At 64.5% G+C, this 56,603-nt stretch carries 53 protein-coding genes, 1 tRNA gene and 2 rRNA genes (2 of these 56 cut by a window edge); 19 read left to right on the top strand and 37 right to left on the bottom strand.

Annotated elements, in window-relative coordinates; genetic code table 11:
• From parA to RSP45_RS11305, 5 genes are all read right to left on the bottom strand, one after another.
• On the bottom strand, positions 1–151 hold the start of the coding sequence (gene parA / locus RSP45_RS11325) for a ParA family partition ATPase (RefSeq protein ID WP_058096760.1). It extends 503 nt beyond the left edge of the window; 151 of the gene's 654 nt are visible here — the first part of the coding sequence; it begins with the start codon at positions 149–151; its stop codon lies beyond the left edge, outside the window.
• The gene (locus RSP45_RS11320) at positions 148–1,323 is read right to left on the bottom strand and encodes a replication initiator protein A (protein WP_088233773.1); all 1,176 of its coding nucleotides are present in this window, start codon (positions 1,321–1,323) and stop codon (positions 148–150) included. Before RSP45_RS11320 ends, parA begins: the two co-directional genes overlap by 4 nt.
• 18 nt (positions 1,324–1,341) lie before the next feature.
• Entirely contained in the window at positions 1,342–1,623 is a 282-nt protein-coding gene (locus RSP45_RS11315; RefSeq protein WP_012092626.1) for a helix-turn-helix transcriptional regulator, read from the bottom strand.
• Positions 1,624–2,161: 538 nt separating this feature from the next.
• Positions 2,162–3,439 carry a hypothetical protein gene (locus tag RSP45_RS11310; RefSeq protein WP_058099082.1) on the bottom strand — a complete coding sequence of 426 codons (1,278 nt, stop codon included), beginning with the start codon at positions 3,437–3,439 and terminating at the stop codon, positions 2,162–2,164.
• Between the two features lie 206 nt (positions 3,440–3,645).
• Positions 3,646–4,107 (bottom strand): c-type cytochrome, encoded by a 462-nt coding sequence (locus tag RSP45_RS11305; protein WP_082658174.1) that lies wholly within the window; start codon positions 4,105–4,107, stop codon positions 3,646–3,648.
• Between the two features lie 94 nt (positions 4,108–4,201).
• On the opposite strand from RSP45_RS11305, the gene RSP45_RS11300 reads away from it, so the two are divergent.
• The 7 genes from RSP45_RS11300 (at position 4,202) to RSP45_RS11270 (ending at position 12,549) form a co-directional block, all read left to right on the top strand.
• Positions 4,202–4,582 carry a hypothetical protein gene (locus RSP45_RS11300; protein ID WP_233141200.1) on the top strand — a complete coding sequence of 127 codons (381 nt, stop codon included), beginning with the start codon at positions 4,202–4,204 and terminating at the stop codon, positions 4,580–4,582.
• Positions 4,583–4,655: 73 nt separating this feature from the next.
• On the top strand, positions 4,656–6,164 hold the full coding sequence (locus tag RSP45_RS11295) for a multicopper oxidase family protein (protein WP_058099084.1): 1,509 nt from the start codon (positions 4,656–4,658) through the stop codon (positions 6,162–6,164).
• Between the two features lie 57 nt (positions 6,165–6,221).
• Positions 6,222–7,193, top strand: coding sequence for a cation diffusion facilitator family transporter (locus RSP45_RS11290; protein WP_415391993.1), 972 nt, complete (start codon positions 6,222–6,224; stop codon positions 7,191–7,193).
• A 102-nt stretch (positions 7,194–7,295) separates the two neighbouring features.
• Entirely contained in the window at positions 7,296–9,689 is a 2,394-nt protein-coding gene (locus RSP45_RS11285; RefSeq protein WP_415391992.1) for a heavy metal translocating P-type ATPase, read from the top strand.
• A gap of 120 nt (positions 9,690–9,809) precedes the next feature.
• On the top strand, positions 9,810–10,295 hold the full coding sequence (locus tag RSP45_RS11280) for a DUF411 domain-containing protein (protein WP_058099086.1): 486 nt from the start codon (positions 9,810–9,812) through the stop codon (positions 10,293–10,295).
• Between the two features lie 164 nt (positions 10,296–10,459).
• Positions 10,460–10,870, top strand: coding sequence for a hypothetical protein (locus RSP45_RS11275; RefSeq protein ID WP_058099087.1), 411 nt, complete (start codon positions 10,460–10,462; stop codon positions 10,868–10,870).
• Between the two features lie 131 nt (positions 10,871–11,001).
• Positions 11,002–12,549, top strand: coding sequence for a DUF305 domain-containing protein (locus tag RSP45_RS11270; RefSeq protein WP_058099088.1), 1,548 nt, complete (start codon positions 11,002–11,004; stop codon positions 12,547–12,549).
• A gap of 126 nt (positions 12,550–12,675) precedes the next feature.
• On the opposite strand, the gene RSP45_RS11265 is transcribed toward RSP45_RS11270, so the two are convergent.
• Positions 12,676–13,080: a DUF305 domain-containing protein gene (locus tag RSP45_RS11265; protein WP_058099089.1), complete on the bottom strand. Its 405-nt coding sequence runs from the start codon at positions 13,078–13,080 to the stop codon at positions 12,676–12,678.
• Positions 13,080–13,238, bottom strand: a complete 159-nt coding sequence (locus tag RSP45_RS11260) for a copper chaperone (RefSeq protein ID WP_415391991.1) — start codon at positions 13,236–13,238, stop codon at positions 13,080–13,082. Before RSP45_RS11260 ends, RSP45_RS11265 begins: the two co-directional genes overlap by 1 nt.
• 208 nt (positions 13,239–13,446) lie before the next feature.
• Between RSP45_RS11260 and RSP45_RS11255 the strand changes: the two genes are divergently transcribed.
• Both RSP45_RS11255 and cueR read left to right on the top strand, forming a co-directional pair.
• Positions 13,447–16,008, top strand: coding sequence for a heavy metal translocating P-type ATPase (locus tag RSP45_RS11255; protein ID WP_082658172.1), 2,562 nt, complete (start codon positions 13,447–13,449; stop codon positions 16,006–16,008).
• Positions 16,009–16,163: 155 nt separating this feature from the next.
• Positions 16,164–16,613, top strand: a complete 450-nt coding sequence (gene cueR, locus RSP45_RS11250; protein ID WP_058099091.1) for a Cu(I)-responsive transcriptional regulator — start codon at positions 16,164–16,166, stop codon at positions 16,611–16,613.
• Between the two features lie 27 nt (positions 16,614–16,640).
• Here the strand turns inward: cueR and RSP45_RS11245 are convergent, their stop codons facing one another.
• The 11 genes from RSP45_RS11245 to RSP45_RS11195 form a co-directional block, all read right to left on the bottom strand.
• Positions 16,641–16,751 (bottom strand): DUF6127 family protein, encoded by a 111-nt coding sequence (locus tag RSP45_RS11245; RefSeq protein ID WP_223191438.1) that lies wholly within the window; start codon positions 16,749–16,751, stop codon positions 16,641–16,643.
• A 373-nt stretch (positions 16,752–17,124) separates the two neighbouring features.
• A complete protein-coding gene (locus RSP45_RS11240) occupies positions 17,125–17,631 on the bottom strand; it encodes a DUF2285 domain-containing protein (protein ID WP_245728907.1) in 507 nt (168 codons plus the stop codon).
• A complete protein-coding gene (locus tag RSP45_RS11235) occupies positions 17,588–17,938 on the bottom strand; it encodes a transcriptional regulator domain-containing protein (RefSeq protein ID WP_238986825.1) in 351 nt (116 codons plus the stop codon). Before RSP45_RS11235 ends, RSP45_RS11240 begins: the two co-directional genes overlap by 44 nt.
• Before the next feature lie 70 nt (positions 17,939–18,008).
• The gene (locus RSP45_RS11230; protein ID WP_082658173.1) at positions 18,009–18,287 is read right to left on the bottom strand and encodes a DNA -binding domain-containing protein; all 279 of its coding nucleotides are present in this window, start codon (positions 18,285–18,287) and stop codon (positions 18,009–18,011) included.
• A gap of 93 nt (positions 18,288–18,380) precedes the next feature.
• The gene (locus tag RSP45_RS11225; protein WP_058099093.1) at positions 18,381–18,632 is read right to left on the bottom strand and encodes a helix-turn-helix domain-containing protein; all 252 of its coding nucleotides are present in this window, start codon (positions 18,630–18,632) and stop codon (positions 18,381–18,383) included.
• Between the two features lie 232 nt (positions 18,633–18,864).
• On the bottom strand, positions 18,865–19,266 hold the full coding sequence (locus tag RSP45_RS11220) for a single-stranded DNA-binding protein (protein WP_058099094.1): 402 nt from the start codon (positions 19,264–19,266) through the stop codon (positions 18,865–18,867).
• A gap of 704 nt (positions 19,267–19,970) precedes the next feature.
• The gene (locus RSP45_RS11215) at positions 19,971–20,387 is read right to left on the bottom strand and encodes a hypothetical protein (RefSeq protein ID WP_058099095.1); all 417 of its coding nucleotides are present in this window, start codon (positions 20,385–20,387) and stop codon (positions 19,971–19,973) included.
• A 160-nt stretch (positions 20,388–20,547) separates the two neighbouring features.
• Positions 20,548–21,483 (bottom strand): DUF2493 domain-containing protein, encoded by a 936-nt coding sequence (locus tag RSP45_RS11210; protein ID WP_058099096.1) that lies wholly within the window; start codon positions 21,481–21,483, stop codon positions 20,548–20,550.
• A gap of 372 nt (positions 21,484–21,855) precedes the next feature.
• The gene (locus RSP45_RS11205; protein ID WP_058099097.1) at positions 21,856–22,899 is read right to left on the bottom strand and encodes a toprim domain-containing protein; all 1,044 of its coding nucleotides are present in this window, start codon (positions 22,897–22,899) and stop codon (positions 21,856–21,858) included.
• A complete protein-coding gene (locus RSP45_RS11200; RefSeq protein ID WP_088233767.1) occupies positions 22,899–27,248 on the bottom strand; it encodes a strawberry notch family protein in 4,350 nt (1,449 codons plus the stop codon). Before RSP45_RS11200 ends, RSP45_RS11205 begins: the two co-directional genes overlap by 1 nt.
• Before the next feature lie 158 nt (positions 27,249–27,406).
• Positions 27,407–27,829 carry an antirestriction protein gene (locus RSP45_RS11195; RefSeq protein WP_058098139.1) on the bottom strand — a complete coding sequence of 141 codons (423 nt, stop codon included), beginning with the start codon at positions 27,827–27,829 and terminating at the stop codon, positions 27,407–27,409.
• A gap of 160 nt (positions 27,830–27,989) precedes the next feature.
• Here RSP45_RS11195 and RSP45_RS11190 point away from each other — a divergent pair, with 160 nt between their 5' ends.
• Complete coding sequence (locus RSP45_RS11190; protein WP_058098140.1) at positions 27,990–28,247, top strand: type II toxin-antitoxin system Phd/YefM family antitoxin; 258 nt, start codon at positions 27,990–27,992, stop codon at positions 28,245–28,247.
• Positions 28,244–28,627 (top strand): type II toxin-antitoxin system VapC family toxin, encoded by a 384-nt coding sequence (locus tag RSP45_RS11185; protein ID WP_058098141.1) that lies wholly within the window; start codon positions 28,244–28,246, stop codon positions 28,625–28,627. Before RSP45_RS11190 ends, RSP45_RS11185 begins: the two co-directional genes overlap by 4 nt.
• A gap of 17 nt (positions 28,628–28,644) precedes the next feature.
• Here the strand turns inward: RSP45_RS11185 and RSP45_RS11180 are convergent, their stop codons facing one another.
• From RSP45_RS11180 to RSP45_RS11120, 13 genes are all read right to left on the bottom strand, one after another.
• Positions 28,645–29,289, bottom strand: coding sequence for an antitoxin of toxin-antitoxin stability system (locus RSP45_RS11180; RefSeq protein ID WP_088233766.1), 645 nt, complete (start codon positions 29,287–29,289; stop codon positions 28,645–28,647).
• On the bottom strand, positions 29,282–29,698 hold the full coding sequence (locus RSP45_RS11175; RefSeq protein WP_012092612.1) for a hypothetical protein: 417 nt from the start codon (positions 29,696–29,698) through the stop codon (positions 29,282–29,284). The genes RSP45_RS11180 and RSP45_RS11175 overlap by 8 nt, the downstream gene beginning before the upstream one ends.
• Before the next feature lie 66 nt (positions 29,699–29,764).
• Entirely contained in the window at positions 29,765–30,322 is a 558-nt protein-coding gene (locus tag RSP45_RS11170; protein ID WP_143794786.1) for a hypothetical protein, read from the bottom strand.
• 131 nt (positions 30,323–30,453) lie between these two features.
• Positions 30,454–30,822 (bottom strand): thermonuclease family protein, encoded by a 369-nt coding sequence (locus RSP45_RS11165; RefSeq protein ID WP_012092610.1) that lies wholly within the window; start codon positions 30,820–30,822, stop codon positions 30,454–30,456.
• Between the two features lie 39 nt (positions 30,823–30,861).
• Positions 30,862–31,242, bottom strand: coding sequence for a DUF6915 family protein (locus RSP45_RS11160; protein ID WP_012092609.1), 381 nt, complete (start codon positions 31,240–31,242; stop codon positions 30,862–30,864).
• 10 nt (positions 31,243–31,252) lie between these two features.
• The gene (locus RSP45_RS11155; protein WP_012092608.1) at positions 31,253–31,741 is read right to left on the bottom strand and encodes a DUF6878 family protein; all 489 of its coding nucleotides are present in this window, start codon (positions 31,739–31,741) and stop codon (positions 31,253–31,255) included.
• Between the two features lie 210 nt (positions 31,742–31,951).
• On the bottom strand, positions 31,952–32,116 hold the full coding sequence (locus RSP45_RS11150) for a hypothetical protein (protein WP_166507195.1): 165 nt from the start codon (positions 32,114–32,116) through the stop codon (positions 31,952–31,954).
• A gap of 424 nt (positions 32,117–32,540) precedes the next feature.
• Positions 32,541–32,837 carry a hypothetical protein gene (locus RSP45_RS11145; RefSeq protein ID WP_012092597.1) on the bottom strand — a complete coding sequence of 99 codons (297 nt, stop codon included), beginning with the start codon at positions 32,835–32,837 and terminating at the stop codon, positions 32,541–32,543.
• The gene (locus RSP45_RS11140; protein ID WP_012092596.1) at positions 32,834–33,100 is read right to left on the bottom strand and encodes a DUF6117 family protein; all 267 of its coding nucleotides are present in this window, start codon (positions 33,098–33,100) and stop codon (positions 32,834–32,836) included. Before RSP45_RS11140 ends, RSP45_RS11145 begins: the two co-directional genes overlap by 4 nt.
• A 71-nt stretch (positions 33,101–33,171) precedes the next feature.
• A complete protein-coding gene (locus RSP45_RS11135; RefSeq protein ID WP_058098278.1) occupies positions 33,172–33,648 on the bottom strand; it encodes a hypothetical protein in 477 nt (158 codons plus the stop codon).
• Between the two features lie 98 nt (positions 33,649–33,746).
• A complete protein-coding gene (locus tag RSP45_RS11130; RefSeq protein WP_058098279.1) occupies positions 33,747–35,897 on the bottom strand; it encodes a ParB/RepB/Spo0J family partition protein in 2,151 nt (716 codons plus the stop codon).
• A 123-nt stretch (positions 35,898–36,020) separates the two neighbouring features.
• Positions 36,021–36,416, bottom strand: coding sequence for a DUF2958 domain-containing protein (locus RSP45_RS11125; RefSeq protein ID WP_058098280.1), 396 nt, complete (start codon positions 36,414–36,416; stop codon positions 36,021–36,023).
• Positions 36,413–37,369 (bottom strand): ArdC family protein, encoded by a 957-nt coding sequence (locus tag RSP45_RS11120; RefSeq protein ID WP_058098281.1) that lies wholly within the window; start codon positions 37,367–37,369, stop codon positions 36,413–36,415. Before RSP45_RS11120 ends, RSP45_RS11125 begins: the two co-directional genes overlap by 4 nt.
• A 480-nt stretch (positions 37,370–37,849) precedes the next feature.
• Between RSP45_RS11120 and RSP45_RS11115 the strand changes: the two genes are divergently transcribed.
• Together RSP45_RS11115 and RSP45_RS11110 are read left to right on the top strand one after the other, a co-directional pair.
• Complete coding sequence (locus RSP45_RS11115; protein WP_058098282.1) at positions 37,850–38,764, top strand: hypothetical protein; 915 nt, start codon at positions 37,850–37,852, stop codon at positions 38,762–38,764.
• A complete protein-coding gene (locus tag RSP45_RS11110) occupies positions 38,749–42,051 on the top strand; it encodes a DEAD/DEAH box helicase (RefSeq protein WP_143794787.1) in 3,303 nt (1,100 codons plus the stop codon). The genes RSP45_RS11115 and RSP45_RS11110 overlap by 16 nt, the downstream gene beginning before the upstream one ends.
• A 163-nt stretch (positions 42,052–42,214) precedes the next feature.
• Here the strand turns inward: RSP45_RS11110 and RSP45_RS11105 are convergent, their stop codons facing one another.
• Genes RSP45_RS11105 through RSP45_RS11095 form a run of 3 tightly spaced genes read right to left on the bottom strand, consistent with a single transcriptional unit; the run spans position 42,215 to position 47,683 of the window.
• Positions 42,215–45,487 (bottom strand): error-prone DNA polymerase, encoded by a 3,273-nt coding sequence (locus RSP45_RS11105; RefSeq protein WP_143794788.1) that lies wholly within the window; start codon positions 45,485–45,487, stop codon positions 42,215–42,217.
• Positions 45,484–46,878 carry a Y-family DNA polymerase gene (locus RSP45_RS11100; protein WP_415391990.1) on the bottom strand — a complete coding sequence of 465 codons (1,395 nt, stop codon included), beginning with the start codon at positions 46,876–46,878 and terminating at the stop codon, positions 45,484–45,486. Before RSP45_RS11100 ends, RSP45_RS11105 begins: the two co-directional genes overlap by 4 nt.
• A 43-nt stretch (positions 46,879–46,921) precedes the next feature.
• Complete coding sequence (locus tag RSP45_RS11095; RefSeq protein ID WP_058098286.1) at positions 46,922–47,683, bottom strand: ImuA family protein; 762 nt, start codon at positions 47,681–47,683, stop codon at positions 46,922–46,924.
• Positions 47,684–47,795: 112 nt separating this feature from the next.
• Between RSP45_RS11095 and RSP45_RS11090 the strand changes: the two genes are divergently transcribed.
• From RSP45_RS11090 to RSP45_RS11065, 6 genes are all read left to right on the top strand, one after another.
• Positions 47,796–48,512 carry an SOS response-associated peptidase gene (locus RSP45_RS11090; protein ID WP_255471297.1) on the top strand — a complete coding sequence of 239 codons (717 nt, stop codon included), beginning with the start codon at positions 47,796–47,798 and terminating at the stop codon, positions 48,510–48,512.
• 9 nt (positions 48,513–48,521) lie between these two features.
• Positions 48,522–48,764 carry a hypothetical protein gene (locus tag RSP45_RS11085; RefSeq protein ID WP_058098288.1) on the top strand — a complete coding sequence of 81 codons (243 nt, stop codon included), beginning with the start codon at positions 48,522–48,524 and terminating at the stop codon, positions 48,762–48,764.
• Positions 48,761–49,624, top strand: coding sequence for an abortive infection family protein (locus RSP45_RS11080; RefSeq protein WP_143794790.1), 864 nt, complete (start codon positions 48,761–48,763; stop codon positions 49,622–49,624). Before RSP45_RS11085 ends, RSP45_RS11080 begins: the two co-directional genes overlap by 4 nt.
• A gap of 145 nt (positions 49,625–49,769) precedes the next feature.
• On the top strand, positions 49,770–51,302 hold the full coding sequence (istA, locus tag RSP45_RS11075; RefSeq protein WP_083539302.1) for an IS21 family transposase: 1,533 nt from the start codon (positions 49,770–49,772) through the stop codon (positions 51,300–51,302).
• Positions 51,292–52,086, top strand: coding sequence for an IS21-like element helper ATPase IstB (gene istB / locus RSP45_RS11070; RefSeq protein ID WP_072464014.1), 795 nt, complete (start codon positions 51,292–51,294; stop codon positions 52,084–52,086). Before istA ends, istB begins: the two co-directional genes overlap by 11 nt.
• Positions 52,087–52,664: 578 nt before the next feature.
• Positions 52,665–54,422 (top strand): recombinase family protein, encoded by a 1,758-nt coding sequence (locus RSP45_RS11065; RefSeq protein ID WP_415394052.1) that lies wholly within the window; start codon positions 52,665–52,667, stop codon positions 54,420–54,422.
• On the opposite strand, the gene RSP45_RS11060 is transcribed toward RSP45_RS11065, so the two are convergent.
• The 3 genes from RSP45_RS11060 to RSP45_RS11050 form a co-directional block, all read right to left on the bottom strand.
• Positions 54,379–54,455: transfer RNA gene (locus RSP45_RS11060), tRNA-Met, on the bottom strand. The genes RSP45_RS11065 and RSP45_RS11060 overlap by 44 nt on opposite strands.
• An 89-nt stretch (positions 54,456–54,544) precedes the next feature.
• Positions 54,545–54,659 (bottom strand): 5S ribosomal RNA (gene rrf / locus RSP45_RS11055).
• A gap of 87 nt (positions 54,660–54,746) precedes the next feature.
• Positions 54,747–56,603: ribosomal RNA gene (locus tag RSP45_RS11050) — 23S ribosomal RNA — on the bottom strand (it continues 973 nt past the right edge of the window).

Here is a 56,603-nt window from a genome sequence, read left to right as displayed (position 1 = left end):
CGCGTTGTTGCGACCAGTCGAGGGCGGAACCTTGCGGATCGGCGTCGATCAGGGTGACGCGCTTGCCACCCTGCGCCAATTCTCCGGCAAGATGCAGCGCCAGCGTCGTCTTCCCGACGCCGCCCTTCTGGTTGAGGAGCGCGATGATCATTCGCACCCCCCCGGCAGATCGAGAGGCAGGCGGGGTGTATCGGCAGATTCAGGAGCCTCGGTTGCGCCTCGATCAGATGCCGGTCGAGGCGGTGTCAGGGCACATGAGGCCCTCTCCTTCGCGGCTCTACCGAGGTTTCTGGCGGTGTCGCGGATGAGGTTTTCCACATCGCGCGCGCGCTCTTCAAAGTTAGACTCTTTGTTAGACTCTAAGTTAAGGGCGCGATTTCCTGAATGGGTTCCGGGTGTTAAGCCCGGTTTCGGTTCCTGATAGCACGAGCCTCCGGTTCCCGATAGCACGATAGTCCGGGTTCCTGATAGCACGAGGCCATCCACAGGTTTTCCACAGGGCGCGACCGGCTCGAAGGCCAGCAGCATCCGCCCGCCAACCTCAGCTTCGAGAAACAGCGAATAGCCCGGCAGAGGCTGGCGCCGGATGATGTCGCGCAGCTCGAAGGCGAAGCGCTTGAACGGCGACAGGCTGCCGGATTTCTGGTGAAGGTGACGGAAATCGAACCGCCAGCCATCGCGCTGGCGGCCGCCGTGCTTGCGCACCAGGCGATAGAGCCAGCGGTCAAGGCCGCCGGTTAGGTCGAAATAGGTCCGGTCGATGGTCAGCACGAGCGCATCGTCGAGGACGGCCTGGTAGAACCAGTCCGGCACGATCATCTCGATGCCATCGGGTCTGCCGCTATGGTCGGTGCGTTCCTGCCATTCGTTGATCCAGGAGAAGCGATGCCGGCGCCCTTCGACCGGCTGGCGGATCGAGGTGGAAATCGTGGTCGATTGCAGCCGGTCGAGCGCCGCCTTCAGGCGCTGATAGTCGCGCAAGCCGGTGCCGCGCCCGACATAGGTGAGAATCTCGTAGGGCGTGGCGGCCATCAGCCGGGAGGTGCGAAGGCCGCTGTCGCGGGCTTCGACGATCTGGCTCGCCGCCCAGATCAGAATATCGGCGTCCCAGATCGTGGCCATGCCGTGATCGGGAACAGCCTCGACCCGGATGGAGACATTGCCGGCGGCGAAGTCGATGGGCGCGATGCGCTTCGACTTGGCGAGGGAGAAGAAGGGATAGGCCATGAGATCCTGCGCGTCTCGTGGCGCGAAATCGCCGGGGAGCGCCCTGAACAGGTCGAGTTGCCCGCGCTCGGAAAGGGATCGACGTCGCACCGTCATGAAGAAAACCGCGAGCGGTCAGCGGGCGTAACGACCAGCCTGCGGGCCGGACGGAAACGCATGACGCTTGGCGGGCAGCACGGAGCCGCGCGGATCGGAGGTGGAGGTCACCGCGCCGCGCTCGGTCCAGGCCTCAAGATCGTCGATGGCATAGACCACACGGCCGCCAAGCTTGCGATAGGCTGGCCCGGTTCCGTAGGTGCGGTGTTTTTCGAGCGTCCGGGCCGAGAGGCTGAGAAAGGTCGCGGCCTCTTTGGTCCGTAGAAAACGCGGCGGCAGGACGACGGGTTCATGTGGCATGATCGGGCCTCCGTGGTGTTGCAAACGGCCACTGCGGATCAGCGGCGGGCAATGACCACGGTGGCGAAGGAAGACCGGCGAGGTGCAGGGCGAAGTTGGGGGGTATCGAAATCGCCCACCATCAGGGGCGAAAGATACCCCCTCCGTATCCGCGACGAGAGCAGCACGGAACTATTCTGAGGGCGATAGCTCGATTTATTCTCCCCCTCACGAACGCCACCGGCATCGAAGTATTCGGGCCGGCGATCCCGAAAAGCCGAAAAGCACACAATTTCAGCTTGCTGTAAGAAATTCACCAACCGGCACAGTCATCAGGTCAGGAGAGTATCGGTCCGGAGAAACCGCTTCCGGACCTCATGGCAGCGGGGTCAGTGTTCAGCCGCCCGAATAGCCCTCGAAAACAACGAAAAAATCCGGCCGCAACCGGATCGGGAGAACGCTTTCGCGAGGGCAAGTGCCGGAGGGGATGCGCCTGATGTTGAATGCTCCCCAAATTAATGCATTGATATATTAAAGCCAAACCCCGCCAGCTCACGCTTCAGATCACGAACACGGGCGCGAAGCCGCCCCCTGGCGTCCTGAAGTTCGTGGTCTGACCTTGATAGAGGCGCGCGGCCACCAGAAGCACCTGGCCATCATATGTATACAGACGCACGTCCATTTTGCGCGTCTGGGGTATCTCGTCGATCCTGATCATGCGCTCGCTGGGGCGGACCAGCGTCTGAGCAACGTATCCGCCCTCCGCGATCTCCGCCCAGACCCCTTTCGTCAGCTTGTCGCCACGATATACCGCCTTGCCGCCATGTCCGCCGGTCGGCTTGAAGAACAGGTCCCTGCGGGATTTCCAAAGTGCGTCAGCGTTGTCAGGACTGACCAGCACGGTGCGTGGAACGGCATCAAGCAGGGCGCGAAGTCTCGGTTCCACGCCCCAGGCCTCCAGCGTCGCGGAATTCGAAAGAAGCGAAAGGTTGCGCTTGTCTGCAAGGAGCGCGTGATTGTGCGGATTCGGCGTCACGACCACCGCGCCATCCCGGTAGGCTTCCTGCAATGCCTTGTGCTCGGGCTGATCGAAGGCGAAATCGGTGACCCGGTTGTAAACGAGGTCGATTGTCTTTCCATCGGCGCTGAGCCGACCATCGTCGTAGCGAAGGTGACTGGCGTCGGCGATGATCGCGTCTACCCCTCGTGCCGCGAAAACTTGCCCCGCGAGCACGAACTCGGGGTAGAGATACTGTTCCGGCGGACTGTCATCGACGATGGCGATGCGTTGTGGCGCGCCCGTTCCCCGCTGCCGAATCCATTCGTTCTGGAACATGCGAAACGCCGCGTCCTCGAACGATGGCAGCGTCGGGGGGATATCCATTTCGGTGCAACACGCGCGCTGCGCCCTCGCAAGAAAGGCATTGAGAAACGCCCCGCCGGCGTTGGTATTGATTTCGATCAAGCGGGGGCCGTCTTCGCCAAGATGGAAGTCGTAGCCCATCAATGCCCCGAGCGGGCCATGATCCGCCCGCGCGATTTCCGGCACCCAAGAGAGGACTGCGGCCTTGTATGCCGCGAGTTGGGCGGTGGTCTCCACAGCCACTGCGATCGCGCGCATCTCATTGACGGCGGTGGCCGAAAGGAACACCGGCACGTGCGAGAACAGATGGGCCTTGGGGCGGATGAACGTCTCGAAGAACGCCGGATCACCGGCCTCGCGCTCCATCGCTTCGCGCAGCGATGGAAGGTCCAGTGTAACGCAGAAGCAGCTCTTGTTGAGCCGCTCCGTGCGGTCATGAACCCGCTTCGATGAACTGGAGCCGGGATTGTTCATCGAGGGAAAACCCGAGGCGGCGCCAAGATCGAGCGCGCTTCAAATGCCAAGTAAGCCATGAATAATCCCACGAACATCCCTCCCAAAGGTTTCGCCATCAGGTCGATCCAAATATGCCGCTTCTGTTCGGCGGCCTCAACTGTGACCGGTGGGCCTCGGGAAATTGCACTGCCGGTCGCACGGGCAGCTCCATCCCGAAGGTGCCATCAGTGTGGTTGCGACACATTCTCCTGGTAGGTCCGCTCGCGCTCTGGCCAGGTGCTCTTGATATAGGCGAGGACAGCCCGGATCTCGGCGTCGCTGAGAAGATCGGCAAACCCCGGCATGTCGCTCTCATAGCCGCCCCCGACGATGGCGGCCGTGCCTTCCCTGACGATGCGGAACAGGATGTCATCGGGATGGTGCCACGTGTGGCCGCCGGCATCGTGCGGTGGCGCCGGGAGACGTCCGGATGGAAGGGGCGTCTTCCAGTCCGGCTGCCCCTCGAGCTGCGCACCGTGGCAGGACGCACATTGGTCCGCATAGACCTGCCGGCCCTGTTCGATGACTTCTGCGGATGCCGCGGCGGGGGATACCGTGCGGACCTGATGCCACCCAACGAGGATCGCCAGGATCAGGCCGCCGAGGAGCAACCCGAGCCACAAGATATTACGGAGTTCATTGCGCATGAGTTGCATGACTGCTGGTGAAGAATTTCAATCGGCTACATGCCGAAATTGAATTACTGCCAGAGGCGCGACGCCGGGGGCAATGGACATTCCCGTGACCAGCGCCTATCTTTCCGGCATGTTCGCGCGCCTCGTCACCATGCTTGCCGTCCTCGCGATCGCCGTCATGACGACGGCGACGTCCGCGCACGCGGCGCGCTTGAGCGCAGAACCGGATCACTCGGTGCATGTCGGCGAGATGATGCAGGTTGCGGCCGGCAGCGAAAATCCCTGTGATGGCGACCAGCACTGTGGCTCAGGCGATGCCGAAGCCTGTGAGTTGCTTTGCGTAGGTTTTTCGGTCTTCCTGACCTCGCCGAGCGAAGGCTCTGGCAGCGATTACGCGCCTGCCAGCCATGACCTGCCGACCGGTGCAGTGCTTGCCAGTCGGGCACCTGGGCTGAACGAACGACCTCCCAAGCTCCGTCTCCTCTGATTGCGTCCGGGCTGGAGCCCGCGGCGTTCTGTCGGTTTTGATGAACGGGACAGGCTGTCCCGAGGAGACGACCATGAATACCCTTTCACGACGCGGCTTTCTTGCCGCTGGCGCAGCCGTGCTGGCCTATGCGCATCTGCCCCGGATCGCGGCCGCGCAGGGCGCCGCCCCGCTATCATTGCACGCCGCTAGCCGGACGCTGGACATCGACGGTCGCGCCGCCACCGTCTGGGGTCTTTCCGGACCCACCGGACAGGGCCTGACACTCAACCCCGGCGCGCGCTTCCGGGTGGATCTGCGCAACGATCTCGATGTTGACACGCTGATCCACTGGCACGGCCAGATCCCGCCCAACGCGCAGGATGGCGTGCCCGACATGCCTTTGCCGATGCTCGCCCCCGGCGAGACACGCGCCTATGACTTCGCGCCGCTGCCCGGCACCTACTGGATGCACGCGCATGTGCCGCTGCACGAAATGCGCCTTCTGGCAGCACCGCTGATCGTGCGCAGCGCCGAGGATATCAGCGCCGACCGTCAGGAAGTAGTGCTTTTCCTGCATGACTTCTCGTTCAAGGCGCCCGAGGAAGTGATGGCCGAGATCCTCGACGGCCATGGGACGGCAGACGGCCATGGAGGCGGCCACGGCGCGGGCATGGGCGGCATGGCGGGTATGGATCATGGCGCCATGGGGAACATGCCGATGGAAGGCATGGATCACGGCGCCATGGGCGGCATGATGGGGATGGGTGCCATGGACGCCATGGCGATGGACCTCAATGACTACGACTGGGACGCCTATCTTGCCAATGACCGCACGCTGTCGGACCCCGAGGTGGTGCAGATCGAGCGCGGCGGGCGCGTCCGCCTGCGTGTGATCAACGCCGCCGCGGCGACAGTGTTCTGGATCGAGACCGGCGAGGCGCAGGCGCGGCTTGTTGCGGTGGACGGACATGCGGTTCAGCCGGTTTCTGGCACGCGCTTCGGCCTGGCCATGGGCCAGCGGCTCGATCTGGAGATCGACCTGCCGAACGAGGGCGGCGCTTGGCCGATCCTCGCGCTGCGGGAAGGCGCGCGTGAGCGCACCGGCCTGATCCTTGCCACGCAGGGTGCCGAAATCCGGCGCATCGATGCCGTGGCTGAATCGGAAGCCCCCGCCTTCGACACCGATCTGGCGCAGGAGTCGCGTCTGCTCGCGGCGGAGGCGCTGCCGGATCGGCCGGTGGACCGCAGCCATATGGTGATGCTGGGCGGCTCGATGCAGCCCTATGTCTGGACGATCGACGGAGCCGTCTGGGGACAGCATCGCCCGATAGCCGCGCGCAGTGGTGAGCGGGTAGTGCTGTCCTTTCACAACATGTCGATGATGGGTCACCCGATGCATCTGCACGGGCATGTCTTCCAGGTCGTCAGGCTGAACGGACGTGCGGTCGCGGGCGCGTTGCGCGACACGGTCTATGTGCCGCCGATGTCGATGGTCGATGTGGCGCTCGACGCCGGTGAGGCGGCGCGCTGGATGTTGCATTGCCACCACATGCCGCATCTCGAAACCGGCATGATGACCGAATTCGCGGTCAGCGCATAGGCCAAACCTAGAACGCCGGATCCCGGCGTTCTCCCTCAGCAACAAGGAGGCGGACTCATGTCGATGTCTCACGGCGGCCATGCCGGTCACATGCCCGTGGGCGGCGATCGCAAGGCGCTTGTCATCTCGGGCTGGCTCACCGGCCTTTACTTTGTCATCGAGCTGGGAATCGGCATCTGGACGGGCTCGGTCGCCGTCATCTCCGATGCCTTTCACACCTTCTCGGCCGTGGGCGGCGTGCTCATCGCGCTGGTCGCGCTACGCTTGACCGAGCGGAAATCCAGCCCCGCGCGCACCTTCGGTTATGTCCGGGCCGAGATCCTCGGCGCCCTTTTCAACGGCCTGTTTCTCGTCGCGATGGCGCTTTTGGTGCTGTGGATGGGCGCGATGCGCCTCATGGAGCCGATCGAGCTCGCCACGACGCCGATGCTGATCGCAGCAGCGGGGGGCATCGCCACCGAGCTCGTCGCCCTCTGGCTCCTGTACGAGCGCCAGAAGGACAACCTGAACATGCGGGGCGCCTACTGGCACATCCTGCAGACCTTCGTTGGCAGCTTCCTCATCATCATCTCGGCCCTGGTGATCCGCTTTACCGGCTTTCTCGCCATCGATCCGCTGCTCGGCATGGCCTTCGGGCTCGTCCTGCTCTGGGCTTCCTGGGGCATCCTGCGCGAGGCGCTGCACATCCTGCTCCAAGGCACGCCTGAAGACCTCGATCTGGAAGCAGCAATCAAGGCCATTCGCGACTTGGAGGGCGTCACGGATGTGCATCACGTCCATGCCTGGAGCCTGACATCCGGGCGCAATGTCTTCTCGAGCCACATCTGCGTTCGAAACTGGAAGGACGGCGAGCGGGTGCTGCGGCAGGCGAACAATCTCCTGCGCGAGCGATTCAACATCTACTTCTCGACGATCCAGATCGAGGAATACTGTCTCGACGGTGAGGAGGCCGCAGCCGACATCGACATCATGCGGTCACATGCCGGGCCAGGACAGGCTGGCGTCGGAAAGGTCCATGGCAATCACTGACTGGCCGGAACTCCGGCCTCCGATCACCCCCTGACCTTCCAGCGATTGGAGAGTTCAGAACGGGTAAAACACGAACTCAGGAAGCGCCGAGGAGGCGTGAACATGATCAGCAAGACGGAACACGATCACCATAACCAGACTCACGCTCATTCCGCCCACGGTCATGCGCATGATCACGCGGCCGTCGCCCAGGAGGACACGCACAAGGTCAAGGATCCGGTCTGCGGAATGATGGTCGATCCTCACACGGCCGCGCACAGGGCCGAACATGCCGGCCATCCCTATTACTTCTGTTCGGCAGGGTGCCGCGCGAAGTTCCTTGCAGAGCCGGAACGCTATCTCGATCCGGCCGCCGCGGCGGCCAAGGCAGAGCCGGTTCCCGAGGGGACGATCTACACCTGCCCGATGCACCCGGAGATCCGGCAGGTCGGCCCCGGATCATGCCCGATCTGCGGCATGGGACTGGAGCCTGTCCTCGTCAGTCTCGAAGCTGAGCCCAACCTTGAGCTGATCGACATGCGGCGCCGTTTCTGGGTGGGACTGGCGCTGACGATCCCGGTGGTGATCCTCGAGATGGGCGTCCATTTTTTCGGTCTGCACCACTATATCAGTCTGCGGACCTCCAACTGGTGGCAGCTTGTCTTCGCCACGCCGGCTGTCCTCTGGGCCGGATGGCCATTTTTCCAGCGCGGCTGGCAGTCCCTAGTCACGCGCAACCTGAACATGTTCACTCTGATCGCCATGGGTACAGGGACAGCCTGGATCTACAGCACTGTGGCGACGCTCGCGCCCGGCATCTTCCCGGATGCGTTCCGGCAGGCGGACGGGTCGGTCGCAGTCTATTTCGAGGCGGCGGCGGTCATTACCGTGCTCGTGCTGCTCGGGCAGGTGCTGGAGTTGCGCGCGAGAGAGAGCACCAGCGGCGCGATCCGCGCGCTGCTCGACCTTGCCCCCAAGACCGCCCGGATCATCCGCGACGACGGCACCGAGGAGGAGGTTCAGCTCGACACCGTTCATGTCGGCGACCGCCTGCGGGTGCGGCCCGGCGAGAAGGTTCCGGTCGATGGCGAGGTGCTCGAGGGTCGCAGCGCCGTCGATGAATCGATGGTGACCGGCGAGTCGATGCCGGTGACCAAGGAGGTCGGCGCCACCGCCATCGGCGGCACCATGAACCAGTCCGGCGCGCTGGTGATCGAGGCGAAGAAGGTCGGCCGCGACACCATGCTGTCGCAGATCGTCCAGCTTGTCGCCGAGGCGCAGCGGAGCCGCGCGCCGATCCAGCGGCTGGCCGATCAGGTCTCCGGCTGGTTCGTCCCGGCGGTGATCGTGGTCGCGGTGCTCGCCTTCATCGCCTGGTCGATCTGGGGTCCCGAGCCGCGCTTCTCGTTCGGTCTCATCGCGGCGGTCTCGGTTCTGATCATCGCCTGCCCCTGTGCGCTGGGGCTGGCGACGCCGATGTCGATCATGGTCGGCGTCGGGCGCGGCGCGCAGGCGGGCGTGCTGATCAAGAACGCCGAGGCGCTGGAGCATATGGAGAAGGTCGACACCATCATCGTCGACAAGACCGGCACCCTGACCGAGGGCCGGCCCGCCGTCACCGCCATCGTTCCGGCTGCTGGCTTTACCGAGGAAGAAGCCTTGCGCCTTGCCGCCAGTGTCGAACGCGCCAGCGAGCATCCGTTGGCGCTGGCCATCGTGCGGGCGGCCGAGGAGCGCGGCCTTGAACTCGCACCGGTCGCGGATTTCGACTCACCCACCGGCAAGGGCGCGCTCGGAGTGGTCGAGGGCAAGCGCATTCCCCTTGGCAATGCCAAGTTCCTCGCCGAGCAGGGCGTCGATGTCGCGCCGCTGGCCGATGAGGCCGACCGGCTGCGCGAGGACGGCGCAACCGCGATCTTCATGGGGGTGGACGGGCAGGTTGCGGCCATCTTTGCCATCGCCGATCCGGTCAAGCCATCGACGCCCGAGGCGCTCGCCGCGCTCAAGGAGCAGGGCATCCGCGTGGTGATGCTCACCGGCGACAACTGGACCACGGCGAAGGCCGTCGCGCGCCAGCTCGGCATCGACGAGGTCGAGGCGGAGGTGCTGCCCGACCAGAAGAGCGCGGTCGTGCAGCGGCACAAGGCGGCGGGCGAGGTGGTGGCGATGGCCGGCGACGGCGTCAACGACGCCCCGGCGCTGGCCGCTGCGGACGTTGGCATCGCCATGGGCACCGGCACCGATGTGGCGATGGAAAGCGCGGGCGTCACATTGCTCAAGGGCGATCTGACCGGCATCGTCCGCGCCCGCAAGCTGTCGGAAGCGGTCATGGGCAATATCCGCCAGAACCTGTTCTTCGCCTTCATCTACAACGCTCTGGGCGTGCCGGTCGCGGCCGGGGTGCTGTATCCGTTCTTCGGCATCCTGCTGTCGCCGATCATCGCGGCGGCCGCCATGGCGCTGTCCTCGGTCAGCGTGATCACCAATGCCGCTCGGCTGCGGAGGGTGAAGCTGTGATGCCCGCTGGCGCGCCTCTGCCGGCACCATGCCGCAGCATGCAAGCACCTGCTCACCCCTTCGTGCGTCGCGCCCGGACCGTGACGGCGAGATAATGAATCCATGAAACGAGGTTTGACGATGAGAAACGATCACCCCATCAGCCGGCGCACCGTTCTGGCCGCTGCCGGCGCGCTGCCCCTGCTGATGTCCATGCCAAGGCGGGGACATGCCGAAGCGCTGCCGCTGGTGAGCGTCAGCAAGGATCCATCCTGCGGCTGCTGCGATGGCTGGGTCGCGCATATCGAGGCCGCAGGCTTCCCGGTGAAGGTGGTAGAATCCTCCGATATGGACAGCCTCAAGCAGCGGCTCGGCGTCCCGGCCGAACTGGCCTCCTGCCACACCGCCGAGGTGGGCGGCTACGTGGTCGAGGGCCATGTGCCTGCCGCAGCCATCCGCCGCCTTCTGGCCGAGCGGCCTGACGCGACGGGGCTGGCCGTTCCCGGCATGCCGGCCGGCTCGCCCGGCATGGATTTTCCGGGCGTCGATCCCGAGCCCTATGAAGCGTTCCTGTTCGGCCCGACCGTCCGGAGCTTCGGGCGCTTTCTCGGTCCACGGGAAATCTGACACGGGGCTGCCGACATGATCGCCCGACTTGCGAATGATCCGAAACAGCACCTGGCCGAGGCGGCTTGCCTCCGTCAGCGGGGCGGTCTCGCGGCGTCGGGTGGCGGGAGACGTGAACGCGACATCGCACTGGCCCGGCGTGCCGCCGGGAAGGAAAGTGGCGCATGACCGGGCGGGTGCGAGCTGCCTTCCGGGTGAGATGCGGTCGATTGCGCCAGTTTGCGGTTTGCATCCTGCTGCTTGCCATCGGCGCCCTGGTTCTGCAGGTCCCGGTACATGCCGGCCCCGCCGGACACGCCATCCACCAGCAGCAGGTCGCCGCCACGGCAAGCCACTGCGCCCAGCCTCACCTGCCGGACGAGCATGGCGCAGATCAATCGGCAGGCTGCCTGAACGAGGACAGTGGCCAGGGTCCGGCGGACTGCTGCCAGATCTGTCTGGCCGCCGCGGTTCTCGTCGCGCCGCCGACGTTCGGCCCGTCCGTGAACGGTGAGGTTTTCACGGTTGTGCGCACTGATCCGCACGACCGATCACCCGAAGGCATCCTGAAGCCGCCACGTCTCATCGCTGCGTGATGCGCAGGGATCGCCGCGAGGACGAGAGACGTCTCCGGCCGCTCCGCGCAAACCCGAAAGACAAACGAACAGGATGGAGAGCCGCGCCCGCAAATCCGGGCCGGTGCTCCGGAACCAGAGGATGAAATCCAATGAACCGAACAGCAATCGTAATCGCCCTTACTGTCAGCCTGCTGGCAGGCCTGCCAGGCGCTGCTCTCGCGCAGGCCGGACATGACACCCATCACCCGGGAACCCCGCCCGCACAGGCGGAGCAGGCGCCCGCGCCAACGCCGCCTTCAGGCCAGATGCCCGGCATGCAAGGGATGATGCCCGAGCAGTGCCAGGCCATGACCCCGGAATGCATGGGCGCGATGCGCCAGATGATGCAGGGTGGGATGATGCAGGGGATGATGGGCGCGCCGAACGCCGGGGCGGCCCCGGTTAACGAAAGCCTTCCGGATTTCACCCGGGCCTACGTCGAATCGATGAATGAAATGCACGGACCGATGATGGACGGCGTCATGGCCGACGATCCGGATGTCGCCTTCGTCCGGGGCATGATCCCGCATCATCAGGGCGCGATCGATATGGCCCGGATCGTCCTGCAGTATGGCGACGACCCGAAGACAAGGGAGTGGGCGGAGCAGATCATCGCGGTGCAGGAAGGCGAGATCGCCGAAATGCAGGCATGGCTGGAGGCGAAGGCCGGCGAGGCACCTGCGCCCTTTGGTCAGACCGGCGGGACTGTCTGGTCCGCCAATGAAGGCGGCAATTCCATCAGCGCCATCAATCTCGCCACCGGAGCGGTCGACACGGTTTTGATCCCGATCGCGCCCCACAACGTCGACCTGACGCCTGACGGCAAGCTGCTGTTGGCCGTTGGCGATCCTGCCGTCGAAGGGGATCACGGGTCGGACGGGCATGGGCACGGCGGGGACGGTGCGGCCGAGGGTCTGTTGGTCATTCTCGATCCGCAGAACCTCTCGGCGCCCAAGGCGACCGTCGCGGTAGGCTCGCACCCGGCCCATGTGGTCGCTGACCGGCAGGGGCGCGCCTATGTCTCCTTGGCCGGCGGAGACGAGATCGCGGTCGTCGATCTCGCACGGGCCGAAGTCATCGGGCGTATCGCGACGGGGGACTATCCGCACGGCCTACGGCTCAGCCCGGATGAGACCCAGCTTTACGTGGCCAATGTCGAGGACGGGTCCGTGTCCGTCATCGACACCCAGGCGCTGTCCGAGGTCGCGCGCATTCCGATCGGGACCGCGCCGGTTCAGGTCGGGTTCACGCCCTCGGGCGATCAGGTCTATGTCTCGCTGCGCGACGAGAACCGCGTCGCCGTGATCGACACTTCAACCCGCGAGGTGACGAACAGGATCGACGTCGGGCCGAACCCGATCCAGCTCATCGCGACGCAGGATGGGAAATTCGTCTATGTCGCCAATCAGGGCACCGAGGCCGAGCCGAACGACACCGTATCCGTGATCGACACCGCAATCGGTCAGGTGGTGAAGACCATCACCACCGGCCGCGGCGCCCATGGAGTATCGGCATCGGCGGACGGGGTCTATGTGTTCGTGACCAACATCGCCGACGATACCGTGTCGATCATCGACGTGGGGAGCCAGGAAGTGGTCAAGACAGTGCCGGTTGGCGATCGCCCGAACGGCATCGTCTACGGCGGCCCGGCGCGCTGAGCGATCGGCGCCGGAGTTCGCTCCGGCGCCAGCTACCGGCCAGGCACCGAGCCGCGGTCGGTCAGAACAATAGGGCCCGCCGTCTCATTGGCGGGCCCTCGCTATCCCTTGGGGGGCGCGAGCCTGTTACTGACCGCGGGCGGCCAGCCACTCGCGCATCATGGCGATCTCGCCCTCCTGCGCCGCGATCACGTCTTCGGCGAGGGCACGGATCTGCGGGTCCTCGCCGTGTCCCAACACGACGCGCGCCATGTCGATGGCGCCCTGATGGTGCGGGATCATGCTGCGCATGAAATCCACGTCGGCGTCGCCACTGAACTCGACGGCCATCCCGGCATGCATGCGGTCGTTTGCGGCCATGTAGGCCTGAACTGCCGGGCTGTCGGAGGCAGCCGCACCATGCGCGCCATGACCCATGTCCGAACGATCCGTGATCGTAACGCCTTCATCCACGATCTGCGATTGCGCAACGGCCAGTCCGCCCGCGGCGGCAAGCGCGGTCGCCATGAACAGAACGGACAGCTTGTTCATCAGGCGACCGTCCCCACCGGCGCGACGGGAAAGCCCGCCTCGGCCAGCGCGGCCTCGAAGGCGGCGCGGGGCTGCCCGGAGGTGACGACGACCTTGCGCTTCGGGGGATCGGCCTCGACGTTCGCTGCGGGATCAACCGTGTGAATCGCCCTGGTCACGCCGCACGCGCAGCCGCCGCAGGTCATATTTTCAATGTGGAACTGCATGAGTGCCTCCTGTGGTTCGTCTCATGCAAGGTGAGATAGGGTTTCCCATCGTTGGAAGGTCAAGAGGAAAGAATCGATCCTGACAGGTCTTGACCTTCCAGCGATGGGAACCCTTATTTCCCTTGGCGGATGATGGAATAGCTTCAAGGAGACCCCCTTCATGACCGCCCCAGCGCGAGATCGCGAGCCCGGAGCCGGCAGCATCAATCTGCCCCCGATCAGCCTGTCCATCGAGGGCATGACCTGTGCCTCATGCGTGGGCCGGGTCGAGAAGGCGCTGCGGGCCGTGCCCGGCGTCGCCTCGGCAAATGTCAACCTGGCCACCGAGCGCGCCGACATCCGTCTCAGCGCGCCGGTCGAGCGTGCCGCGCTGGTGGGTGCGGTGGAAAGCGCGGGCTATGACGTGCCCAAGCCCCAGGGTGCGGTCGAGATCGCCATCGAGGGGATGACCTGCGCCTCTTGCGTGGGCCGGGTCGAAAGGGCGCTGCAGGCGGTGCCCGGCGTTGCTTCGGCGACCGTCAACCTCGCCACCGAGCGCGCGACCGTCACGGGCCCGGCCGATGCCGGCGCGTTGCTGCGGGCCATCACCGAAACCGGCTACGAGGCGCGGCTGATCGACGGCGGCGGGGCCGATGAGGCGCAGGCCAACGCCCGCAAGGAGGCCGAGCGCGAGACGCTGCGGCGCGACCTGATCCTGGCGGCGGCGCTGACCCTGCCGGTCTTCGTCCTCGAGATGGGCAGCCACCTCATTCCCGCCGTCCATGACCTCGTCGCGGGCACCATCGGCATGCAGGCCAGTTGGTATATCCAGTTCGCGCTGACGCTGCTGGTCCTCGCCATCCCCGGCATCCGCTTCTACCAGAAGGGCCTTCCCGCCCTGTTCCGTGGCGCGCCTGACATGAACAGCCTTGTCGCGGTCGGCACGCTGGCGGCTTTCGGTTATTCACTTGTCGCCACCTTCGCCCCCGGCCTGCTGCCGGCGGGCACCGTCAACGTCTATTACGAGGCGGCAGCCGTTATCGTGACGCTGATCCTGCTCGGCCGCTATCTCGAGGCGCGCGCCAAGGGCCGCACCTCCGAGGCGATCACCCGCCTTGTTGGCCTGCAGCCCAAGACCGCGCGCGTGCGCCGGGGCGGCCGCGTCGAGGACATCGCGGTGGCCAACGTGGCTCCCGGCGATCTCGTCGAGGTCCGTCCGGGCGAGCGCGTCCCCGTGGACGGCGAGGTGGTCGAGGGCGAGAGCTGGGTGGATGAATCGATGATCACCGGCGAGCCCATCCCCGTCCAGAAGCAGGCGGGCGCTGCCGTGACCGGCGGCACCGTGAACCAGAAAGGCGCCTTCGCCTTTCGCGCCACTGCGGTCGGCGGGGACACGGTGCTGGCGCAGATCATCCGCCTGGTCGAGGAGGCGCAGGGCTCGAAACTGCCAATCCAGGCGCTGGTGGACCGCGTCACCATGTGGTTCGTCCCGGCCGTCATGGCGGTGGCGGCGCTGACCTTCGGCATCTGGTTCTTCTTCGGTCCCGACCCGGCGCTGACCTTCGCGCTGGTGAACGCCGTCGCGGTCCTGATCATCGCCTGCCCCTGTGCGATGGGCCTCGCCACGCCGACCTCGATCATGGTGGGCACCGGGCGCGGCGCCGAGATGGGCGTGCTGTTCCGCAAGGGCGAAGCGCTCCAGCTGCTGAAGGATGCCAGGGTCGTGGCGGTGGACAAGACCGGCACGCTGACGGAAGGCGCCCCCGCGCTGACCGATCTGGAACTGGCCGCCGGGTTCGAGCGGGCCGAGGTCCTGAGCCTCGTCGCCGCGGTCGAGGAGAAGTCGGAGCACCCGATCGCCCGTGCGATCGTGGACGCGGCCGCCGGGGAAGGCCTTACGCTGCCCGCCGTCTCGAACTTCGAGTCGGTGACAGGGTTCGGCGTCAGGGCCGTGGCCGGCGGCAAGCCCGTCGAGATCGGCGCAGACCGCTACATGGCCGAGCTTGGCCATGACGTGGCCGGTTTCGCCAAGATCGCCGAGCGTCTCGGCAACGAGGGCAAGTCGCCCCTCTACGCCGCGATCGACGGCAAGCTGGCGGCGATCATCGCCGTGGCCGACCCGATCAAGGAGACGACGCCGGCCGCGATCGCGGCGTTGCACGACCTCGGCCTGAAGGTTGCGATGATCACCGGCGACAACCGCCGCACGGCCGAAGCCATCGCCCGGCGGCTAGGCATCGACGAGGTCGTGGCCGAGGTGCTGCCCGAAGGCAAGGTCGAGGCCGTGCGCCGTCTCAAGACCAGTCATGGGACGCTGGCCTATGTCGGTGACGGCATCAACGACGCCCCGGCGCTGGCCGAGGCGGATGTGGGCCTTGCCATCGGCACCGGAACGGATGTGGCGATCGAGGCCGCCGACGTGGTGCTGATGTCGGGCAGCCTCAAGGGCGTGCCCAACGCCATCGCGTTGTCGCGCGCGACGATCGGCAATATCCGGCAGAACCTGTTCTGGGCCTTCGCCTACAACACCGCGCTGATCCCGGTCGCGGCGGGCGTGCTCTACCCGGCCTACGGGGTTCTGCTGTCGCCGGTCTTCGCCGCCGGGGCGATGGCGCTGTCCTCGGTCTTCGTGCTCGGCAACGCGCTCCGCCTGCGCCGCTTCACGCCGCCGATGGGGACCGATCCGACGGCCCCAGCGACCGCCAGCCCCGCCATGTCCGGCCGGCTTGCACCTGCCGAGTGATCGCCACCCGCGCCGACCGGGGCGCCAGAGTGCGTCCCGGTCATTCCCCTAGCCTGGAAGACCGTCATGACCAATATCACGCACGTCACGCACGACGTCATCTTTCCGCCAGCGGCCGTTCCGCTCATCTTCACCACCAACCAAAGGAGCCACCCATGAACATCGGACAAGCAGCCCACGCCTCGGGAGTCTCCGCCAAGATGATCCGCTACTACGAACAGACCGGCCTCATCCCTCCCGCCAACCGGACCCAATCGGGCTATCGCGACTATTCGGACACCGACGTCCACATGCTGCGCTTCATCCGTCGCGCGCGCGATCTGGGCTTCTCGGTGCCCGAGATCCAGAAGCTCCTGAACCTCTGGCGTGACGGCAGCCGGCAGAGCGGCGATGTCAAGCGCGTCGCTCTTCAGCACATCGAGGAGCTGCGGCATCGGATCGCCGAGATGGAGGACATGGTCACCACGCTCACGACGCTGGCGGACGCCTGCGCGGGCGACCACCGGCCCGACTGCCCGATCCTCTGCGACTTCGAGCAAGCGGCCCCGGAGCATCGGCCGGCACCCGCGAGGGCACCCCTGCCAGGCAGCCGCCCCTCCGTCTGACTGCGGGGCATTGTCGGCCATCGCCGCTTAATCCGGCGGCGCGGCCTCTTCGCCGTCGAGGCCGATATCCGCCAGTGCGCGTTTTGCGCCTTCTTCCGCCGTGCGCGTCAGGATCGCCTCGAACTCGGCGTCCGGCATGCGGACAAAGCCCTGATCGGAACGGGTGGTGTCATCACTTCTCCCTTCCGCCGCTCAACCGACCTTGCAGCCCCAGAACGACGTGTGATCGGCCGCGAAATACCCATCCGCCGCGCGAAAGGTGCCCTGCAACTCGACGGTGTCGCCCTGCGCGAGCGGCGCCATGGTCTGCAGCCAGAGCGCCGTCGCCTCGGAGGCGTGCGCCCCTGAAATCTCGCCCTTTGATCTCGGATTTCGGTCGATCCGTTCAGCACCAGCCGCCCGCGCATACGCGCATTGGTGCTGGAGTTGATCTTGTATAGCAGCGTGGCACCGAAGAGCCACGCGCCCGCGACGGGCGCAACGAAGTGGCTGTTGCCGGCGCAAACCCGCGCTATCGTGGGCGGCGATGACGAAGGAGTTTCCGATAACCGCCGGCGACCATTGCACGGGCATCGCGCAGGAGTGCCTTGATGGCATGACGGGCCGAGGATGCTTGCCATTCGTCCCGGTCAAGCCGGCCGGTGTTCAGAAGAACCCGCGCGATCTCCTGCTGCGTGGCACCAGCCCGATGGCCATCGAAGGCCCGCAGCATCCGTCGGAGGCGCGCGCGTTGCTGGCGTGTCATGCGTGTATCCGGCGGGATCGCGCGACCATGCAGGGCGGAAAGGAAGCGTTGAATGGCCTCGATCCGGTCGAAACCGGCGAGGCTGAGAGGGACGACGGCGACCGCGATCGCGTCCCCCTTAATGGCGCCGTCGAAGATCTGGAGCTTCTGCCCATTGCCAAGCGGGACGTGGAACTCTGCGCCAGCGTTCTCGACCGAGAAGTCGAGGCGCCAGTTCAGCGGAGCGCCGTCAGTGCTGTCGCCAAGTTCCAAAGGGACTTCGGTCAGCACCACCACACTTGTGTCCTCCGCTGGGAGCCAGAAGACCGGCGCATCGGGCGGCGGGACCAGCGGATCGACCGGGAAATCGCAACCCCCAGCGCTGCCGGATCCGTTCGGTCAGCGGTTGGGGGTCTCCTTGGTCGGCAATCGAGGCTTCAAAATCTGCGTCATAATCGTCATTGCGGCGCAGCCATTCCCAGGCCAGATCGGATGCCGTCAGTTCATCCAGATGGTCGTATTGCGCCGAAGAACGCCAGGTCGATGCGTCAGGGGTCATCGCGGCCTCCCGAATCCACTCAAACGAATAGGGAAGGCTCAAGATTCCCGCATGAGTTGCGTTTCGGAAGTCAGGCGCTGGTCAACAGGTGATGCGCGGCACGCATCACGGGTCAGGTCTTGCGCTGACTTTCGCGGACCAGTTCGCGGTAGCCGTGTTCGGTCATCCAATGCGCGCGAGCGAGATGAGTATCATGGATGGAGCGGCAGCGGTCGGGATCGCACTCTGGATCGAGGCCAAAGAGAACCTGCACAGCTTCGCGCCAATCGGCGCCATCACGCTCGGCATCGAGAAGGCGCATGTAGAGCTTCATGTGCTCGCGATCATAAGACGTCAGCGTCTGGCTGGACGGTGGTGTGTCGAGATATGTCTGTGTCGCGCGGCCCATCATTCGCTCACGTTCGGGTAACGTATTTGTTAACCATCTTCGGCGGAAGATAGCCATTCCTTTTGACGAGAACCTGACATCACGCTGGCCGCTATTTCACCGTTTGTCGGTGTTGGCTCCATTGTGTTGCAGCAACACGCCCTCGCCCTTATCTGTCGACAGGAAAACGATCCCGGCCGCTTCGAGAGCGCGGCGCACCTGGTCGCGGGTGGACTCGAACACCTCGAGCCCGCTTTGGGATTCGAGGCGTTTGAGTGCGGTCAATGCGACCTGGGCCTTGTCGGCGAGCGTCTCCTGTGTCCATCCCAGTAACGCGCGCGCAGCCCGTGATTGGCGAGCGGTGATCATACATGATCACCTCCCACCGGGATATGCACGCACTCCAGAACTACGACTATAATAGTCGTTCTTGCTATGAGCGCCAGCCGAAATTCAGGTGCAATTATCATGGATAGAGAGGCGACGCCCTCGTCCATGCCCGTCTGATTCGGTCGCTGGACCTTGCCAGAGGCGGCGGGCGCGATCCGTTGAGACAGGGGAGAAACCCGGCGGCTTGCGCCGCCGGGCCTCGGGTTCCCGATCAGAACGGAATGTCATCGTCGTCGATGAACTTGCCGTCGTCGTTCTCGGTCTGCTTCGCCCGGCTCAGGAAATCGACCGTCTCGGCGATGATCTCGCAGCCGTAGCGATCGACCCCGGCGGCATCGGTCCATTTCGTGTAGTGGATGCGGCCGCGAACCAGAACCTTCATGCCCTTGTCGCAATGCTGCTGGACCGTCTTGCCGAGGCCGTTGAAGCAGGTGATGCGGTGCCATTCGGTGTCCTGGACCCGATAGCCGTTCTCGTCGCGCAGGACGCGGCCTTCCGAATAGCGGGGGCGCGAGGTGGCCAGGGTGAAGTGGGTGATGCCGGTGCCGCCCTGGGTGGTGCGGGTTTCGGGGGCCTGGCCGATGTTGCCGGCGAGGATGACGATGTTCTGCATTGTAGGTCTCCGTTGCTCCTCGGAGGGACCGTCCCTCCGACGAGACCCGGCCAAGGCCGTCGGAAGACTCCTGCAACTGCCGCCCTTGCTGCAGCTTGCCCCCAAGGCCCCAGGTGGGGCGGGCAGCCGCGCTTGCGCGGCAACACGGCTGGGAGCCGCGGGGGTTGCTGGTGGAAGCCGAACGGACTTAGGGGATCAGTCAGGCGGAGGGATGGTGCTTTCGAAAGCAGATCGGGGACGCACAGCAGAACCATCGTCCTTGCTGGCGACAGCGGCCAGGCAGGCCCCCTGCGAACCGAGACCACCGGCATGGCACTCGTTCAACCGTCTTTGCCGGTCAACGTCGTGTCCGCCGCCGGAAGGCCCTGTCATCCGCGATGTGATCGAACAGGCTATCGGGTTCTCATGCCCGCTATGACACCGTCCTGCTTCATCGGCCAAAGGCTCGGTCCCACAGCATCGTGAAGGGGCAAGGAAGGTGTTCGCGGAGGCCCCACGAAACGACGTGGACCGATGCAGCGGGGCATCGACCGCACGGGACTGCGGGTACGCACCGATGTCCCATTTCCAGAGCCGGGCGAAGCAGACCGGGTGCGATGGTGACATGCTGCGTCGGACCGACTTTCCGTCTTTGATGGAACGACCGTCGCCCGATGGCGCAAGCTGCCAGTCTTCCTCAGAAGTGGCTGATCGCGTCCGCCGTTTCAGCGCGAGAACACCGACTCGCCGAGGGCGTTCAGATTGACGATGGCCGAGATGCCGATGACAAGGCCGCCCATGCCGCCGAGCAGGTTGAGAACCAGCCCCGAGTCGATGGCGTTCTTGGTGATGCCATAGACAAGGGCATAGCCGGCGATGACGGCGGGCACGGCGAAGAGAGCGAGCGCAATGAGCCGCAGGGCCGGGTTCCTCGCGAAGCCAAGAACCAGGATCACAAGGGCGATCGAGAGCAAAGCGGCACCGATGGCCATGAGGCCAGACATCACGACACCGGCCCCCGCGCCCCAGGCATATTGCGCGGTCGTGATCGCCGCCATGACGGGCAAGGCATAGATCGCCAGATTGTAGGCGATCACACAGGCCGCGATGCTGAGCGAGATGGCGAGCAGGATCAGCGTCATGGAAACCTCCAGAGAACGGTTGGGGATCACGACAGGCTGCCGGGAGATACGCTCCGCCTGCGACTATGCTGCTTCGCCGGTTCTGCAAGGATGTTCCATCAAAGGCGCGGCGGCGTTTTCTGTCAAGGTTCGGCGGCTTAAAGCCGCCAGGCGGCGGGACTTACGCCCCGCCGTCGAACTTCATGACCGGGATGCCGAGCTTGCGGGCCTTGTCGGCGAGATTCTCCTGAATCCCGGTACCGGGGAAGACGAGGACGCCGACCGGCAGCACGTCCAGCATGGCATCGTTTCGCTTGAACGGCGCGGCCTTGGCGTGCTTGGTCCAGTCGGGCCGGAAGGCGACCTGAAGCACCTTGCGGTGATCGGCCCAGCGGGAGGCGATCAGTTCGGCTCCCTTCGGCGACCCGCCGTGCAGCAACACCATGTCGGGGTGCTTGGCATGGACCTGATCGAGCTTCGCCCAGATCAGGCGGTGATCGTTGAAGTCGGCGCCGCCGGTCACGGCCACCTTAGGGCCGGCGGGCAGCATCACCTCGGTCTCGGCCCGGCGCTTGGCGGCAAGGAAGTCTCTGGAGTCGATCATCGCGGCAGTCAGGTTGCGATGGTTGACCATCGAGCCGGTGCGCGGCCGCCAGGCGCTGCCGGTGTGGTGCTCGAAAGCCTCGGCGGCGAGGTCGCGGAAGAGTTCCATGCTGGCGCGCCGTTCAATCAGGGTCTGCCCCTCGGCCGTAAGGCGTTCGAGTTCGACCGACTTCACCTCGCTGCCGTCCTGTTCCCGCTGCATCCGGCGCTGCGCCTGCTCGTTGGCGTCTAGATCGCGTTCGACCCGGCTGGTGGCGCGGTGGAAGAGATTGGCGGCCCCCCAGAGCAGCTCTTCGAGATCGGGTTCGAGACGGGTGTCACTGAGCGTCGCCACAAGGGCGTCGAAGATGTCTGTGACGGCTACAGCGACGGTATTGCCCTCGGGGAGCGGCCGGGGATCAGGTTCGTCCTGGAACGGGCGCCAGCCGTAGAGCTGGAGTTCGGTGAGGGCGTGATCGGTCTGGGAGGAGGTGTGGACCGGCTCGGCCCCTGCATATTCGGGATCAAACGTCATCGGTTGCGTCCTTCGTCTGGAGACCGCGCCCATCGCGGCCTTCGCAGGCGTCGAAGCGCACGGGCGGGACGGGTTGACAGCCCTCGCCCGCTCGGCGAGGGCCTTGATGGCCGGGTGCGGCTAATTTGCCTTTCGCGATGCAAAGGCGGGGCCAGAGACGGGGTCCCCACGCGACCTGTCGCGTGGGGTGGCTCCCCGCCGGCGGAAATTAGTCGCTCCCGGCCATTGCCTGCCCGTCCCGTTTGTGCGCCGATCGCCCTCTCCGAAGGCCGTGGGTGCGGGACTCTCCGGCGGTGGATGCACCTGCCGATGCCAAGCGAACGAAACCGGCAGAGGCCGAGCCGGACCGAGCCTCCGGGGCCGATCACACCCTCACCCTTCCATGAAACGGCGGACGTCTTCGGGATGAAGCTGATCCTTCAAGGCCGCCCCGAGGGCATCGGCGCCATGGCGTCGCAGATCATCGTTGAAATCGCCCTCGCGCGGCATGAGCGAGACCGCCTCGATCCCGAGATCGGCTGCTCTGGCGGCCAGTCGGTCTCTTGCACCGTCCCCGGCCGGGTCGCGATCGCGCAGGACATAGAGCCTGCGCAGCGACGGCGGGAACAGGATGGCGGCGAGGTGAGCGGCCGAAAGCGCCGCCAGCATCGGCATGCGGGGCAGGACCTGGCGCGGCGACAGCACGGTCTCGATGCCCTCGCCGGCGGCGAGCACCTCATCGGCGATGCCGAAGCGGACCGCGTGGCCGAGAAGGTCGCCCATCGCCCGCCGCGGTGTCTCGACAGGCGCCTTGCCGGAACCGTCCGGGGCGAGCCATGTGCGATGCGCGCCGGTCTGGTGGCCGGTGAGATCGGTGACGGCGGCGACCACCGCCGGCCTGATCTCGGTGGGCGCATGCTCGTTGGGCCTGTAATAGCACCGGGGATGGTAGCGCAGCGCGGTGGTGCCTTCGAGCGTGGTGATCGCTCGCCGGTTGAGGTAGATCGCAGCAAGGGTGCCGTGGATCGGCTGCGCCATGGCGAAGAGCCGCCGCGACGCTTCAGGCGAACCGGGTGCCGCGCCGGATGTGCTGTCGGTCGGCGCTCTCGTCTTTGCCGGTTCGGGATGCGGGAGGGCGAGGAAGCGGCGCGCTTCCTCAGCCACGTCCTTGAAATCGGCGAGGCCGAGCGCCTCGCGGATGACGTCGAGAAGGTCGCCATGCTCTCCCGTCGCCATGTCACTCCACTTGCCCGCCGCACCCTTGCCGGATTCCGGGCCGGTCAGTCGCACGAACATGGAGCGTCCTGGGGTGTTCTGCACGTCACCGACCAGCCAGTATCGCCCGGCGCGGTGGCCGGACGACAGGTAGTGGCGGCAGACCGCCTCGGCCTCTCGGCCAAGGCGGATCGCCAGTTCGGATGCGTCGTGCCTGGGCATCAGGCTGCCTCCCGCTCGCCGATGCGCTCGACCGGCCAGCGGTCGAAGAGCTTCCCGAGGATCGCCGGACCGCTGGCATCGACCGGCACGAACATGCGCAGCTTCCAGGAGATGATCTCGTGGAACAGCCCATAGGCCGTGAGGCGCTGGCGCATGGTGTCGGTGAAACCCGACAGCTCGATCCGGTTTGCCCCCATGACCCGGACCCGGCGAAGCTGGAGGCCCTCAGCGAGATCGAGGATGGTCCGACTTTCCAGCAGCGCCGCGAAGGCATCGTCCGGCGAGACCGAGGTGATGCCGGTCTCGGTCGCATTGGCCGCCCAAGCCGGGGAGACCTTGCGGCCGATGATGCGCTCGCCGGCGTCAGACTGAAGCCGATAGACGCGAGTGGAGTCGTTCGGCAGCCGCTTCCAGATCGGTAGCAGCAGGCCCGTCACCATGTGCAAGGTGGACTCGGCGAACTCCGGCACCTCCGCGACTTCGGCTTCCCAGGCCGATGCGAAGGCATCCCTGTCGGCTTCGACCCAATGGGTCTCGCGCATCATCCTGACCTGGACGTTCTGCGCTTCCATCGGCCGGATCAGCCGGACGCGGCGCTCGATCTCGCCATCGTCCAACATCACGCTGGTGGTGGGGATCTGCACCGCTGCCCGGCCTGAGCGCTCGTTGATCAGCAGCCTGGCGCGGGGATCGTCGAGTTCCGCCAGCGCGGCGTCGAGCGTCACCGGGCGGTTGCGCCTGCGTTCGGTGATGGTCAGCAGGCTGGTCTCGGCCCCGGTGCGCGGGTGCGTGTAGATCACCTGCCGATCCGTCACTACGAAGCTCTCGGCGCGCAGGGTCTCCAGCCCGGCGTCATAGGTGCCGGAGGCGATGGCGCCCTCGATGCGGGCGGTCAGAAGTTGTTCGAAGGCGGTGAAGAGGATGCCCTGAAGCTCGATGGTCAGCGCCAGCAGCCGGTTGAGGAAGGTGGTGATGGCCGGCAAATTGTCCTTGATGCCGTTCGCATCCATCAGCTTCAACCCGGTGGCAGCCTCGAACCGCTCCAGTGAGCAGCCGTCGACCTTGCCGCGCACCAGCAGGAGATAAAGCTGGCGCAGCGCGTCACGGGCGTAATGCGATTCCAGGTTATCTTCCGGGCGGAACAGGCCCTGACCACCGGTCTGGCGCTGGCCGCGCGTAATCGCGCCCAGCGTGTCAAGACGGCGGGCGATGGTCGAGAGGAAGCGCTTCTCGGCCTTCACATTGGTCGAGATCGGTCGGAACAGTGGCGGCTGTGCCTGGTTGGTGCGATGCGTGCGGCCGAGGCCCTGGATGGCGGCGTCCGCCTTCCACCCGGCTTCGAGGAGATAGTGGACACGCAGCCGGGTATTCTTCGCCGACAGTTCGGCGTGATACGACCGGCCCGTGCCGCCCGCATCGGAAAAGACCAGCACGCGCTTCTGATCGTCCATGAAGGCTTGCGTCTCGGCCAGGTTGGCCGAACCGGCGCGGCTTTCCACGACGAGCCAGTCGATGGTGACGCTGCGTTTGCGGACGATACGGCGCGAACGACCCGTGACCTCGGCCACCGTGTCGGTCCCGAAATACTGGATGATCTGGTCGAGCGCGCCGGGAACCGGCGGCAGGCTGGCGAGGCTTGCGATCATCTCGTCGCGCCGGGCCGCGGCCTCGCGGCTCTCGACCGGCTGGCCATCACGATAGACCGGGCGCGAGGACAGATTGCCCTCGCTGTCGGTGAACGGCTCGTAGAGTTGGACCGGGAAGGAATGGGCAAGGTAATCTAGGACATATTCGCGCGGCGACAGGTCCATTTTCAGATCGCCCCATTCCTCGGTGGGGATCTCTGCCAGCCGCCGTTCCATCAGCGCCTCGCCGGTCGAGACGATCTGGATGACGGAAGAATGTCCCGCTTCCAGATCGGCCGTGATGGACCGGATCAGCGTCGGGGTTTTCATCGACGTCAACAGGTGCCCGAAGAACCTCTGCTTGGCGCTCTCAAAGGCCGAGCGGGCGGCGGACTTGGCCTGCCGGTTCAGCGTGCCGGACCCGCCCTCGCCGCCGGTGATGTTGGCGGCCTGCATCGCCGCATCGAGATTGTTATGGATGATGGCGAAGGCATCGGCATAGCTGTCGTAGATGCGGACCTGTTCAGGGGTCAGTTCGTGGTCGAGCAACTCGTATTCCACGCCTTTGAAGGACAGCGAGCGGGCGGTGTAGAGGCCAAGCGCCCGCAGGTCGCGGGCCAGCACCTCCATCGCCGCGACGCCGCCGGCCTCGATCGCCTCGACGAACTCCGCCCTGGTCGAGAAGGGGAAATCCTCGCCGCCCCAGAGACCGAGCCGCTGCGCATAGGCGAGATTGTGGACGGTGGTGGCGCCGGTGGCCGAGACATAGACGACTCGGGCATCGGGAAGCGCATGCTGGATGCGCAGCCCGGCACGGCCCTGCTGCGAGGCGGCGACATCGCCGCGTTCTCCCCTGCCTCCTGCGGCATTGGCCATGGCATGCGCCTCGTCGAAAATCACCACCCCATCGAAGTCTGTGCCCAACCATTCGACGATCTGTTTGACCCTGGAAACCCTTGTCCCCCGGTCGTCGGAGCGCAGCGTGGCATAGGTTAGAAACAGGATGCCTTCGTTCAGCGTGATGGGCTTGCCTTGCGGGAATCGCGACAGCGGCGTGACCAGCAGCCGCTCCATGCCGAGCGCCGACCAGTCACGTTGCGCGTCCTCCAACAGCTTGTCGGATTTCGAGATCCAGATCGCCTTACGCCGCCCCTGCATCCAGTTGTCGAGGATGATGGCGGCGGATTCCCGACCCTTGCCGACGCCGGTGCCGTCGCCGATCATGAAGCCCTGACGGAAACGGATTGCTCCCTCGGCATCCTCCGGCGCGGCGGCGAGATTGTCGAGCGTGTCATCGATCGTCCAGCCCCCGGCGAGGAAGCCCCCATGGGCCTCGCCCGCATAAATCACGGTCTCCAGCTGCGCCTCGGACAGCTTGCCGAGAATGTCGTTGGGAAGCGTCGGCCGATAGCTGGGCTTCGGCGGCGCGATGCTCGCCATCGAGGCCGACTGCACGAGCTGGGTAGGATGCGCCTGCGCCCCGTCGATGCGGATGGTCTGAAGCCCGTATTCCTCGTAGATCGCGTCGGAGAGGCCGCCGCCCTCGGCCGGTTCCCAATCCACGGTCTCGTAGGCGACCGGCACGGCCTCCGGTTCCGCAAGGGGCGCGGCGGGCGCGGATCGCGCGGCGCGGTTGACGTAGCCGCGCACGGTGCGGGGCGCGGTGGGTCGTGCGACCGGCACCGTCAGGCCGGGATCGACCGGCAGCCGCGTGGGAAGCAGGTCGGCTAGCCAGGCGATCAGCGTGGCCACGTCCGGCGCGACACCAGGCGCTGCCGGAAACACCGCCGCATCTTCGGCCGGCAGCTTGTCGATGACCGTGAGCCGGGTCGGGACAGTGGTGCCTTGCTTGGCATAGACCGAGCCGTCGATGGCGGCGGAAAAGGTGACGCGACCGCGTTCCTGCAGCCGGGTCCAGGAGGCGGTCCACGCCGGATTATCGGGGGCGAAGCTCGCGCCGGTGATGGTCACGAGCCGTCCGCCGGGCGCAAGACGCGCCAGCGCCGAAGCGACATGGCGAAAGGCGGCGTCACGCATGCGCCCCTCGACATTGGCCATGACCGAGAACGGTGGATTCATCAGCACGACGGTCGGGACAAGGCAGGGATCGAGATGGTCATCGATCTGGGCCGCGTCGAAGCGGGTAACGGAAAGGGCCGGAAAGAGAGAGGAAAGCAGGCCGGCGCGCATCTCGGCCAGTTCATTTACGAGAAGCGTGCCGCCGGCGATCTCGGCCAGGATGGCGAGGAGCCCGGTGCCGGCCGAGGGCTCCAGCACACGGTCGGCAGGCGTGATCGCCGCCGCCGTGACCGCCGCGAAACCGAGCAGGATCGGGGTGGAGAACTGCTGGAAGGTCTGCGCTTCTTCCGAGCGGCGCGTATGCGTCGGCAGAAGCCCGGAGATCTTGCCGAGCTGCGGCAGGATCGCCGACTTCGAGGCGGCTTTACGGAAAAGCACATTGCCGTATTTGCGCAGGAAGAGGACGGTCGCAGCCTCGCAGGCATCATAGGCCAGCTTCCAGGTCCAGGCGCCGGTGGCATCGGAAGCGCCGAAACCCGCTTCCATCGCGCCGCGCAGCGTGGCGGCATCGACGCGCTGACCGCGCTCCAGATGCGGCAGCAGTAGGCCGGCAGCGGTGAATATGCGGGCTGCGGTCTCGGCGTCGTGGTCGCGCGGAAGCGGCGCGGTGGCGGATGCCGCCGCGGATGCGGAAATCATGTTCATCGGGGATTCCTCGGGAGAGCAAGTCAGGATCAAGCCGGGCAGCGCTCTCTCTCGACCGCACCGGCTCAAACCCCTTCCGGCCCATCTCTCGCTCTGAAGCCGTGGCGAAAGCAGGCATGAAACAAGCGCCCGACCGTCAGGCTGGGCGCTTGTGGGTTTCAGTCGATGGCCTGGAAGATCGCCGCCGCCTCCGGGTGATTGGCGGCATGTTCGTAGAGACGGCCATAGCCCTCGGCGAGTTCGTCGTCATCGTAGCGGAAGGAAAGATGCGAGAAGGCGAAGAGCGTGGCGATGATCCCAGCCGCATCGCATGAGACCTCGCCCTCGAAACCGTTGCCTTCGCAGAACAGGAGGTAACGGGGCTTTGATGTCGGCGCGAGATAGAGCGGCTGGCCGGCGCGTTCGTAGAAATCCCAGAGCCCGCCGCCGTAATCGGCGGGGCTGAGGATCTCCATGAATCGGAAGACGGCATGCTCGCCGATGATGAGCAGGCGCCGGCCGAAAAGGCGCGGCAGGAACTTCATGCGGCGCGCGTCGGGGACACGGGTTGCGGATTGAGAAGCAAGTTCGGGCAAAGCCATGATCGGTCTCCTGGAGGGAAAGGGACGGCAGCCGGACGACCCTCTCTCAACCCGTCCGGAGGCACCCTCTCCCGGCCCTCCTCTCGCTCTGGGGGCTTGAAATGGACCATTCTATGGACCATCTTGGCAGGATAGCGGAGAACATCTGGAGCGATGTGCGATGAGGGTTTCTGTCACCGAGGCGAAAGGGCAGCTCACCGAACTGGTGAAACGCGCCGAGGCCGGCGACGAGGTGATCCTGACCCGGCGGGGCCATGAGGTCGCCCGCCTCGTGCGGGTTGCTGTCGCAGCGACCCCGAAAGGCCGGCGTGCGCTGATGGAGCGGGTCCGGGCCACGGCGCGGGGCAAGGCACTGCCCGGCGCCGATGCCGCGCGCAGTCAGGACTTCCTCTATGGTGATGACGGGATGCCGGCGTGATCGTCGTCGACACCTCGGCGCTGATGGCGATCGTGCTGGACGAGCCGCAGGCCGAGACCTGCATGGCGGCGATCGAGGCGGCGGACGGATTGCTGATCTCGGCCGGAACCGTGGCCGAGACGCTGATCGTGGCCGGGCGCCGCAATGTTGGGGAAGAGATTGCCGCCCTGATCGAGGGCCTTGGGTTCGAGGTCGTCTCCGTCACGGAGGCTTCGGCACGCAGGATCTCCGAAGCCTATGCCCGCTGGGGCAAGGGCGTTCATCCCGCCGGTCTCAACTACGGCGATTGCTTCGCCTATGAGGTCGCGAGCGAGCGCGGCTGTCCGTTGCTCTTTGTCGGCGATGATTTCTCACGGACGGACCTGCGGTCGGTACTGTAACCCCGGAAAGCCGGGCTTTAGCCGAAGCGATTCCCATCAACTGTGAAGCTGTATTCGTTGGCACCGATGGCCTCATCGACCGCCTCATCCGAAGTCAGGTCATCGTAGTCGCGCTCAAGCTGGCGATAGAGCCAACGCGCGAGATCGCGCAATGCCTCGATGACGGTCTCCTCGGCATCGGCGGTCATGCCCTGCCCTGTCGGGCTGTCGCGGGTGACCGAGATCGCCATGCAGTATTCGTGATAGTATCGCCCCCGATGGGTCGTCTCGGCCGTCAACTGGTAGAAGTTGCGGCGTTGCGCCTGATGTAGGGCATCCGCGATGCGGTGCAGCTCCGCATCCTTCGGCGCATAGGCACGGATTTCCGCCGCCGTGCCTTTGCGATAGGAATAGTGGCCTTCGAACGCGGCGCCATCGCCCTGCGACCAGAAGCCCGTAAACCAGATGCAAGGCTCTTGTCGCACGCCGCCGCCCATGAGGCGGACGGTGCGGGTCTTGATGCGGATGCCGAGGATGTCCGCGATCCGCCGGAAATCCTCATAGACGGCATCGTACCAATCGTAGTCGAAGCCGCCCTCGCGATACCAGGCGCGGGCATTGTCTTTCGCGGCTTCGGAAAGCTCGTCGAGCCGATAGACCGTGGTTTCGATGACGTCAGGCATTGGGGTCGCCCCCGTCCAGAACGGTGGAAAGCCAACCGTCGGTGTAGATCCAGTCCACCGTCTCGCCGGTGGCGAGGTCGAGGACATGCGCGCCGCCCCCGAACCCGTCGATTCTCGGACGTGAGCAGGTATTGGCGTATTGCATCCCCCATAGCCCGGTCAGGCCGAACGCGGCGGCACAGCGTTTGACGAACTGGATGACATGCTCGGGATCGCCGGTGCCGTCATCGCGCATCCAGAGCTGGGTGCCGCCATGTTCGGGCTGGATCGAAAGCATGAAGCCGTCCGAGGGCGGATCTTCGGCGGCGTTTTCACGCGCCAGCGCGTTGTAGAGATCAAGCGCGCGGGCGGCGTTCTCGGGGCTGCCCACGTCGAGCAGGCAGGAGAAATGGGTGAAGTAGTCGGCCATGACAGGCTCCTGAAACGAGAAAGCCCGGCGCGGGGCCGGGCCGAATGGGTGGGAATGGGCAACAGGTCAGGCGGCTTGTGGCAGCCGAACCAGATCGGCAGTCGTCTCGCGCCAGAAGGGATCGACCAGCCGCGCCTCGAGCAGGTTGGCGCGGTGGCGGAGATCACGAGCGGATACTGCATCGCCGCGCCCGGATGCCGTGAAGGCCATGCCCCGCAGACGGCTGGCCTCCGTGACGATGCGGCGGGCCTCGGCGTCGGACGCGACCGGGTGCTGCCAGAGCACGCTCCCGGCCCGGACCTGACCGGCAAGGACAAGGCCCAGTTCTTTGTCCTGAATGACCATGACGCGGGGGCGAAAGCGCAGCGCATCGCCCTGTCCAGCGCGGAAATCACCGCGCCCAACGCGCTGGCTGGCGATGGTCATCGCCTCTTCGGGGGATTGGCACTGCCCGATGACGAGCGTGCGGTCTAAGCGGCCGACGTCATCGTTTTCGTCATCGCTGGCGATACCGATGCAGGAGATGCACAGAGGCAGCTTCTGGGCGTGACGCAGCCGGGGCAGGATCTGTCGCGCGACAATTTCGCCGATCGAGGCGAAAGTGGTGTGGTGGGAAAGGCTCATGGGGAATGCTCCGCGACGGACGGCGGAAGCCCCTCTCCCGCCTCACAATCCGTCACGGCCAACCGGCCCGCACTCTTACTCTCCCGTCCCGACGGTGGATCGTCCCGCACCTCGGCGGGACGATCCGGCGATCAGCACCAGGGCTCACGCCGCCCGGCCCAGGTTCTCGCCAGCCCTTCATCGACGAGAATATCGCCGACATCGCGGCCTTCGACGCGTATCGCCGCCAGGGTCCGGCCATAGCGGTCGGTCCCCTGACGCAGGATTTCGACCCGCCGACCTTGCAGGATTTCCGCCAGCCTGATCTTCGCTTGCCGGGCAAGGTCGGTTTCATGGATGCAGCGGCCCTCCATTTCGGGAGCGTCGATGTTGAATATCCGAACAGCTTCGGACTGCTGTCCCATACCCAGCCGGATCGAGTCACCGTCCCAGACGCGGATTTCCGCCGGCTCGCAGGAAGCCGTGCAGAGCAGGACGGAGATGACGATATGGCTGAGCATGGCAAGAGGCTTTCATAAGGGGGAGGCTGACGCGACTGCTCAGACTTCTTCCTGAAGTCGGCCATTGACGCAATGCGGATCGACCTCCGCCTCGATCCGCTGCGTCCGCCCCATCCAAGGCGCCGGGTGGATTGCCCGCGCCCAATCGGCGAAGGACGGGATACGGCCCAGATCCTCGCGGACATGCTGCTCCCCGACCCATCGGGCCGGGATCACCCTGCCGGTGGACAGGGTGATCGTCGCCCCGAAAATGGTCTCGGCCATGAAGATGCCCTCGGCATGGTGGCGAAGCGCGCGATGACGAAAATCGGCCAGGATCTCCTTGCTGGCATCGAACCAGCTATGGATGGGCAAGTAATCCTCGACCGTGCCGCCCCATTTCTTCACCGACGAGAGCGCATGATGATAGGGATGTGCCATTTCCGCCCCCTCAGAACTCGTGACTGTAGAATTCGGTGGCGGTGTAGCGCTCGTTGTAGTCGAGCGTGATGGTGCGCGCCGCCACATCGAAGCTGAACTCGCCATAGGCGCCATCATTGTTCTCCCAGCCGCCATGGGTTTCCGAGAGGAAGTCATAGGCGAGCTGTTCGATGGCCGCCTCAACGCCCATTGAGATTGCGGTCACCTTGTCGGTTCCCCATGCCACCGTGGCAATGGTGATCTCGCCCTGCGGCAGGTCCACGGTCCGGTCGTCCGATTGCGCGGTGATGTCCTCGATCTGGCCGCTGTCGCCAGAACCGTCGAAGGTGACGGTCACGAGAGTGATGCCTGCGGCGGCCAGCGCATCGAACAGCGCCGTCTTGTTGTCGGGACGGACCGCTTCAGCGCGACGGTTGCGCTCATCGCGCTCGGCGAAGAAGCGCGCGACGCTGGCGGCCATGTCGAATTCCGGCGTGGCTGGTTTGTCGGTATCGGTCATTGGATGATCCTCCAGGAGAGCGGGATGATATGGCCCGGCGGCGCTCTCCTCTCCTTCCGCCAGGCTCGCCCCGATCCCGGCCCAACTCTCCCTTTCCAGAGCCGAGGCGAGGCCTCGGCACCGCCGCTGGCGATGCGCAGCCTGCGCATGGCACAAGGCCCGGCTGCGCCTGACGCGGGCCGGGCCGTCGGGCGGAGGCGCTTTCGCGCCTCAGCCGAAGGGATCGAGTTCGAGCTTCACCATCTCTTCGTCGCCGTCGAACTCGTCGGCGGGCATGGCGCCGTGGGTGCCGTCCCCGGCCTGGAACACGACGATCACGACCATCAGCGTGGTGGCGAGGCTGGCGGCGAAAGCGGTGGCATCTGCGTAGGACATGGGTTCCGGCTCCTGTCTTTGGAGGCGGGGGACCATCCCCCGCGCGACAGGCGCCCGAAGTGTCTGACCGGATCTGCAATCACCCTCGGGCGTTCGGATTCTTTCCGAATCCCCGAGGGCGGCACGCGCGCGTAAGCCGACCCCACCGGGGTTGAATGCAAAGAGACGGTCGGACCAAGGTTAGCGAATGGAAGCGGGGGATGGTGCTTTGCGTCGAGCCGGTGCCGGAAACCCGTCGCAGATGCTTTGCTGCGCCAGCCTCGTTGCCGGCGGATATTCAGGGTGTGTTTCAGGCCGGGGACGGAACCCGTTGCCCCCACAACACCAAGGAGTTGGCGCAATGGTGAAGCTCGAACTCGATCCATCGCTGCTTGTGCAGCGATACCCGATAGCCCCGTGTGCAAGGTTCGGCTTTCAGGGCCGGTCAGTCCCAGAACCCATCGGCGATTTCGCGGGCGATCATGGCGCGGGCCTTCATCATCACATCGTCGCCGGAGGTGTCGATATGACCGAAAAAGCGCGTCCGGGCGCCATGGGCCGTCCAGTCGGCATAGCGGCAGTATTCGCGGGCATCGAGCCGGAAGGCGCGCATGTCCTCGGCCCAATGCGGTTTCGGTTCCACGATGACGGTGACGCCGTTGCGGGTTTCCTCCCAGGGAAGCGAGCGCTCCGATGGCGGATTGCGGCGGTCATCGGCGAAGATTTCATCGACCGTCATCATGATGCGCCCCCATCTTCGGCCTTCTCGACAAAGCCGGCAGGATCGTCGGGATCCGGCGGCAGATAGGCGTCATAGGGGTTGCCGCTTGCGAGATGGCCGAACGGCGTGAAGACGTAATCACCCCCGTCGCGGCCGACCGCGCACAGGACATAGCGTGTCTCACGGGTCGCGGCGTCGAGGCATTCCATAAGGGCGAGATTGCCGTCATCGGCAGCACGAAGCAGAGTGTCGAAGTTCGTTCGAACGGGATCGGGAATGGCCATTGTGTTCTCCTGAAACGAAGAAGGCCCGCCGTCACGGGACAAGCGGGCCGGATGAACGGGATCGGCGAACGTCACGCGGCAGCTCGACCCTCGACGGCGTCGGCGCCTGCCTCGTCGGCGGTGATCTCCTCGAGGCGCGCGCGGGTGTAGCCGTTCCTGGCTAGCCAGAGTTCGGCCGCCTCGTGGTTCTCCGCGAGGTGCAGCAATTCGACGTTCTCTCCGACATCCTGCACAACGCGGACTTGACCGATCTTCGGGCGTTCGATCACCCGGAAGCTCAGATCGCTGTCGATGCCGTAGCTGCGCATGACGGTGATAAGAATGATGCCGCCTTCGCCGAAATCGCCTTCATGCAGGGTGAAGGACGGCGTGGTCGTGTAGGTCGGGCGCTCGCGGCCCGGTTCCTTGCGCACGAGACGACCGGCCCCGTTGCGGGATTTCCACGCGGCGAGCTTCTTGGTGAAACGTGCGGGCGGCTTCGGCTGGCCGTCGCTGTAGGCCACGAGCGAGCCGAGCGGCACGATGTCGAAGATGAGGGAAGCGGACATGATCTTGCTCCTGAAACGAAAGCGGCCCGGCGAGATGCCGGGCCTTGAGATGGAAGGGATGGAATGCGGGGCGACGGAGGCCGCCCCGCTGATTCGCGTCACTCGGCGGCGACGAGGGCCTCCGGATCGTCGGCGGCCTCGGCCGTGTCCTCATGGCCACCGGCGAGGAAGTCGGGCAGCGCCACGCTGTCCTCGTCCTGATCGGTCGCGCCATCCACGGCCTGCGCCTCGATGGCGGGGCGCAGCGGCTCCGGCAGCCAGCCGGTATCGGCCAGGAGCCGTTCGGCCTCCTTCGCCATGTCGCCCTTCTTGAGATGCGCGATGAGATCGGCCGCGCGATCGCCGGCACCCTCGCGCACCGCCTCGATGATGCGGGTCTTGGTCACGCGGCCCAGATAGTTCTCGACCGTTGGCCTCCAGCCCGCTTCGACGAGGTCGAGGCCGGTGGCCTGCGCCAGCCGTTCGGCCTCGGCCATGCGGCGGTCGAGACCGTGCTGCGAGATGCCATTCCCCGAATAGGGGTTGGGCCGCTCGTAGAGCGCGTTGACGCCGAAACTGACGCAATGCGCAAGCAGCGCCAGGCGGCTGGCATCGTCGAGACCGTCGATCCAGTCCCAGAGCCGGTCGTCATCACCGGAGGGAATGTCCCCCCGCCAGGCGTCCGCGCGCTCGTCGATCATCTTCGCGGCGGCGCTGTCAGCGAGCCCGGTCGCATCCGTGGGAAGATAGATGTGACGCACGGCGGCATAGAGGCTGGTTCCCGAGGTGGCGGTGCGCTCGAAAGTATCGAGAACCAGCTTGTGCAGCAGCGCCGTCATGGCGACGCGCGGATTCTTGGCAAGCGCATTGCGCAGCGCCAGCGTCCGCCAGGCGGTCAGGTCGGTCACGAGTCGCTCGGGCAACGGCTTGACGGCATCGTCATCCTCTTCATCGGCGTCCGGGACGGGCTCGCCGCCGACGGTGATGACCGCGCGCTGCACCGCATCGGGATCGGACGGGTCCGCACCCTCGGTGGCATCCTCGCCATCGACGGTCTCGGGTTGTTCGTCCTCGGAGCGGACGTAGCCGTTGCTGACGATCAACTCGCCATCGCGGCCGATGCTGACGAAGACACCGGCACGAGCGATGTCTTCCGGCGCGAAGGTGACAGGCCGATTCTCGAAGGCTTCCAGCTCGGCTTCGATTTCCCCGAGCCGCTGATCGACCTCATCGGGCAGCTCGTCGGCTTCGGCATACTGCGCTTCGAGTTCGTCATACTCGTCGCGCAGCGCCTCTCGGGTGGCGCGTTCCTCGTCGGTCAGTTCCTGGGTCACGCCGACCAGCCTGCGCAACCCGTTGGTGTGGCCGTAGGGCAGCTCGACTGCCGCGTCGATCCACTTCCAGCCCTGACCGGCGATCTCGTCGGCGACGGTGCGCAGCTTCTCGTCGACCAGCCGGTCGAGAAGCGTGACGTCCTGCAACCAGCCGCCGTTCTCCTCGGAGAAGAGGTCGCGCAGCACCGGGCCACCCGCCGCATCGTAAGCGTCAACGCCAATGAAGCGGGCGCGCTTGTCGGCGGCCGGAACCGTGGTCTCGGTCAGCATGTTGCGGATCTGCCAGGGTTCCTTCTGCCACGACGTGCTGATGCGCTCCCAGACCTGCTGCTGGCGCTCGTGGTCGGGGTTGACGGTGAAGGCTTCCAGCATCGCCAGCGTCATCTCGTTGCGCGCATAGGCGTCGTGCAGCGTCGGCGCAACGGTGGCGAGGCGAAGACGCTGCATGATGTAGCGCGGGGTGGTCCGCCATGCGTCGGCGATCTCCTCCTTCGACATGCCCATGTCGAACATCCGCTTGAACGCCTTGAACTGGTCGAGCGGATGCAGGGCGAGGCGCAGCAGGTTCTCGGCCAGCGAGTCGTCCACGGCCGAGGTCTTGGCGTCGGCCTTCTTGACGATGCAGGGCACGAGCCCTTCGGCCGGGAAGCGACCGGCCTCGACAAGGCGCGCGATGGACCTGTAGCGGCGGCCGCCGGCCGGGGTTTCGAACTCGCCGGTCTCATTGCCGTCCTCGTCGAGGATGGCGCGGACATTGAGACCCTGCACGAGATCCTCGCGCCGGTCGATGTCATGGGTAAGTTCGTCCAGACCCGCCTCGACATCGGTCTCGCGGACATTGCTGTCCGACAGCCTGATGCGGTTGAACGGAATGTCGCGCGCCCGCGAAAAGACGATCATCGGGGCGACGGGCTTCTTCCTGGCAGCTTTGGCCATGGTGGTTTCTCCGCGACGGGCGGCCGGGAGCCTCTCTCTCGACCTCCAACCCGTCACGAAGCGAAGCGCCGCCCTCTTCCTCTGAAGAGCGCGACGCCAGGCCACAAAGCCGACAGCCGGAAATCAGGAATCCTGGCTTTCCGTATCTGCGGATGTGCAGGTGAATGCCGCACCGGCGCGGTAGAGGGCTCGCTCCGCCGCACGGATGCTGCCGGCTTCCCGCGCAGCCTCCGCCCAGACCGAGATCGGGAAATCCCCGGTGAAGAGCAGATCCCGCTCGATCCCCATGCCGAAGGGCAATCGGACCCTGCGCAGCTCTTCCAGGCTCCACGAGCCAAGTTCGGGGTAGCCGATATCGGCCAGGCCGAACATGATGTCGCCGCCCTGATCCAGCTCAGTGGCGAGCCAGACGCCCGCGCCGAAGGGGTTGAAGAATTTCACGACGGGGATGTGATCCACATCACGTTGGCGACCATTGGCCAGAAGCCGGTCGCGCTGTGTTCCGGTCAAAAGGATCATGCCGCGACCCTCCCTTCGATTGCAGCCGGAACCGGCTCCCCGGCATCTTCGTCGGGCAGATGCGACAGCAGCCAGTCGGCCGCCTTGCTGGCCTGAGAAGCTGCGCGGACGATGGCGCGGTTGTCCTCGCGCAGCACCTCCAGCCAGGAGCCGATATAGTCGGCATGGCGCACGGTCGGCACGATACCAAGCGAGGCGCAGCAGAATGCCGCGTTCATCTCGGCGACCAGCTCCTCGAAGGCGTATTTCTTCGTGCCGAAACTGCCCGAGAAATCCCGCCCCAGGCGCGAGGCATGGCCGGTGGCGTGCCCCATCTCGTGCAGCGCCGTCCGGTGCCAGTTAATCGGCTCGAAATAGGCGGCCGGCGGCGGCACCTGCACATAATCGAGTGCCGGCACATAGAAGGCGCGATCTCCGCCGATGCGGAAATCGATCCCGGTCGCGCGGATCAGTGCCTCGACCTTCGGCTCGATCATACCGGGCGGCGGTGGTGGCGCCTCCACGGCAATATCTTCTGGCAGGCCCTCGCATTGCGCGGTGTTGAAAACGGTGAAGCGCTTCAGGAACGGGACGCGTCCCGGTTCTTCACCGGTCTCGCGGGCTCGGCGCTTCTCGTCTTCCGGGGTGAAGCGGTCGGCATAGACGACCGTCGTGCCGTGCTCGCCCTTACGGACATTGCCGCCGAGGGCTGCCGCCTGGCGATAGGTGAGCCAATGCTGGGTCGGATAGCCGTTCTGGACCACGGCACCCCAGAGGATCAGCACATTGATCCCGGAATACTGCCGCGAGGTCGCGGCGTTTCGCGGCATGGCAAGCGGCGCTTTCGCCGCAGTCCCCCAAGGCTGGACCCAGGGAAGCCGTCCTTCCTCCAGCTCGGCGATGATCTTGCCGGTGATGTCGTCGTAAAGATTGCTGCGGGCGCCGCCTTCACGGGCGCGGTCCTGTCTGGCCATCGGGATGATCTCCGCGACGGGCGCCGGAGGCCACTCCTCCAGTCCTTAACCCGTCACGGAAAACCCGCCCGCACTCGAACTCTCAGGGGGCGTTGCGGGGTCTCCCCGCTGATGGGGGTGCGTCGGCAACGCAGTGCCGACCAGGGGGAAGGCTTTTCCCTGCCACCTGAGAATCTCAGCCATGATGAACCTTGTAGTCGTTCACTGCGCCTGCATAGTGTGACAGTCCGAACAGAGGCTTGAGCGATTGAAGGGGCGGAGAACGGACGTTCGTTGCCGTGAGCGCGAATGACCACAAACTTCCCGATGTTCCCGATCGCGAGCTACCCCTCGAGCCACTTCACAGAACAGATTGCTCGACTTGAAGTACGTTTCTCACGTAAAACCAAATAAAGTCATGTAGTTGTTGTCGCACATCCGCAGCACTGTCATTGAAAAGAACGCGCATGCAGCCGCCGCTGCTAAGAGAGTCTTAACCAGATGAACAAGGCCCATGAGATAGACAGCCCCGACAAGATAACCGTTTCGGCCGGGCCGGAGGCCGGAGTTGCGTCCCCAACGGCGATTTCGACGGCAGCGTGCAAGGTCAACGAGCACTGTGTCGGCGATCACTGGACGGTCGGTGATGTCAAGTTACTAGCGCGGCTCATAGCGATCATCGCGATGGGACAGGCGAAGCACGCGGCGCGAATTATCGCGGACCTGCAGCCAGCGGTTCCGGCCTTGACAATCGACGTGCTCCGTTCCGACGCGAAACAGCGTCTGACCGTGACCGGAGACACGCCGGAAAAGCAGGACGCTCACCGATGGCATCGCGACGGTCTGATCTTCGAGGCGATCTCCTGGATCGCCGCCCGACAGGGTGCTGCCGCCAACGTGCTCATGAGAGACCCGCACATCAGCGCGACGACACAGGGTCTTGACGGGCTCATGATCGAACTGGACGAAAAAGGTGAAACGGTCGTCCGCGCGACAATTCTCGAAGACAAATGTTCGAACGACCCCCGGCGAAAATTCAGAGACGAAGTTCTGCCTGCCTTCCGAAACTACCATGCGGGCAAAAGGGCTTCGGAGCTGGTGGCGGCAACATCTTCGCTGCTTGACGGCAGGATTCCCGACGAAGCGGTCATGGAGGCTGCAGGGCGCGTACTGGATATGGCATTCAGGGCCTACCGCGCCGGATTGACGATCAACCCTGACCACGACTCGGAGGCGGGACGCACAGCTTTGTTCAAAGGATATGAGGGGCTTGAAAAGATCACCGGGGCGCAGCGCATCGGGGCGACATTCCTGCCGCCTTCGGAACTGCGCACCTGGTTTGACGAGATTGCCGGTCGGGCGATCGCCTTCATTGACGTGCTCGGGGAGGACGATCACCAATGTTCGATCCGGTGACAGCGGAAATCATGCGTACTGCGCCAGCCTTGCCAGGCCTGAATCCTGCCGAGCTGCCGCAATTGCTTACAGCGCAGTATGCAGAACTGGCTGCCCGCAGAATGAGGCGCGTCGATGGCGCTGAAGAGGCGGCGGGTGACGGCGCTGCTGACGGCGAATGGCCTCTCGCCCGTATTGCCGACGCCTATGAGATCGTTGTGTCCGTCCGGCGTGATGCCGACCACCGCAGAGCGGCGGCATTCGTTGCCGGCACGGCGCATCAAATTCTGGCGCAGGACCTCGCGCAGACCGATGCTGCCGGGTCTGTTGCCATCATGGATCGGGATCGCATCCATCCGGCGATCGCGGCGGCGGTGCTTTTTCTGGTGGCCGAGCAGTATGCGGACGCCCACGAAGCCGCGCGCTTTATCAGGCCGGAAGATGGAGGGCAGGACTATGTCTGCACCATTCTGGCCGAAGATATCCGTGACCTGGCGCGCGGCAATTTCCAGAGCATTCTTGACCGCGCGCAGCGCCGTCCGGAGGGGTTCTTCTCCGGCGGACTGCTTGAACAGCGGGGGACAACGGCGCTCTTCGAGAGCCTTGTCGTCGGTGTCGAGTTGTTTGCTGCGGAAGTTCTGGCAGAAGATATGCCCGAGAAGGCGGCAGGGCGGTTCGACGGCGCAAGGGCGACGTTCGCCCGCGTGTTGGCCCTCTCTTCGCTGGAGCACGGGCGCCTCGGCGATTTGTCCCAGAATTTTCAGACCACCTATCCGGGACCACGTCACCTCGCATCACTGCTGCTGGCAGCCTACGACTCCATTGCGGGCGCGGCGGTTACACGCCTGCAGCCGCCCAATGGTTCAGATCGGGATTATTGGCGAAGCTGGCTGAGGCATCGTGCGAATGCCGCACCTTTCGCTTGGCCCAATCATAGGGAGGCCATAGCGAAAGGATTCCACGAGAGCGGCAAGTCCGCCGTGCTCGTTCTGCCGACCGGCGCGGGAAAAACGACGGTCTCTTGCCTGAAGATTGCTGCTGTACTGGCAAGCGGCAAGTCGGTTGTGTTCTTGGCTCCAACTCACGCGCTTGTGGATCAACTCACCGACGATCTGCAGAAGGTCTTCCCGGAATCGCTGGAAGGTTCGGTTGTTTCGAGCGATTTCGATCGCTTGTTCGCTCCCGGTACCAACTTCGAAAGCATCGAGGTCATGACGCCGGAGCGCTGTCTTGCACTTCTGTCATATTCGCCCGAGGCTTTTGAAAACGTAGGGCTGCTGGTCTTTGACGAATGTCATCTCCTCAGCCCCGTATCGAATCTCCGCCGGGCGTTGGACGGAATGTTCTGCGTCCTTGCCTTCAACAGCATCGCGCCGGAAGCCGATTTCCTTTTTCTTTCAGCGATGCTTGATAATGGCGCGGCATTCGCAGAGTGGATTGAAGAGCTCACCGGTCGGACCTGTGTTTTTGCCGATCCGCTTTGGAAGCCGAGCCGACAGGCGCGCGGCGTCCTGCTGTATGAGAGTGCCGCCATCGTGCAGATGAGACGCAACGCGATCGCCGTTCAGCGCGCGGAGGATGCCCGAAAGAAAAAGCGCGCAAAGCATCTGCGCAAACCAGCTGCCGAAGCGCTGCAATGCCCGCCGCATGCTCTCTTCGGGCTTCAGCACAACTGGCTGGCCGGTGCAGCGCCAAGCTGCACCCTGGCGGCCATTTCCGATGCGCCGGTCCCGTTAACCGGTAAGCTCAACCGGGATGGTTCGATCTATCTGACGCCGAATGTAAACAAGGTCGCCGCGCAAGTTGCGGCTGCTGCGGCGCGCAACGGCCTGAAAGGTATCGTCTTCGTCAACCGCAAGGATACTGCCGCGTCCACTGCGCGTGAAATCTCGGCGCTGCTGGGCGACCCGCCAGAGCAAACGCAAGATGAAGAAGAGCGATGGAAGGCGCTGGAGATCGAGCTTGGCGGGCTGGAACATGCGATCTTGGCCGGTCCCGCTGCCGCCGTGCCCCACAATGCGCTGATGCTCAGGCTGGAGCGCGATCTGGCAGAACGCTTGTTCCGCCGTGCCGACGGGGCAAAAGTCATCGTTGCTACACCGACGCTGGCGCAGGGTCTGAACCTTCCAGCTCATATTGCCATTCTTGCCGGGGACAAGCGCAGCGACCCGGACGAAGGAGGGCGTGAAGACCTGGACGCGCACGAGATACTGAATGCTGCGGCCCGTGCAGGGCGCGCCGGTCACCTCGCCAACGGCATCGTGCTCCTGATCCCTGAAGTCGTGCTTCAATTCAGGCAAGGTAGGGCCTTCCCAAAAGGGGTGCTCGACAAGCTGAAGTCGGTACTGCCAGAGGACGACCGCTGCCTGTCCCTGAGCGATCCCCTGCAGACAATTCTTGATCGCATTAATGTGGCGGCTGCTGCCGATCCCGACGTCGAGTATGCCCTGAACCGCCTAGCCACTGCGGTCGCGCCTGAAGGCGCAGAAACCGAAGCAACGACGCGCTTTTCGATAGGACGATCACTGGCTGCCTTCACGGCCATAAGGATCAATCAGAAAGCGGGGTTCGATGCGAAAGTCGCGCGACTGAACGAGCTTATCGGCGAGAGAGCGAAGGAGGCCGATGATCAGGTCCTGGCGGAGCTTGCCACCCAGAGCGGCGCGCCGCTCGGCATCCTCAAATCGCTGCGGCAAAGGATCGAGGATCAGATTGAACGGCTACCCCAGACAATACCGGACTGGACGTCCTGGATCATCAACTGGCTTGCAGAGGATCAGGATGCGCGCGATGCTATTCTGATCCGTGATGGTAGAGCAATTCTCGGCGCTACCGGAAACAAGAAGGACGGACCGCTGACGGCCGACGCCGTAAGAAACCTCGAACCCGGCATTCTGGCCTGGCTATGCGGCGAACCCTTGCGCGAAATCGAAAGACAACTCGGCGGCGACCCCGCTGAAAAAGCGATTTGCCCGCGTGCCCGTGAGCTAGTCTCTCAGCTAGTGCCTCTCAGCCTTTCCTTCGCTGCCGGTCTAGCCGCGCGCACGGCAAGCGAGATACCTGCCGTCGCCGACGGAACGGCTACGCCGGTCTCTGTCATTGACTGCCTTGCAGCCGGGATCAGACGCGGCTTCGACACCCCGAACAAGCTCGCTTTTAGCGACATCAAGCGCGGCTTTCTGAGCCGCGTTCAGACGCATCAGGCCTATTCCGCCACTATCGAGCGTGAGCCAGAGATCTCAAACATGGAAGAGTACCCTGCGGTGGTGGATCGCATGCGGATGTATCTGCTGCTGGTCGACGACTGAGTGTAGCAGGCAAGTTTTCAAGCATCCCTGTTGCCGTACGATCAATCTGGCTAAGGAAAGCAGAAGTTAGCCTCTGTGCGGTCGTGCGGCCGCAAAGAGCCGATTTCGTTTTCTGCAACTGCGGTCAATGCGAGGTTGCTGGGTGTCGTAAAGGTTCCGACCATTACCGAAAATCCCGCGTCTTTACCCTGATCGCGTCGACGTGCGGGTCGGGCACAGCCATACTGCACGCCCGCAGCCCCTTCGGTGGCTGACCGCGCAGATCAGGCGTCGGAGATTCTTGGTGGAGTTCGCTTCCTCTGCCATCCGGCAGGAGGGCCGCCACGTCGCGTTGCCCAACGCTGGCCAAATCCCGCGACAGATCGACGATCCGATGGACAACGAGATGCACGACCTCGCCCTCGCGCTGAACGCGCCCCCTGACGGCAATCATGCTCGATGAGAGGATCACACGCCAATACTGCGCGAAGACCTTCTGCCAGACCACGAGATTGGTGATGCCGGTCTCGTCCTCGATCGTGATGAACATGACGCCCTTGGCCGAACCAGGCCGCTGGCGGACGAGGACGATCCCCGCCGTCTCCAGCCAGCGGCAGTCGCGCGCGCCCATCGCCTCGGCGCAGGAGACCATGCGGCGCTTGCGCAGAGCCTCGCGCAGGAAGGCAACCGGATGGCGGCGCAGCGACAGGCCGGTATGGCTGTAATCCGCGACCACCTCGCCGCCAGCCGCCATCGGCCGCAGGGCGATGGACGGCTCCGATATCTCTGAAACCGTCAGGCCCTCGCGTGCCGAGGCTGCCGCAAACAGCGGCAGTTCCTCGTCGCGCAACCCCTTGATCGCCCAAAGCGCTTCGCAGCGCGCGAGGCCGAAGGGCGGGCGGAAACCGTCGGCCTCGGCAATGTGGACCAATGCGGCGACCGGAACCCCGGCCCGCCGCCAGAGATCCTCGACCGAGGCAAATGGCTGATCGGCACGGGCGGCGACAATCGCCGCCGCATGGGCATTGGCAAGCCCCTTGACCATGCGCAGGCCAAGCCGAACCGCAAAGCGCGCCTCGTTGCCGGTCGGCTCCAGCGTGCAATCCCAGCGGGAGGCATTGGCGCAGATCGGGCGCAACTCGACGCCATGGTCGCGCGCATCGCGCACGATCTGGGCCGGGGCATAGAATCCCATCGGCTGGCTGTTCAGTAGCGCGGCGCAGAAGGCATCGGGATGCCAGCATTTCAGCCAGGCCGAGGCATAGGCGATCAGCGCGAAACTTGCCGCATGGCTTTCGGGAAAGCCGTAGGAGCCGAAGCCCTCCAACTGCCGGAAGGTGCGTTCGGCAAAGTCCTGTTCATAGCCCTTGGCAACCATGCCCGAGATCAGCTTGTCGCGGAATTTCGAGACGCCGCCGGTGTGCTTGAATGTGGCCATGCTCTTCCTTAGCATATCGGCCTCACCGGGGGTGAAGCCCGCGCATTCAATGGCGACGCGCATCGCCTGTTCCTGAAACAGCGGCACGCCGAGGGTCTTGCCCAGCACCTTCTCCAGTTCGGGTGTCGGATAATCGACCTCTTCCAACCCCTCGCGGCGGCGCAGATAGGGATGGACCATATCGCCCTGGATCGGGCCAGGCCGGACGATGGCGACCTGCACCACCAGATCGTAATAGGTGCGCGGCTTCAGGCGCGGCAGCATGGACATCTGCGCCCGGCTTTCGATCTGGAAGGTTCCCAGCGTGTCCGCCTTGCGGATCATCGCATAGGTGCGCGGATCTTCGGCCGGGATCGTCGCCAGATCAAGGGCGATGCCCTTGTGTTCCACGATCAGATCCAGCCCCTTGCGCATGCAGGTCAGCATCCCCAGCGCCAGCACATCCACCTTCATGAAGCGCAAGGCGTCGATGTCGTCCTTGTCCCATTCGATGATCTGGCGATCCGCCATGGCGGCGGGTTCGATCGGCACCAACTCGTCCAGCCGGTCATGGGTCAGGACAAAGCCGCCGGGATGTTGCGACAAATGCCGCGGCGCCCCGCGAAGCTGGGCGGCCAGATCAAGGGTCAGGCGCAAACGCCGATCCTCCGGGTTGAGGTTCAACTCACGAAGCTGCTGATCGTTGACACCGGTCTCGGACCAGCCCCAGAGCTGGCCGGAGAGTGTCTGGATCAGATCCTCGGGCAGCCCCATGGCCTTGCCGACATCGCGCAGCGCGCCCTTGGAGCGATAGCGGGTCACGGTGGCGGTCAGCGCGGCCCGGTCACGGCCATAGTTCTCATAGACCCATTGGATGACTTCCTCACGGCGTTCGTGCTCGAAATCGACGTCGATATCCGGCGGTTCGCGGCGTTCCTCGGAGACGAAGCGCTCGAACAGCAGATCGTTGCGGCCGGGGTCGATGGCGGTGATGCCGAGAACATAGCAGACGGCGCTGTTCGCCGCCGATCCCCGCCCCTGACAGAGAATGCCGCGCGACCGGGCAAAGCGGACGATACTGTTCACGGTCAGGAAATAGGGCGCGTAATCGAGCTTGCCGATCAGGGTCAGCTCATGGCGCAACGCCGCCGTCACCTCATCCGGCACGCCCTCGGGGTAGCGGTTGGCCGCGCCCTGCCAGGTCATCCGCACCAGTGTTTCCTGCGGGGTCAGTGCGGGATCGTCGCGTTCCTCCGGATATTGATAACGCAGCTCATCCAGGCTGAAGCGGCAACGGTCGGCGATCTCGATGGTGCGGGCCAGCGCCTCGGGCCAGCGGGCGAAGAGCCGGCGCATCTCGGCGGGCGGCTTGAGATAGCGGTCGGCATGACGCTCACGGCGAAAGCCCAGCTGGTCGATGGTGGTGTTGTGGCGGATCGCAGTGACCACATCCTGCAGCATCCTCCGGCCAGGCTCGTGGAACAGCACGTCATTGGTCACGACGGTCGGCACGCCGATCCGCTGCGCCAGTTGCGAAAGCTCCCAGAGCCGCATCTGGTCGTTGGGCCTGCGGCGCAGGGTCAGCGCCAGATAGGCCCGGTCGCCGAAGGCATCGCGCAAACGGCGCAATCGGAACCCGCAGTATTCATCGGCATCATCCGGCACCAGCACCGCGATCAGCCCTTCGCCATAGGCGGTGAGATCGGCCCATTCCAGGTGGCACTTGCCCTTGCCGGCCCGGCCCTTGCCAAGCGTCAGCAGCCGGCAGAGCCGGGCATAGGCCGCTCGGTCGGTCGGATAGACCAGCACCGACATGCCGCAGGCGAGATCGAGGCGGCAGCCAACGATCAGCCGGATGCCGGTTGCCTTCGCCGCCTCATGGGCGCGAACGATGCCCGCCAGCGAATTGCGATCCACCACCGCCAGCGCCTCGATCCCCATCGCCGCCGCCGTCGCGAACAATTCCTCGGCCGAAGAGGCCCCGCGCAGAAAGGAAAACTGCGTGGTGACCTGCAATTCGGCATAGCGGGGCGCATTCATCCGAAAACCCCGTGCAGGAACCAGCGATGCGATCCGGTGGCGACATCCTCGCCGTCACCGGCGCGGAAGATCCAGAAGCGTTCGCCAGCGTCATCCTCGATGCGGAAATAATCCCGCACCGCGACCAGCTCGGCATCGCGCTTCCACCATTCCCCGAAGACCCGCTCGGGGCCATCGGCCCGGCGCACCCGCCGCCGCACGCCGCGCCACGAGATCCAGTTCGGCGGATGGTCGGGCAGCAGCGCCATGGTCTCGATCGGCTCGGGACGGGGCAACAGCCGCGAGGGGCGCGGCCAGTGATCGGGCCAGCCCGCGCCGGTCTCTTCCGCCAGGGCCGGAATGCGGCAGACGGATCGCTCGGGCACATCGCTGGCCACCGGCGCGAAGCGATAAATCGCGCGGGCGCCGACCCGGTTGGCGAGCGTGTCGATCAGGCCTGACAGGTCAGGCTCGGGCGCCTCGATCAGGTGGCTCACGGCCTGGCGCTCGGTCATGGGTTCCGCCAGCGTGGCCGTCAGCGTCATGATCTCGATGCCGAGGCCGGGGTCGATGGTCTCGATCTTGTCGCAGAGCAGCCGGGTCAGGCGCTGAGGGTCGCGCACCGGCCGCGCGAGGCCGATGCGGACGGTCTCGACACGGCTGTCTATCCGGTGGCAGAGCAGGTCGAGGCGGCGCACGCCGAGGCCGCGGGTCTCCAGCGCCTCGCAGAGCGTTGCGACCAGCTTTCCAATATAGCGGGCGATGGTCTCAGCGGCGGCGATGGGTTCGGCAAAGCTGCGCCGCGCCTCGATCATGTCCTCGGGGCGCAGCGGCTCGATGGGTTCGGCGCTGTTGCCCAGGGCCTGATCCAGCCGACGGGACAGTTCCGGCCCGAAGCGCAGCGTCAGGGGCGCGCGGGGCTGGCCGATCAGATCGCCGATCCGGGAAAACCCCAGATCGCGCAGGCCAGCCGGGATCGCGGGCGACAGCCGTAGAGCCTCCAGCGGCAGCGGCGCGAGCATGTCGATGCTGGCCCCCGGCATGGCGATCAGCACCGGATTGGACCCATAGCGCGCCAGCGCATGGGCCGCGCCCCAGGTGTCGGCAATGGCGGCCCGTGCAGACACACCCGACAAGGTGAGCCGCCCGATCAGCGCATCGAGCATCGCCGCATCGCCGCCATGCAGATGATCCGCGCCGGTAGAGTCGATCACGATCCCGTCCGGCGGATCGACCGCCACAATCGGCGCGATCCGTTGCAACACCCAGAGCGCGAGGCGCTCCAAGCTTTCGGCATCGGCTTTTGGGTCGGCGGGTTCAATCACCAGTCCCGGCACCAGCGCCTGCGCCTTGGTGACGGGCATGCCGACCCGCAGGCCGAGCGCCTGCGCGGTCGCGTCGACCGCCGTCACGATACGGCGGTTACGATCACGTCCTGCAATGATGAGCGGCACCTCAACTGGCGGCGCTGTGTCGCCGGCCTTCCGCCGCAGCCGGTCTGTCGGCCATGTCGGCAGGAAGACCGAGATGACCCGAGCCATCGCACGCCTCCAGTTCGATATCGAGGGATTCTCCCGCCCGCGCCCGGATCAGTTCGATCAGCCAGCGCGCGCGACCGACGCCGGGCACGGGCAAAGGCCGGGACGGCAGCACCGAGATCCGCCAGCGGGTCATCGCCGCCGTCGGCTGGCCGAAATCGCTGGCCTCGGCCTGCCGCCGCCAGCGGCGCAGGGCGAGGCCGATGGTGCCGCTTTCCTTGGCGGCCAGGTGCAGCCGCCGCGAGGCGGTCATCGGCAGCCGGGCAATATCGGCGACCACCGCGCCCAGCCCACCGTGCCGCAGGCCTTCCTCCATGCAGGCCAGGACCGACTTGTCATCGCCGGCCTCGACATGGATGACGCGATCGGGCGGCAGGCCGGCCTGTTCCAGGCCCGGCGCGAACAGATCCTGCTGGGCGACGCACCACAGCACCTTGCCTTGGGTCCGCGCGGCGATCCCGGCCACGAAACAGGCCGCCGCCGCGCCGTCCACGGCGCCGTTGCCGCCGCCCGCAACCTCATGCAGACAGCCAAGAGCCAACCCACCACCGGGCAGTTTGCGGTCCAGAGACGGAACGCCGAAGGGCAGCACTTCCCGCGCGCGAGCGCCATCACCTTCAAGCTGCGCGATTCGCACACGAAGGGCCGCAATGGCTGGACTGATGGCGAGCTCGTGCATCTGGAAGGCAGGCTCCGGATCTTCTCAAGGGCAAATCCTGTCGTTATGTTCTTTGTTTGTTCTGGTGCGCGGCGGGAGTCAATCTGAGTCTCGTAAGATGTGATCGGAAGCCTTGCCGGAACTTCTGGCGTATGATGGCCGCAAAATCGGAGAAGCGGGTTTGTGCAATCTCTACAATCTGACCACCAACCAGCAGGCGATCCGGGATTTCGTGGCGCTCACCCACGACAGTATCGGCAATCTGGAACCGATCCTCGACGTCTATCCCGACCGGCCCGCGCCGGTCGTGCGCAAAACCGATGGCGGGCTGGAGCTTGCTCGCCTTACATGGGGAATGCCCACGCCGGTCGAGCATCTGAAGACCCCGGACGCGCCTGACACCGGCGTCACCAATGTTCGCAAGACCTGGATACGGCACTGGCAACAGTGGCTCGGGGTTGAGCACCGTTGCGTCGTCCCGGCGACGGCGTTCTCGGAATACGGGCAGGTGCCTGATCCGGTGACGAAGCGCAAACCACTCTACTGGTTCGCGCTCGACCAGGCGCAGCCCCTGTTCTTCTTCGCCGGGATCTGGACCCGATGGGAAGGGACGCGCGGATCGAACCGCACGCCGAGACCGGGCGAACATGAACTCTTCGCTTTCCTCACCACTGATGCCAACGAAGTGGTGAAGCCGATCCATCCCAAGGCAATGCCAGTGATCCTGACCAATTCCGACGAGGTGGAGGTCTGGCTGACGGCCGACTGGCGCGAGGCGAAGGCCCTGCAACGACCTTTGCCCGCCGATCGGCTGGAAGGTATCGAAAAACCGGCAACTCCGACAGGTTGACGACGAAGCATGTCGGGATCGGGAGAACAGATCGGGGAGGCCGCCGAGCCAGACAGGAATATCGGCAAGATCATCCATGTGGATATGGATGCGTTCTATGCCTCGGTCGAGCAGCGCGACAAGCCGGAGTTGCGGGGCAAGCCGGTCGCTCCTAACCTAGCGCAGCTTCGGTCGAGTTCGAGATGTCAAGCGGCGGTACGTGCCCTCTCGAAGTTGCGCGACCTGTACCCCTCGGACTATCTTGAGGAATGATGCAAAGCACCGCTCCAGATCCCAATAAGCAACCGGAAATACTCGGTCGAACACGCCGGCTGACGCCGCAGCACAGAATCACCTTCGACCAGATATTTCACAGTGGTGGTGGCTACGTTCTGAATTTCTCTGACCGGACCATGGGTGAATGGTTTGAAGAATTCTTCGATTTCAATATTTTTGACGAACGTTATCAGATCGAGGGCGATAGCAAGGGCAAGACGCTGAGGGGTTTTATCGAGGTCGCCGAGCCACGCCTCGTTGCTCGCGTCCTTCGCGCACTATGGGACTATCGTTGTAGCCTGGACGGTTTCGTGGAAGACAATTCCGATCAGGAGACGCGACTCAAGATGTGGCTCGAACAGTTCACCAACGAGTTGGAGAACTCCTCATCGCTTAATCTGGACGAGGCGTTCAAGGACTTCTCGAGCGATACGACTTTGCCCAAGCTACGAGCGTCGATCGCTGGGGATCTGATCGGCAACAAGCCTGATGTGGCACTCGATCGCATACACACATACTGCGTGAAGCGGTTCCGTGCACTGCTAGCGGATCGAGGTATGCCGTGCGATCCATCGACACCACTACACGCCATTTTCGGTGCATATGGCAAAGCGGTGCGAGATGAAGGTGTAGTGAGCCAATTTGCACTACCGACCCTGCGCGTTCAGCATAAGCTCTTTGAAGGTCTCAATGACGCGCGCAACAAGCGCTCTTTCGCGCATGACAACGACCTCCTTGCTGTTTCGGAGGCGCGGTTCATCGTCGATTGCGTATTGGCATCGCTTTCCTTCATCGAACGGATCGAGGCCGACCGGGACTCAGCAAACACCACTTCGGACAACGAGATTCCGTTCTAGAATTGCCCTTCTTGCTCGGGGTCAGGCCACCTGTGTTGATTTTCACCCAGAACTGAGCCGGGTAGGCGCATAATTTTCACTGAGAATTGAGCCATGTGAACCTTTCCCCAACGCAGTGAGCGGCGGGGGCAACGGAGTGATCCACATGGGACTTTTGAACATCATCCGACGAATGCATTTGCGGCAGAATCTGTCGATCCGCGAGATTGCGCGGCGCACGGGACTGTCACGGAATACCGTGACGAAGCATCTTGCGGCGGGCACGATCGAGCCGACCTTTGCCACGCCGGAGCGGCCGAGCAAGCTTGACCCCTTCGCCGAGAAGCTGGCCGGCTGGCTGAAGACCGAGGCCGGGAAGTCGCGCAAGCAGCGGCGGACGCTGAAGCAATTGCATGCCGATCTTGAGGCGCTCGGCTTCACCGGCTCTTACGGCCGGGTTGCAGCCTTTGCACGGCAATGGCGGGCAGATCGGCAGCGTGAGCAGCAGACCACGGGGCGCGGAACCTTCGTTCCGCTGTCTTTCCGCCCAGGCGAAGCCTTCCAGTTCGACTGGAGCGAGGACTTTGCCGTTCTGGGCGGCGAGCGCACGAAGCTGCAGATGGCCCATATCAAGCTGGCGCACAGCCGCGCCTTTCTGGTTCGCGCCTATCTCTTGCAGACACACGAGATGCTGTTCGATGCCCATTGGCATGGCTTCCGCGTCTTCGGCGGTGTGCCCGGTCGCGGGATCTACGACAATATGCGGACGGCGGTGGATCGCGTCGGCCGCGGCAAGGAACGGCAGATCAACATCCGCTTCCTCGCGATGGCAAACCATTATGTCTTTGAGCCGGAATTCTGCAATCCGGCGGCAGGGTGGGAGAAGGGGCAGGTCGAGAAGAACGTCCGGGATTCCCGCCACCAGATCTTGCAAGCGATGCCGGACTTTCCCGACCTTGCCGCGCTGAATGTCTGGCTGGAGCAGCGCTGTCAGGACCTGTGGCGCGAGACGGCACACGGCACCTTGCCGGGCTCGATCGCCGATGTCTGGGGCGAGGAGCGGGCGAGCTTGATGCCGTTGCCCACAGCCTTTGATGGCTTCGTCGAGCAGAGCAAGCGCGTCTCGCCCACCTGCCTGATCAGCTTCGAGCGCAATCGCTACAGCGTTCCGGCACCCTTTGCGAACCGGCCTGTCAGCCTGCGGATTTATCCGGACCGGCTGGTCGTGGCGGCCGAGGGCAACATCCTGTGCGAACACCGGCGGATCATCGAGCGCAGCCACCAGCTACCACCGCGAACGATCTATGACTGGCGACATTACCTGGCGGTCGTGCAACGCAAGCCCGGGGCGCTTCGGAATGGCGCGCCCTTCCTGGAATTGCCGCCGGCTTTCCGGCAGTTGCAGGAGCACATGTTACGCAAGCCCGGTGGTGATCGCGAGATGGTCGATGTCCTCGCTCTCGTGCTCCATCACGATGAGCAAGCCGTGCTCACCGCCGTGGAACTGGCCCTGGCCGAGGGCGTGCCCACCAAGACCCATGTCCTGAACCTGCTGCACCGGCTGGTCGACGGCAAGGTGGTGGGGGGACCGCCGCTGGATACGCCACACGCGCTGGCCCTGCGCCGTGAGCCCAAGGCCAATGTCGAGCGCTATGACGGGTTGCGCACCCAAATCGCCGGAGGCCGCCATGCGTCATGATCCCGCCAGCGGCGCCATCGTCATCATGCTTCGCAGCCTGAAGATGCATGGCATGGCGCAGGCTGTCACTGATCTGATCGAGCAAGGCGCCCCGGCCTTTGAAGCCGCCATCCCGATCTTGTCGCAGCTGCTGAAGGCCGAATTGGCTGAGCGTGAAGTCCGTTCCATCGCCTATCACATGAAAGCCGCGCGTTTCCCTGCCTACAAGGATCTGGCGGGCTTCGACTTCTCGGCCAGCGAGGTGAATGAGGCGACGGTGCGCCAGTTGCACCGCTGCGAGTTCATGAGCGGCGCCGAAAATATCGTGCTGATCGGCGGGCCGGGCACCGGCAAGACCCATGTCGCGACCGCACTCGGCATCCAAGCCATCGAGCATCACCGCCGAAAGGTTCGCTTCTTCTCGACCATAGAACTGGTCAACACCCTCGAACAGGAGAAAGCCAGGGGCAAGGCCGGGCAGGTCGCCGAAAGCCTGACCCGCCTCGACCTCGTGATCCTCGACGAACTGGGATACCTGCCCTTCAGCGCCTCCGGCGGTGCATTGCTCTTCCATCTGCTGAGCAAGCTTTACGAACGCACCAGCGTCGTTATCACCACCAATCTCAGCTTCAGCGAATGGGCGACGGTCTTCGGCGATGCCAAGATGACCACCGCGCTGCTCGACCGGCTTACTCATCGCTGCCACATCCTGGAGACCGGAAACGACAGCTTCCGCTTCAAGGCCAGTTCAGCCGCAGCAGCCCAGAAAAAGGAGGGGACGTCACATGCCTTGACCCCAGCTTGACCCTCAATCCATAGTCAGAGGTGGCTCAATTCTCGATGGAAAACCCGGCTCAGTTCTGGGTGAAAATCAACAGCCACCTGGTCCAACTGTCGACCCAGCCAAGTATTGCAGCTGCCCCCTGCCCGCATTAGACTGACCTCAGGACATGGCTGGAACGTCGCGCTGTGCGAGCAGATGTTCAAATCTCCTGGCGAGCCGCAAATTCGCACATCGTCGCGCCAGTATTTTTGCGACGCCATGCTGCTCAGGACTACGCCAATGCCCGACCCAGCCCTCCATTCCCCGCCGAACGCCGCCGGGCGCTTCTCTGTAATGCATTGGAAATGCTGCGTAGTCTCTGTGCAGGCTCTTCAGGGATCGGCACGGGAATGGCACGGCAACGACAAACCACCGCATCGAAGCTTCGGCTGGTCACCGAGACCACCGATGAAGCCGTTGCGCGCGTTGCTGGCACCCGCAACCCCGACCCCCGCCTCGCCGATCTCGTCCGGCAACTCGCCCGGCAGGCTGCGGGCGATTTCGTCCAACAGGAGACGGCCCGATTGGCGGGCGGCCGCCTCCCAGACTGAGGTGTCCGCATGAAGGTCGCGCTCTACGCCCGCTACTCGTCCGACAACCAGCGTGACGCCTCGATCACCGATCAGCTGCGCATGTGTCGCCTGCGCGCCGAAAAGGAAGGCTGGACCGTCGTCGAGGAATATACTGATCACGCCATCTCCGGCGCCAGCATGATCCTGCGACCGGGCGTCCAGTCCCTGATCTCCGATTCCCTGCGCGGTCGCTTCGACATGATCATGGCCGAGGCGATGGACCGGCTGTCGCGCGACCAGGAGGATATCGCCGGCATCTTCAAGCGCATGACCTATGCCGACGTGAAGATGTTCACCCTGTCCGAGGGCGAGATCACCCATCTGCATGTCGGGTTGAAGGGCACGATGAATGCGCTGTTCCTGAAGGATCTGGCCGACAAGACCCGCCGTGGGCTGCGCGGTCGGGTCGAGGATGGCAAATCCGGCGGCGGACTCTGCTACGGCTATGATGTGGTGAAGAGGTTCGATGATCGTGGGGAAGCTGTCCGGGGCGACCGGACCATCAACGAGGCCGAAGCCGGGATCGTGCGCCGCATTTTTGCGGATTATCTCGACGGGAAATCATCGCGCACCATCGCCATGTCCCTGAACCGCGATGGCATACCGGGGCCGCAAGGCAGCGAATGGGGGCCATCGACAATCCACGGCAACCCGAAGCGCGGCACCGGCATCCTGAACAACGAGCTTTATGTCGGCAAGCTGGTCTGGAACCGGCTGCGCTATATCAAGGATCCCGACACCGGCCGGCGCGTATCCCGCCTGAACCCGGAATGCGAATGGGTCGTCCATGAGGTGCCTGACCTGCGCCTCATCGACCAAGACATCTGGGATGCCGTCAAGGCACGGCAGAGCCGCCTTGCCTATGATGTGGTCGAGACCAGTCCCAATCCCCTGAACGACCGGCGCCGCCCGAAGCATCTCTTTGCCGGCCTCGTCAAATGCGGCTGCTGCGGGGGCGGCTATACGATGATCTCCAAGGACCTGCTCGGCTGCGCGACTGCGCGCAACAAGGGCACTTGCGACAACCGGCTCAACATCCGACGTGATGCCCTCGAAGCGTCGATCCTGAACGGGCTGCGCAAGCATCTGATGGACCCTGCGCTGTTCAGGGAGTTCTGCGACGAGTTCACCAGGGAGGTGAACCGGTTGCGGATGGAGCGTGGTGCCGACCTTGAGGTTGCGCGGCGCGAATTGGACAAAGTCGGCAGGCAGATTTCTCAGATCATCGAGGCGATCACCGACGGCATGTATCACCCCTCAATGAAGGAGAAGATGACTGGACTTGAAGCCCGGAAGGCTGAACTGGCTGAGAAACTGGCCAATGCCGATGAGCCCCCTCCGCTGCTACATCCGAACATGGCGGCACTCTATGCGCAGCGGATCGGGCAGCTCTATGAGAATCTGCAAGACGAGGACGGCCGCGCCCGTGCCGCCGAAACCTTCCGCTCGCTGGTCGATCAGATCACGCTCATGCCGGATAACGGCGAACTGGCAATCGTGCTGCGCGGCGACCTCGGCGCGATCCTGCGCTTTGCGGCAGGAAAGAAGAACCCTGACTTCCTTGCAGAGGCCGAGGCTCTGGACAATCTGCTTTCGCCGGGATCGTTGGTTGCGGGAGGACGCAACAGACGATCGCTGCGGAATGGGGGCACAAATGCAAAAACCTCCGCGACGGGGTCAGCGGAGGTTTCGCAATTATCGTTGGTTGCGGGGGCAGGATTTGAACCTGCGGCCTTCAGGTTATGAGCCTGACGAGCTACCGGGCTGCTCTACCCCGCGACTGTTGCTGCGTTTGTGCAGCGGTCCCCGCTGGATCTGGGCTGCGGGGGTGTGGTCATCGTTTCAGAGAGACTTGCGTTTCTTTCCAGGTCTGGCGGTGACCTACTCTCCCACGTCTTGAGACGCAGTACCATTGGCGCGACGGCGCTTAACGGCCGAGTTCGGGATGGGATCGGGTGTTTCGCTCGTGCTATGGCCACCAGACCGGGGAAGAAACGCTCAGCGTTGCCCCTTTCGGGGCAGGTGTTGTCCAAGGATGCTTTGGAGAAGACGGACTGTCTTCTTCCGGATCAAATCAAGCCAATCGAGCCATTAGTACCAGTCAGCTGAACGCATTGCTGCGCTTACACCTCTGGCCTATCGACGTGGTGGTCTTCCACGGCTCTCAAGGGATACCTTGTTTTGAGGGGGGCTTCACGCTTAGATGCCTTCAGCGTTTATCCTGTCCGTTCATAGCTACCCTGCTGTGCCGTTGGCACGACAACAGGTCCACCAGTGGAACGTTCACCCCGGTCCTCTCGTACTAGGGGCAACTCCTCTCAAGTATCCTACACCCACGGCAGATAGGGACCGAACTGTCTCACGACGTTCTAAACCCAGCTCACGTACCTCTTTAAACGGCGAACAGCCGTACCCTTGGGACCTGCTCCAGCCCCAGGATGAGATGAGCCGACATCGAGGTGCCAAACGATGCCGTCGATATGGACTCTTGGGCATCATCAGCCTGTTATCCCCAGCGTACCTTTTATCCGTTGAGCGATGGCCCTTCCACTCGGGACCACCGGATCACTATGGCCGTCTTTCGACTCTGCTCGACTTGTCAGTCTTGCAGTCAGGCTGGCTTCTGCCATTGCACTCAACGAGCGATTTCCGACCGCTCTGAGCCAACCTTCGCGCGCCTCCGTTACTCTTTGGGAGGCGACCGCCCCAGTCAAACTACCCACCACGCAGGGTCCCGGATCCGGATAACGGACCGCGGTTAGACATCAAGAGTGCGAAGGGTGGTATCTCAAGGGAGGCTCCGCCGGAACTGGCGTCCCGGTTTCAAAGCCTACCACCTATCCTGCACATCACAATCCTGATGCCAGTGCGAAGCTATAGTAAAGGTGCATGGGGTCTTTCCGTCTAACCGCGGGAAGTGTGCATCTTCACACACAGTTCAATTTCGCTGAGTCCACGTTTGAGACAGCGGGGAGATCGTTACGCCATTCGTGCAGGTCGGAACTTACCCGACAAGGAATTTCGCTACCTTAGGACCGTTATAGTTACGGCCGCCGTTTACCGGGGCTTCAATTCAGGGCTTGCACCCCTCCTTTTAACCTTCCGGCACCGGGCAGGCGTCAGACTGTATACGTCGCCTTGCGGCTTCGCACAGCCCTGTGTTTTAAGTAAACAGTCGCCACCCCCTGGTTTGTGCCCCCGGCCACCGCTTGCGCGACAACCGGGCCTCCTTCTCGCGAACTTACGGAGGTATTTTGCCGAGTTCCTTAAACGTGGTTCTCTCAAGCGCCTTGGTATTCTCTACCAGTCCACCTGTGTCGGTTTCGGGTACGGTCTCATGGAGGGCTATTTCCAGGGACCCCGCAGCTGCCCGATCAATCCGTTAAGATCGAACAACCCTGAGGATCCGTCACCATCTCCTGGCCCAGGAATATTAACCTGGTTCCCATCGACTACGCCTTTCGGCCTCGCCTTAGGGGCCGGCTTACCCTGCTCAGATTAGCTTTAAGCAGGAACCCTTGGACTTTCGGCGACAGGGTCTCTCACCCTGTTTGTCGCTACTCATGTCAACATTCTCGCTTCTGATCACTCCACCGGATGCCTTACAGCCCGGCTTCACAGTCAGAACATTGCCTCCGCAGCATCTTGCGATGCTGAAGAGGCAGCGTTCCATATCACAGAACGCTCCGCTACCGCGCACATACGTGCACCCAAAGCTTCGGCTCGTGGCTTGAGCCCCGTTACATCTTCGCCGCAGGATCTCTTGTCTAGACCAGTGAGCTGTTACGCTATCTTTAAAGGATGGCTGCTTCTAAGCCAACCTCCTGGTTGTTTTGGAAATCCCACATGCTTTCCCACTTAGCCACGAATTGGGGGCCTTAGCTGTTGGTCAGGGTTGTTTCCCTCTCCACGACGGACGTTAGCACC

The sequence above is a fragment of the Paracoccus sp. SJTW-4 genome, assembly GCF_047716885.1.
GTDB lineage: Bacteria > Pseudomonadota > Alphaproteobacteria > Rhodobacterales > Rhodobacteraceae > Paracoccus > Paracoccus solventivorans.
The sequence above is the reverse complement of the archived record's forward strand: the minus strand, read 5'-3'. Positions and strand labels throughout refer to the sequence as shown.

What these genes read in the sequence shown, in the direction of transcription:
- RSP45_RS11320 (WP_088233773.1), bottom strand. Translation starts at nt 1,323, where the DNA reads ATGACGGTGCGACGTCGATCCCTTTCCGAGCGCGGGCAACTCGACCTG.
- RSP45_RS11315 (WP_012092626.1), bottom strand. Translation starts at nt 1,623, where the DNA reads ATGCCACATGAACCCGTCGTCCTGCCGCCGCGTTTTCTACGGACCAAA.
- RSP45_RS11310 (WP_058099082.1), bottom strand. Translation starts at nt 3,439, where the DNA reads ATGAACAATCCCGGCTCCAGTTCATCGAAGCGGGTTCATGACCGCACG.
- RSP45_RS11305 (WP_082658174.1), bottom strand. Translation starts at nt 4,107, where the DNA reads ATGCGCAATGAACTCCGTAATATCTTGTGGCTCGGGTTGCTCCTCGGC.
- RSP45_RS11295 (WP_058099084.1), top strand. Translation starts at nt 4,656, where the DNA reads ATGAATACCCTTTCACGACGCGGCTTTCTTGCCGCTGGCGCAGCCGTG.
- RSP45_RS11290 (WP_415391993.1), top strand. Translation starts at nt 6,222, where the DNA reads ATGTCGATGTCTCACGGCGGCCATGCCGGTCACATGCCCGTGGGCGGC.
- RSP45_RS11285 (WP_415391992.1), top strand. Translation starts at nt 7,296, where the DNA reads ATGATCAGCAAGACGGAACACGATCACCATAACCAGACTCACGCTCAT.
- RSP45_RS11280 (WP_058099086.1), top strand. Translation starts at nt 9,810, where the DNA reads ATGAGAAACGATCACCCCATCAGCCGGCGCACCGTTCTGGCCGCTGCC.
- RSP45_RS11275 (WP_058099087.1), top strand. Translation starts at nt 10,460, where the DNA reads ATGACCGGGCGGGTGCGAGCTGCCTTCCGGGTGAGATGCGGTCGATTG.
- RSP45_RS11270 (WP_058099088.1), top strand. Translation starts at nt 11,002, where the DNA reads ATGAACCGAACAGCAATCGTAATCGCCCTTACTGTCAGCCTGCTGGCA.
- RSP45_RS11265 (WP_058099089.1), bottom strand. Translation starts at nt 13,080, where the DNA reads ATGAACAAGCTGTCCGTTCTGTTCATGGCGACCGCGCTTGCCGCCGCG.
- RSP45_RS11255 (WP_082658172.1), top strand. Translation starts at nt 13,447, where the DNA reads ATGACCGCCCCAGCGCGAGATCGCGAGCCCGGAGCCGGCAGCATCAAT.
- cueR (WP_058099091.1), top strand. Translation starts at nt 16,164, where the DNA reads ATGAACATCGGACAAGCAGCCCACGCCTCGGGAGTCTCCGCCAAGATG.
- RSP45_RS11245 (WP_223191438.1), bottom strand. Translation starts at nt 16,751, where the DNA reads ATGCCGGACGCCGAGTTCGAGGCGATCCTGACGCGCACGGCGGAAGAA.
- RSP45_RS11230 (WP_082658173.1), bottom strand. Translation starts at nt 18,287, where the DNA reads ATGATGGGCCGCGCGACACAGACATATCTCGACACACCACCGTCCAGC.
- RSP45_RS11225 (WP_058099093.1), bottom strand. Translation starts at nt 18,632, where the DNA reads ATGATCACCGCTCGCCAATCACGGGCTGCGCGCGCGTTACTGGGATGG.
- RSP45_RS11220 (WP_058099094.1), bottom strand. Translation starts at nt 19,266, where the DNA reads ATGCAGAACATCGTCATCCTCGCCGGCAACATCGGCCAGGCCCCCGAA.
- RSP45_RS11215 (WP_058099095.1), bottom strand. Translation starts at nt 20,387, where the DNA reads ATGACGCTGATCCTGCTCGCCATCTCGCTCAGCATCGCGGCCTGTGTG.
- RSP45_RS11210 (WP_058099096.1), bottom strand. Translation starts at nt 21,483, where the DNA reads ATGACGTTTGATCCCGAATATGCAGGGGCCGAGCCGGTCCACACCTCC.
- RSP45_RS11205 (WP_058099097.1), bottom strand. Translation starts at nt 22,899, where the DNA reads ATGCCCAGGCACGACGCATCCGAACTGGCGATCCGCCTTGGCCGAGAG.
- RSP45_RS11200 (WP_088233767.1), bottom strand. Translation starts at nt 27,248, where the DNA reads ATGAACATGATTTCCGCATCCGCGGCGGCATCCGCCACCGCGCCGCTT.
- RSP45_RS11195 (WP_058098139.1), bottom strand. Translation starts at nt 27,829, where the DNA reads ATGGCTTTGCCCGAACTTGCTTCTCAATCCGCAACCCGTGTCCCCGAC.
- RSP45_RS11190 (WP_058098140.1), top strand. Translation starts at nt 27,990, where the DNA reads ATGAGGGTTTCTGTCACCGAGGCGAAAGGGCAGCTCACCGAACTGGTG.
- RSP45_RS11180 (WP_088233766.1), bottom strand. Translation starts at nt 29,289, where the DNA reads ATGCCTGACGTCATCGAAACCACGGTCTATCGGCTCGACGAGCTTTCC.
- RSP45_RS11175 (WP_012092612.1), bottom strand. Translation starts at nt 29,698, where the DNA reads ATGGCCGACTACTTCACCCATTTCTCCTGCCTGCTCGACGTGGGCAGC.
- RSP45_RS11170 (WP_143794786.1), bottom strand. Translation starts at nt 30,322, where the DNA reads ATGAGCCTTTCCCACCACACCACTTTCGCCTCGATCGGCGAAATTGTC.
- RSP45_RS11165 (WP_012092610.1), bottom strand. Translation starts at nt 30,822, where the DNA reads ATGCTCAGCCATATCGTCATCTCCGTCCTGCTCTGCACGGCTTCCTGC.
- RSP45_RS11160 (WP_012092609.1), bottom strand. Translation starts at nt 31,242, where the DNA reads ATGGCACATCCCTATCATCATGCGCTCTCGTCGGTGAAGAAATGGGGC.
- RSP45_RS11155 (WP_012092608.1), bottom strand. Translation starts at nt 31,741, where the DNA reads ATGACCGATACCGACAAACCAGCCACGCCGGAATTCGACATGGCCGCC.
- RSP45_RS11150 (WP_166507195.1), bottom strand. Translation starts at nt 32,116, where the DNA reads ATGTCCTACGCAGATGCCACCGCTTTCGCCGCCAGCCTCGCCACCACG.
- RSP45_RS11145 (WP_012092597.1), bottom strand. Translation starts at nt 32,837, where the DNA reads ATGATGACGGTCGATGAAATCTTCGCCGATGACCGCCGCAATCCGCCA.
- RSP45_RS11140 (WP_012092596.1), bottom strand. Translation starts at nt 33,100, where the DNA reads ATGGCCATTCCCGATCCCGTTCGAACGAACTTCGACACTCTGCTTCGT.
- RSP45_RS11135 (WP_058098278.1), bottom strand. Translation starts at nt 33,648, where the DNA reads ATGTCCGCTTCCCTCATCTTCGACATCGTGCCGCTCGGCTCGCTCGTG.
- RSP45_RS11130 (WP_058098279.1), bottom strand. Translation starts at nt 35,897, where the DNA reads ATGGCCAAAGCTGCCAGGAAGAAGCCCGTCGCCCCGATGATCGTCTTT.
- RSP45_RS11125 (WP_058098280.1), bottom strand. Translation starts at nt 36,416, where the DNA reads ATGATCCTTTTGACCGGAACACAGCGCGACCGGCTTCTGGCCAATGGT.
- RSP45_RS11120 (WP_058098281.1), bottom strand. Translation starts at nt 37,369, where the DNA reads ATGGCCAGACAGGACCGCGCCCGTGAAGGCGGCGCCCGCAGCAATCTT.
- RSP45_RS11115 (WP_058098282.1), top strand. Translation starts at nt 37,850, where the DNA reads ATGAACAAGGCCCATGAGATAGACAGCCCCGACAAGATAACCGTTTCG.
- RSP45_RS11110 (WP_143794787.1), top strand. Translation starts at nt 38,749, where the DNA reads ATGTTCGATCCGGTGACAGCGGAAATCATGCGTACTGCGCCAGCCTTG.
- RSP45_RS11105 (WP_143794788.1), bottom strand. Translation starts at nt 45,487, where the DNA reads ATGAATGCGCCCCGCTATGCCGAATTGCAGGTCACCACGCAGTTTTCC.
- RSP45_RS11095 (WP_058098286.1), bottom strand. Translation starts at nt 47,683, where the DNA reads ATGCACGAGCTCGCCATCAGTCCAGCCATTGCGGCCCTTCGTGTGCGA.
- RSP45_RS11085 (WP_058098288.1), top strand. Translation starts at nt 48,522, where the DNA reads ATGTCGGGATCGGGAGAACAGATCGGGGAGGCCGCCGAGCCAGACAGG.
- RSP45_RS11080 (WP_143794790.1), top strand. Translation starts at nt 48,761, where the DNA reads ATGATGCAAAGCACCGCTCCAGATCCCAATAAGCAACCGGAAATACTC.
- istA (WP_083539302.1), top strand. Translation starts at nt 49,770, where the DNA reads ATGGGACTTTTGAACATCATCCGACGAATGCATTTGCGGCAGAATCTG.
- istB (WP_072464014.1), top strand. Translation starts at nt 51,292, where the DNA reads ATGCGTCATGATCCCGCCAGCGGCGCCATCGTCATCATGCTTCGCAGC.
- RSP45_RS11065 (WP_415394052.1), top strand. Translation starts at nt 52,665, where the DNA reads ATGAAGGTCGCGCTCTACGCCCGCTACTCGTCCGACAACCAGCGTGAC.